This window comes from Enterobacter cloacae complex sp. 2024EL-00214, assembly GCF_043945575.1.
In the GTDB taxonomy this organism is placed as follows: domain Bacteria; phylum Pseudomonadota; class Gammaproteobacteria; order Enterobacterales; family Enterobacteriaceae; genus Enterobacter; species Enterobacter cloacae_P.
The window spans coordinates 113,831-171,501 of the sequence record NZ_JBIMRC010000001.1 but is presented as its reverse complement, the minus strand read 5'-3'; the positions used below and the strand labels follow the sequence as shown (position 1 = coordinate 171,501).

At 53.8% G+C, this 57,671-nt stretch carries 45 protein-coding genes, 2 tRNA genes and 1 other RNA gene (1 of these 48 cut by a window edge); 31 read left to right on the top strand and 17 right to left on the bottom strand.

Features of this window, described 5'->3' with window-relative positions:
* The 6 genes in view from hemA to kdsA are tightly spaced (at most 41 nt apart) and all read left to right on the top strand, a layout consistent with a single transcriptional unit that may run on beyond the window.
* Positions 1 to 1,116 carry the 3' portion of a glutamyl-tRNA reductase gene (gene hemA, locus ACHHZ6_RS00805; RefSeq protein WP_182274527.1) on the top strand. The gene continues 141 nt to the left of window position 1, outside the view, so 1,116 of the gene's 1,257 nt are visible here — the last part of the coding sequence; its start codon lies beyond the left edge, outside the window; the stop codon is at positions 1,114 to 1,116.
* 41 nt (positions 1,117 to 1,157) lie between these two features.
* Entirely contained in the window at positions 1,158 to 2,240 is a 1,083-nt protein-coding gene (gene prfA / locus ACHHZ6_RS00800) for a peptide chain release factor 1 (RefSeq protein WP_182271713.1), read from the top strand.
* On the top strand, positions 2,240 to 3,070 hold the full coding sequence (gene prmC, locus ACHHZ6_RS00795) for a peptide chain release factor N(5)-glutamine methyltransferase (protein WP_395121543.1): 831 nt from the start codon (positions 2,240 to 2,242) through the stop codon (positions 3,068 to 3,070). The genes prfA and prmC overlap by 1 nt, the downstream gene beginning before the upstream one ends.
* Positions 3,067 to 3,459 carry an invasion regulator SirB2 gene (gene sirB2 / locus ACHHZ6_RS00790; protein ID WP_182271711.1) on the top strand — a complete coding sequence of 131 codons (393 nt, stop codon included), beginning with the start codon at positions 3,067 to 3,069 and terminating at the stop codon, positions 3,457 to 3,459. Before prmC ends, sirB2 begins: the two co-directional genes overlap by 4 nt.
* Positions 3,460 to 3,462: 3 nt before the next feature.
* Entirely contained in the window at positions 3,463 to 4,272 is an 810-nt protein-coding gene (gene sirB1 / locus ACHHZ6_RS00785; RefSeq protein WP_182919933.1) for an invasion regulator SirB1, read from the top strand.
* A gap of 36 nt (positions 4,273 to 4,308) precedes the next feature.
* On the top strand, positions 4,309 to 5,163 hold the full coding sequence (kdsA, locus tag ACHHZ6_RS00780; RefSeq protein ID WP_182271709.1) for a 3-deoxy-8-phosphooctulonate synthase: 855 nt from the start codon (positions 4,309 to 4,311) through the stop codon (positions 5,161 to 5,163).
* Positions 5,164 to 5,691: 528 nt separating this feature from the next.
* Here the strand turns inward: kdsA and chaA are convergent.
* Entirely contained in the window at positions 5,692 to 6,792 is a 1,101-nt protein-coding gene (gene chaA / locus ACHHZ6_RS00775) for a sodium-potassium/proton antiporter ChaA (RefSeq protein ID WP_395121541.1), read from the bottom strand.
* A gap of 490 nt (positions 6,793 to 7,282) precedes the next feature.
* Between chaA and ACHHZ6_RS00770 the strand changes: the two genes are divergently transcribed.
* Positions 7,283 to 7,978, top strand: coding sequence for a gamma-glutamylcyclotransferase (locus tag ACHHZ6_RS00770; RefSeq protein ID WP_182919935.1), 696 nt, complete (start codon positions 7,283 to 7,285; stop codon positions 7,976 to 7,978).
* A gap of 42 nt (positions 7,979 to 8,020) precedes the next feature.
* On the opposite strand, the gene ACHHZ6_RS00765 is transcribed toward ACHHZ6_RS00770, so the two are convergent.
* The 3 genes from ACHHZ6_RS00765 to ACHHZ6_RS00755 form a co-directional block, all read right to left on the bottom strand.
* Positions 8,021 to 8,260, bottom strand: a complete 240-nt coding sequence (locus ACHHZ6_RS00765) for a DUF1883 domain-containing protein (RefSeq protein ID WP_182271705.1) — start codon at positions 8,258 to 8,260, stop codon at positions 8,021 to 8,023.
* A gap of 212 nt (positions 8,261 to 8,472) precedes the next feature.
* The gene (locus ACHHZ6_RS00760; RefSeq protein ID WP_182271704.1) at positions 8,473 to 10,257 is read right to left on the bottom strand and encodes a methyl-accepting chemotaxis protein; all 1,785 of its coding nucleotides are present in this window, start codon (positions 10,255 to 10,257) and stop codon (positions 8,473 to 8,475) included.
* 106 nt (positions 10,258 to 10,363) lie between these two features.
* Positions 10,364 to 10,717, bottom strand: a complete 354-nt coding sequence (locus ACHHZ6_RS00755; protein ID WP_182271703.1) for a DsrE/DsrF/TusD sulfur relay family protein — start codon at positions 10,715 to 10,717, stop codon at positions 10,364 to 10,366.
* Between the two features lie 73 nt (positions 10,718 to 10,790).
* On the opposite strand from ACHHZ6_RS00755, the gene nasR reads away from it, so the two are divergent.
* From nasR to ACHHZ6_RS00720, 7 genes are all read left to right on the top strand, one after another.
* Positions 10,791 to 11,975 carry a nitrate regulatory protein NasR gene (gene nasR / locus ACHHZ6_RS00750; RefSeq protein WP_395121538.1) on the top strand — a complete coding sequence of 395 codons (1,185 nt, stop codon included), beginning with the start codon at positions 10,791 to 10,793 and terminating at the stop codon, positions 11,973 to 11,975.
* Between the two features lie 230 nt (positions 11,976 to 12,205).
* Positions 12,206 to 13,453 (top strand): CmpA/NrtA family ABC transporter substrate-binding protein, encoded by a 1,248-nt coding sequence (locus ACHHZ6_RS00745; RefSeq protein WP_182919937.1) that lies wholly within the window; start codon positions 12,206 to 12,208, stop codon positions 13,451 to 13,453.
* A gap of 2 nt (positions 13,454 to 13,455) precedes the next feature.
* Positions 13,456 to 14,337, top strand: a complete 882-nt coding sequence (ntrB, locus tag ACHHZ6_RS00740) for a nitrate ABC transporter permease (RefSeq protein ID WP_182271700.1) — start codon at positions 13,456 to 13,458, stop codon at positions 14,335 to 14,337.
* A 9-nt stretch (positions 14,338 to 14,346) separates the two neighbouring features.
* The gene (locus ACHHZ6_RS00735; protein ID WP_182271699.1) at positions 14,347 to 15,135 is read left to right on the top strand and encodes an ABC transporter ATP-binding protein; all 789 of its coding nucleotides are present in this window, start codon (positions 14,347 to 14,349) and stop codon (positions 15,133 to 15,135) included.
* Positions 15,136 to 15,148: 13 nt separating this feature from the next.
* Positions 15,149 to 19,135: a nitrite reductase large subunit NirB gene (nirB, locus tag ACHHZ6_RS00730; RefSeq protein ID WP_395121536.1), complete on the top strand. Its 3,987-nt coding sequence runs from the start codon at positions 15,149 to 15,151 to the stop codon at positions 19,133 to 19,135.
* Positions 19,132 to 21,618 carry a molybdopterin-dependent oxidoreductase gene (locus ACHHZ6_RS00725; RefSeq protein WP_395121534.1) on the top strand — a complete coding sequence of 829 codons (2,487 nt, stop codon included), beginning with the start codon at positions 19,132 to 19,134 and terminating at the stop codon, positions 21,616 to 21,618. The genes nirB and ACHHZ6_RS00725 overlap by 4 nt, the downstream gene beginning before the upstream one ends.
* A gap of 152 nt (positions 21,619 to 21,770) precedes the next feature.
* Complete coding sequence (locus tag ACHHZ6_RS00720; RefSeq protein ID WP_182274526.1) at positions 21,771 to 23,177, top strand: YchO/YchP family invasin; 1,407 nt, start codon at positions 21,771 to 21,773, stop codon at positions 23,175 to 23,177.
* 2 nt (positions 23,178 to 23,179) lie between these two features.
* On the opposite strand, the gene narL is transcribed toward ACHHZ6_RS00720, so the two are convergent.
* A complete protein-coding gene (narL, locus tag ACHHZ6_RS00715; protein ID WP_003856701.1) occupies positions 23,180 to 23,830 on the bottom strand; it encodes a two-component system response regulator NarL in 651 nt (216 codons plus the stop codon).
* The gene (gene narX / locus ACHHZ6_RS00710) at positions 23,823 to 25,619 is read right to left on the bottom strand and encodes a nitrate/nitrite two-component system sensor histidine kinase NarX (protein WP_182271696.1); all 1,797 of its coding nucleotides are present in this window, start codon (positions 25,617 to 25,619) and stop codon (positions 23,823 to 23,825) included. The genes narL and narX overlap by 8 nt, the downstream gene beginning before the upstream one ends.
* Positions 25,620 to 25,929: 310 nt before the next feature.
* Between narX and ACHHZ6_RS00705 the strand changes: the two genes are divergently transcribed.
* Positions 25,930 to 27,327, top strand: a complete 1,398-nt coding sequence (locus ACHHZ6_RS00705) for a NarK family nitrate/nitrite MFS transporter (protein ID WP_182271695.1) — start codon at positions 25,930 to 25,932, stop codon at positions 27,325 to 27,327.
* A 45-nt stretch (positions 27,328 to 27,372) separates the two neighbouring features.
* Here ACHHZ6_RS00705 and ACHHZ6_RS00700 read toward each other — a convergent pair whose 3' ends face one another.
* Complete coding sequence (locus ACHHZ6_RS00700; protein ID WP_182271694.1) at positions 27,373 to 29,661, bottom strand: patatin-like phospholipase family protein; 2,289 nt, start codon at positions 29,659 to 29,661, stop codon at positions 27,373 to 27,375.
* Between the two features lie 347 nt (positions 29,662 to 30,008).
* On the opposite strand from ACHHZ6_RS00700, the gene ACHHZ6_RS00695 reads away from it, so the two are divergent.
* The 4 genes from ACHHZ6_RS00695 to narI are packed head-to-tail and all read left to right on the top strand — an operon-like array spanning position 30,009 to position 36,668.
* Complete coding sequence (locus tag ACHHZ6_RS00695) at positions 30,009 to 33,752, top strand: nitrate reductase subunit alpha (protein WP_182271693.1); 3,744 nt, start codon at positions 30,009 to 30,011, stop codon at positions 33,750 to 33,752.
* Positions 33,749 to 35,284, top strand: a complete 1,536-nt coding sequence (gene narH, locus ACHHZ6_RS00690) for a nitrate reductase subunit beta (protein ID WP_182271692.1) — start codon at positions 33,749 to 33,751, stop codon at positions 35,282 to 35,284. Before ACHHZ6_RS00695 ends, narH begins: the two co-directional genes overlap by 4 nt.
* A complete protein-coding gene (gene narJ, locus ACHHZ6_RS00685) occupies positions 35,281 to 35,991 on the top strand; it encodes a nitrate reductase molybdenum cofactor assembly chaperone (RefSeq protein WP_182919945.1) in 711 nt (236 codons plus the stop codon). The genes narH and narJ overlap by 4 nt, the downstream gene beginning before the upstream one ends.
* Positions 35,991 to 36,668, top strand: a complete 678-nt coding sequence (gene narI, locus ACHHZ6_RS00680) for a respiratory nitrate reductase subunit gamma (protein WP_395121528.1) — start codon at positions 35,991 to 35,993, stop codon at positions 36,666 to 36,668. The genes narJ and narI overlap by 1 nt, the downstream gene beginning before the upstream one ends.
* On the opposite strand, the gene ACHHZ6_RS00675 is transcribed toward narI, so the two are convergent.
* Complete coding sequence (locus ACHHZ6_RS00675; protein WP_395121668.1) at positions 36,665 to 37,561, bottom strand: DMT family transporter; 897 nt, start codon at positions 37,559 to 37,561, stop codon at positions 36,665 to 36,667. The genes narI and ACHHZ6_RS00675 overlap by 4 nt on opposite strands.
* Before the next feature lie 107 nt (positions 37,562 to 37,668).
* Here ACHHZ6_RS00675 and ACHHZ6_RS00670 point away from each other — a divergent pair, with 107 nt between their 5' ends.
* On the top strand, positions 37,669 to 38,112 hold the full coding sequence (locus tag ACHHZ6_RS00670; RefSeq protein ID WP_182271689.1) for an Lrp/AsnC family transcriptional regulator: 444 nt from the start codon (positions 37,669 to 37,671) through the stop codon (positions 38,110 to 38,112).
* A gap of 30 nt (positions 38,113 to 38,142) precedes the next feature.
* Here ACHHZ6_RS00670 and ACHHZ6_RS00665 read toward each other — a convergent pair.
* From ACHHZ6_RS00665 to ACHHZ6_RS00645, 5 genes are all read right to left on the bottom strand, one after another.
* Positions 38,143 to 38,273, bottom strand: a non-coding RNA gene (locus ACHHZ6_RS00665) — RtT sRNA.
* A gap of 46 nt (positions 38,274 to 38,319) precedes the next feature.
* Positions 38,320 to 38,404, bottom strand: a tRNA-Tyr gene (locus tag ACHHZ6_RS00660).
* A 136-nt stretch (positions 38,405 to 38,540) separates the two neighbouring features.
* Positions 38,541 to 38,625, bottom strand: a tRNA-Tyr gene (locus ACHHZ6_RS00655).
* 158 nt (positions 38,626 to 38,783) lie between these two features.
* Positions 38,784 to 39,626: a formyltetrahydrofolate deformylase gene (purU, locus tag ACHHZ6_RS00650; protein WP_010432980.1), complete on the bottom strand. Its 843-nt coding sequence runs from the start codon at positions 39,624 to 39,626 to the stop codon at positions 38,784 to 38,786.
* A 48-nt stretch (positions 39,627 to 39,674) separates the two neighbouring features.
* Entirely contained in the window at positions 39,675 to 40,133 is a 459-nt protein-coding gene (locus tag ACHHZ6_RS00645; protein WP_182271688.1) for a YchJ family protein, read from the bottom strand.
* 113 nt (positions 40,134 to 40,246) lie between these two features.
* Between ACHHZ6_RS00645 and rssA the strand changes: the two genes are divergently transcribed.
* The 3 genes from rssA (at position 40,247) to galU (ending at position 43,364) form a co-directional block, all read left to right on the top strand.
* Positions 40,247 to 41,149 carry a patatin-like phospholipase RssA gene (rssA, locus tag ACHHZ6_RS00640; RefSeq protein WP_182919947.1) on the top strand — a complete coding sequence of 301 codons (903 nt, stop codon included), beginning with the start codon at positions 40,247 to 40,249 and terminating at the stop codon, positions 41,147 to 41,149.
* A 92-nt stretch (positions 41,150 to 41,241) separates the two neighbouring features.
* Positions 41,242 to 42,255 (top strand): two-component system response regulator RssB, encoded by a 1,014-nt coding sequence (gene rssB / locus ACHHZ6_RS00635; RefSeq protein ID WP_182271687.1) that lies wholly within the window; start codon positions 41,242 to 41,244, stop codon positions 42,253 to 42,255.
* Positions 42,256 to 42,455: 200 nt separating this feature from the next.
* A complete protein-coding gene (gene galU / locus ACHHZ6_RS00630) occupies positions 42,456 to 43,364 on the top strand; it encodes a UTP--glucose-1-phosphate uridylyltransferase GalU (RefSeq protein ID WP_182271686.1) in 909 nt (302 codons plus the stop codon).
* A gap of 200 nt (positions 43,365 to 43,564) precedes the next feature.
* On the opposite strand, the gene hns is transcribed toward galU, so the two are convergent.
* Complete coding sequence (hns, locus tag ACHHZ6_RS00625) at positions 43,565 to 43,978, bottom strand: histone-like nucleoid-structuring protein H-NS (RefSeq protein ID WP_008502781.1); 414 nt, start codon at positions 43,976 to 43,978, stop codon at positions 43,565 to 43,567.
* A 551-nt stretch (positions 43,979 to 44,529) separates the two neighbouring features.
* On the opposite strand from hns, the gene tdk reads away from it, so the two are divergent.
* Positions 44,530 to 45,144 (top strand): thymidine kinase, encoded by a 615-nt coding sequence (gene tdk / locus ACHHZ6_RS00620; protein WP_182271685.1) that lies wholly within the window; start codon positions 44,530 to 44,532, stop codon positions 45,142 to 45,144.
* A gap of 80 nt (positions 45,145 to 45,224) precedes the next feature.
* Here the strand turns inward: tdk and adhE are convergent, their stop codons facing one another.
* Positions 45,225 to 47,900, bottom strand: a complete 2,676-nt coding sequence (adhE, locus tag ACHHZ6_RS00615) for a bifunctional acetaldehyde-CoA/alcohol dehydrogenase (protein ID WP_395121523.1) — start codon at positions 47,898 to 47,900, stop codon at positions 45,225 to 45,227.
* A 477-nt stretch (positions 47,901 to 48,377) separates the two neighbouring features.
* Between adhE and ACHHZ6_RS00610 the strand changes: the two genes are divergently transcribed.
* The 6 genes from ACHHZ6_RS00610 to oppF all read left to right on the top strand — a co-directional run bounded on the left by ACHHZ6_RS00610 (position 48,378) and on the right by oppF (position 55,424).
* Positions 48,378 to 49,025: a YchE family NAAT transporter gene (locus ACHHZ6_RS00610; RefSeq protein WP_182271683.1), complete on the top strand. Its 648-nt coding sequence runs from the start codon at positions 48,378 to 48,380 to the stop codon at positions 49,023 to 49,025.
* Positions 49,026 to 49,795: 770 nt separating this feature from the next.
* Positions 49,796 to 51,430, top strand: a complete 1,635-nt coding sequence (gene oppA, locus ACHHZ6_RS00605) for an oligopeptide ABC transporter substrate-binding protein OppA (RefSeq protein WP_182271682.1) — start codon at positions 49,796 to 49,798, stop codon at positions 51,428 to 51,430.
* A 124-nt stretch (positions 51,431 to 51,554) separates the two neighbouring features.
* The gene (gene oppB, locus ACHHZ6_RS00600) at positions 51,555 to 52,475 is read left to right on the top strand and encodes an oligopeptide ABC transporter permease OppB (protein ID WP_182271681.1); all 921 of its coding nucleotides are present in this window, start codon (positions 51,555 to 51,557) and stop codon (positions 52,473 to 52,475) included.
* A gap of 14 nt (positions 52,476 to 52,489) precedes the next feature.
* Entirely contained in the window at positions 52,490 to 53,398 is a 909-nt protein-coding gene (gene oppC / locus ACHHZ6_RS00595) for an oligopeptide ABC transporter permease OppC (protein WP_182271680.1), read from the top strand.
* Between the two features lie 11 nt (positions 53,399 to 53,409).
* A complete protein-coding gene (locus tag ACHHZ6_RS00590) occupies positions 53,410 to 54,423 on the top strand; it encodes an ABC transporter ATP-binding protein (protein WP_182271679.1) in 1,014 nt (337 codons plus the stop codon).
* The gene (oppF, locus tag ACHHZ6_RS00585; protein ID WP_182271678.1) at positions 54,420 to 55,424 is read left to right on the top strand and encodes a murein tripeptide/oligopeptide ABC transporter ATP-binding protein OppF; all 1,005 of its coding nucleotides are present in this window, start codon (positions 54,420 to 54,422) and stop codon (positions 55,422 to 55,424) included. Before ACHHZ6_RS00590 ends, oppF begins: the two co-directional genes overlap by 4 nt.
* A 73-nt stretch (positions 55,425 to 55,497) precedes the next feature.
* Here the strand turns inward: oppF and ACHHZ6_RS00580 are convergent, their stop codons facing one another.
* Positions 55,498 to 55,827 (bottom strand): HI1450 family dsDNA-mimic protein, encoded by a 330-nt coding sequence (locus ACHHZ6_RS00580; protein ID WP_014832243.1) that lies wholly within the window; start codon positions 55,825 to 55,827, stop codon positions 55,498 to 55,500.
* A 33-nt stretch (positions 55,828 to 55,860) separates the two neighbouring features.
* On the bottom strand, positions 55,861 to 57,321 hold the full coding sequence (gene cls / locus ACHHZ6_RS00575) for a cardiolipin synthase (protein WP_182271677.1): 1,461 nt from the start codon (positions 57,319 to 57,321) through the stop codon (positions 55,861 to 55,863).
* Positions 57,322 to 57,465: 144 nt separating this feature from the next.
* Between cls and ACHHZ6_RS00570 the strand changes: the two genes are divergently transcribed.
* A complete protein-coding gene (locus tag ACHHZ6_RS00570) occupies positions 57,466 to 57,639 on the top strand; it encodes a YciY family protein (RefSeq protein WP_182271676.1) in 174 nt (57 codons plus the stop codon).
* Positions 57,640 to 57,671: the final 32 nt, after the last annotated feature.

The window sequence follows — 57,671 nt, the reverse complement described above, 5'->3', positions numbered from 1 at the left end:
TCGACGTGCAACCGTACCGAGCTTTACTTAAGCGTGGAAGAGCAGGACAACCTGCATGAAGCGCTTATCCGCTGGTTATGTGACTACCACAATCTCAATGAAGAAGAGCTGCGCACCAGTCTGTACTGGCATCAGGACAACGATGCGGTCAGCCATCTGATGCGGGTGGCCAGCGGGCTGGATTCACTGGTGCTGGGCGAACCACAAATTCTCGGTCAGGTGAAGAAGGCGTTTGCAGATTCACAAAAAGGACACCTGAAAGCCAGCGAACTGGAGCGTATGTTCCAGAAGTCTTTCTCTGTGGCAAAGCGTGTGCGAACCGAAACCGACATTGGTGCCAGTGCGGTTTCTGTTGCTTTCGCGGCCTGTACCCTCGCGCGTCAAATCTTTGAATCCTTGTCGACTGTCACCGTGTTGCTGGTTGGCGCAGGCGAAACCATCGAGCTTGTGGCGCGCCATCTGCGCGAGCACAAGGTGAAAAAGATGATTATCGCTAACCGTACCCGCGAACGTGCGCAGGTGCTGGCGGACGAAGTGGGCGCAGAGGTGGTTGCGCTGAGCGACATCGATGAACGCCTGAAAGAGGCGGATATTATTATCAGTTCTACTGCCAGCCCGCTGCCCATAATTGGCAAAGGGATGGTGGAACGAGCGCTGAAGTCCCGTCGTAATCAGCCGATGCTGCTGGTGGATATCGCCGTCCCGCGTGATGTCGAGCCTGAAGTCGGCAAACTGGCTAACGCCTATCTTTACAGCGTGGATGACCTGCAAAGCATCATTTCGCACAACCTTGCCCAGCGTAAAGCGGCGGCGGTTCAGGCGGAAACCATCGTTGAGCAGGAAACCAGCGAATTTATGGCCTGGCTGCGCGCGCAAAGCGTCAGCGAGACTATCCGCGATTACCGCGGGCAGGCGGAACAGGTGCGTGATGACCTGACTGCCAAAGCGCTGGCGGCCCTTGAACAGGGCGGCGACGCACAAGCCATTCTGCAGGATCTGGCCTGGAAACTGACCAATCGCCTGATCCATGCACCAACCAAATCTCTCCAGCAGGCTGCCCGGGACGGGGACGATGAACGCCTGACTATTCTGCGCAACAGCCTCGGGCTGGAATAGCGCGCTATACCCATTTTCTATTACAAGGTGCATTTACGCCTATGAAGCCTTCTATCGTCGCCAAACTGGAAGCTCTGCATGAGCGCCATGAAGAAGTACAGGCGCTGCTCGGTGATGCCGGGACTATTGCAGACCAGGAACGTTTTCGCGCACTGTCGCGTGAGTACGCGCAGTTAAGTGATGTTGCAAAATGCTTTACCGACTGGCGACAGGTCCAGGAAGATATTGAAACCGCGCAGATGATGCTCGACGACCCTGAAATGCGTGAAATGGCGCAGGAAGAGCTGCTGGACGCGAAAACGCGTTCAGAAGAGATGGAGCAACAGCTCCAGGTGCTCCTGCTGCCAAAAGATCCGGACGATGAACGTAACGCCTTCGTGGAAGTCCGCGCCGGTACCGGCGGTGACGAAGCGGCGCTGTTTGCGGGTGATCTGTTCCGCATGTACAGCCGTTACGCGGAAGCGCGTCGCTGGCGCGTGGAAATCATGAGTGCCAACGAAGGCGAGCATGGCGGTTTCAAAGAGGTGATTGCCAAGATCAGCGGCGACGGCGTGTACGGCCGTCTGAAGTTTGAATCCGGTGGTCACCGCGTACAGCGCGTTCCGGCTACCGAATCACAGGGACGTATCCACACTTCCGCCTGTACGGTGGCGGTCATGCCTGAGCTGCCGGAAGCGGAACTGCCGGACATCAATCCGGCGGATCTGCGCATTGACACCTTCCGTTCCTCAGGGGCGGGTGGTCAGCACGTTAACACCACCGACTCCGCAATCCGTATTACCCACCTGCCAACCGGCATTGTGGTTGAGTGCCAGGATGAACGTTCCCAGCACAAAAACAAAGCCAAAGCCCTCTCCGTGCTCGGGGCGCGTATTCGTGCCGCCGAAGTGGCAAAACGCCAGCAGGCGGAAGCGTCTACCCGTCGTAACCTGCTGGGCAGTGGCGATCGTAGCGATCGTAACCGCACCTATAACTTCCCGCAGGGGCGCGTGACCGACCACCGCATCAACCTGACGTTATACCGTCTGGATGAAACGATGGAAGGTAAACTCGATATGCTGATTGAGCCTATCGTGCAGGAATATCAGGCCGACCAGCTGGCGGCATTGTCCGAGCAGGAATAATGGATTTTCAACACTGGTTACGCCATGCCGCCAGTGCGCTTTCTGAAAGTGAAAGCCCTAAACGCGACGCTGAAATTTTGCTGGAGTATGTGACGGGGAAAACCCGTACTTACCTGCTTGCCTTCGGCGAGACGGTGCTGACTGCTGAACAGGAAACACAACTTACCGCGCTGCTTGCCCGGCGTAAAACCGGTGAGCCGGTGGCGCATCTGGTTGGTGAGCGTGAATTCTGGTCATTGCCGCTGTTTGTCTCACCCGCCACCCTGATCCCCCGGCCGGACACCGAGTGTCTGGTGGAGCAGGCGCTGGCGCGTTTACCGGCAAACCACTGTCGTATTCTCGATCTCGGTACCGGTACTGGCGCGATTGCGCTGGCGCTTGCCAGCGAACGCCCGGACTGCGACGTGACGGCGGTTGACGTGATGCCTGACGCAGTGGCACTGGCACAGCGAAATGTCGAACATCTCGGATTCCGCAATGTGACGGTGCTGCAAAGCAGCTGGTTCAGCGCACTTGAGAACCGCGCGTTTGAGATGATTGTCAGTAATCCTCCCTACATTGACGAACACGACCCGCACCTCGCGCAGGGAGATGTTCGCTTTGAGCCGCTGACGGCACTGGTTGCGGCCAACGAAGGTTTAGCCGATCTTGATCACATTGTGACAACGTCACGACAACATTTGCTTCCCGGTGGCTGGCTGCTGGTGGAACATGGCTGGACGCAAGGAGAAGCTGTCCGTGCTCTGTTTACGCAAGCAGGGTACACCGCGGTAGAAACCTGCCGCGATTACGGCGGCAATGACCGTCTGACGCTGGGGCAGTGGTCATGAGTCTGTTTACCGTGCTGATAACTGTTCACCTGCTCGCCGTTGCGATGACCATCGGTTTTTTCATCGTGCGGTACTGGTGGCGCTACAGCAATAATCCACTGATTGACCTCCGCTGGGTGCGAATTGCACCACACTGTATCGACACGGTGCTGTTTCTCTCTGGCGCCGGGTTAATGTGGAAGACGGGCTATCTGCCTTTTACTGATAAAGGTACATGGCTGACTGAAAAGCTGTTTGGCGTTATCATCTACATCGTTTTGGGTTTTATCGCGCTTGGGCGTCGTCGTCCGCGCAGCCAGCAGACCGGGTTTATTGCCTTTCTGCTGGGTCTGGTGGTGCTGTACATCATCATTAAACTCGCCACCACAAGAATACCGTTACTGGGGTAAGTCATGAAGTCCTTAGCCGATTTCGAATTTAACAAAGTGCCGCTCTGCGATGGAATGATCCTGATTTCGGAGATGATCCGCGACGATTTTACGTCGCAGTACGTCTACGCGGAGCTGGAAAATCTGGTCAGTCTGGCGCGTGAAGAGATCAATCAGGCGCGCCCGCAGGACTGGCAATTAGAGAAGCTTATTGAGCTTTTCTACGGCGAATGGGGTTTCTGCGACACGCGTGGCGTGTATCGCCTGTCTGACGCATTATGGCTGGACCAGGTCTTAAAAAATCGTCAGGGCAGCGCTGTGGCGCTGGGTTCTATTTTGCTGTGGGTCGCACACCGTCTGGATATCCCGCTGGTGCCGGTCATCTTCCCGACGCAGATGATCCTGCGGGCGGAGTGGCTGGACGGCGAGATGTGGTTAATCAATCCATTTAATGGCGACACGCTGGATGAACATACGCTGGACGTGTGGCTGAAAGGTAATATCAGCCCGGTGGCCGAACTCTTCAACGAAGATCTCGACGAAGCCGATAACTCAGAGGTTATCCGCAAGCTGCTGGATACGCTGAAGTCTGCGCTGATGGAAGAGCGGCAGATGGAGCTGGCGCTGCGTGCCAGTGAAGTGCTGCTGCAGTTTAATCCGGAAGATCCGTACGAAATCCGCGATCGTGGCCTTATCTATGCCCAGCTCGACTGTGAGCATGTGGCGCTGAATGATTTGAGCTATTTTGTGGAGCAATGCCCGGAAGACCCGATCAGCGAAATGATCCGCGCGCAGATCAACGCGATCTCGCACAAACAAATTACACTGCATTAATCTTAATTCCGATTCACACCTGAATAAGGCGATCCTATGAAACAAAAAGTGGTTAGCATTGGTGACATCAACGTGGCAAACGACCTGCCGTTCGTGCTGTTTGGCGGCATGAACGTGCTGGAATCACGTGATCTTGCGATGCGCATTTGCGAGCACTACGTGACCGTGACCCAGAAACTGGGCATTCCGTACGTGTTTAAAGCCTCTTTTGACAAAGCCAACCGCTCCTCTATCAACTCTTACCGTGGCCCGGGCCTGGAAGAGGGAATGAAGATTTTCCAGGAGCTGAAACAGACCTTTGGCGTGAAAGTGATCACCGACGTGCATGAAGCTGCGCAGGCGCAGCCAGTGGCTGACGTGGTAGATGTGATCCAGCTTCCTGCGTTCCTGGCTCGCCAGACCGACCTGGTTGCCGCAATGGCGAAAACCGGTGCCGTGATCAACGTGAAAAAACCACAGTTCGTAAGCCCTGGCCAGATGGGTAACATCGTCGATAAGTTTATCGAAGGGGGTAACGACAAGGTTATTCTGTGTGACCGTGGTTCAAACTTCGGTTATGACAACCTGGTTGTGGATATGCTGGGTTTCAGCGTGATGAAGAACGTGTCCAACCAGTCTCCGGTGATCTTCGATGTGACCCACGCCCTGCAGTGCCGCGACCCGTTTGGTGCAGCGTCTGGTGGCCGTCGTGCGCAGGTAACGGAACTGGCGCGCGCCGGTATGGCAACCGGCCTGGCAGGTCTGTTCATTGAAGCGCACCCGGATCCGGCTCACGCGAAATGCGATGGCCCATCGGCGCTGCCGCTGGACAAGCTGGAGCCGTTCCTGAAACAGATCAAAGCAATTGACGATCTGGTGAAAAGCTTCGACGAGCTGGATACCAGCAACTAATAAAAAAACCCGCTTCGGCGGGTTTTTTTATGTTTTCTCCCTCTCCCGCAGGGCTGAGGGTTCCCCAGTAATTTTGTTCTTCTTAAGCAATTAAACTATTTCATTGAAATATAAGACTTATAGCGACTCCATGGTCCGGCTGAAAATCGCCGAAGCGTTTCCGTAAGGCCGGGGCGAGGCGCAGGGATGCGCCGAGAGGGCATTGCCTGCAGGGATGCAGGCTAATGCCCGACCCGAAGCCTGAAGGAATAAGCTGAGGGTACCGCGCAGCGGCGATTTTCCTGCCGGGAGCCCGGGTTGCCAGGGCGGTGGCGGTGAACCGCCCTGGCACGTTCACTTGTATCGTCGTTACAGAGTAGCAATCAACATAAAGTGAACGGAATAACCACTACTGCTTTATATTCCCCCTCACCCCAGCCCTCTCCCTCAAGGGAGAGGGGGTATTCTGTGCCAACCTGTAATTTGTGGGGATCCCTCAACCCTGTGGGAGAGGGTTGGGTGAGGGCATCAGGCCGCAGCGGATGAAAACTACGCAAATATCGTCATCAGATACGCCACAAACAGCGCCATATGTGCCGCACCGTTCAGCACGTTTGTGCGTCCGGTTGAGAAAGAGATATGGCACAGCACCAGCGACGCTACCATCACAATCATCTCTGGCGCGCCCAGCGCAAACTGCAACGCGTTGCCGGTCATAAAGGCAATCAGCGTCACCACCGGAACGGTGAGTGAGATAGTCGCCAGCACGGAGCCGAAGAACAGGTTCATTGCACGCTGCACCTGATTGCTCAGCACCGCCTTCAGCGCCCCCAGCCCTTCAGGGGAGAGAATGAGCAGCGCCACCAGGAAACCGGTAAACGCCACCGGAGCATTCAGCTCAGTTAGCAGTGTCTCCAGCGGGTTCGCGTTCATCTTGGTCACGGCGATAACCGCAATCAGATGCACAAGGAGCCAAACGGTGTGCCATAGGCTGCTGTGGGCGGACGGCTTACCGTGGTGCGGATCGTCGTCGTCGCTATCATCTTCATGCTCGTATACAAACAGGCTCTGGTGCGTTTTGGTCTGAATAAGCAGGAATACGCCATACATAGCCGCAGAAATCAGCGCCACCAGTAAGGCCTGCCCGGTAGTGAAGTTCGCGCCAGGCAGTGCCATCGGGAAGACCAGCACGATAATGGCCAGCGGGAACAGGGCGATAAGATACTGTTTAATGCCAAACAGGTTCATATATTGGGTGGCAAATTTACGGCCACCTAATAACAGAGAGAAACCCACCAGACCGCCCGTTACAATCATAATGATGGAATAGAGCGTGTCGCGCATTAGCGTGGGGGCAGCATCCCCGGTTGCCATTAGCGCGGAAATCAGGCTGACTTCGAGAATAATAACGGAAAGACTTAAAATTAATGAGCCATATGGCTCGCCCAGACGGTGGGCTAAGACGTCGGCATGGCGTACCACGCTAAAGGCACTGCTTAAGATCCCCACCAACGCGAGAATATTGATACCAACCACCACTGGCAGTGACTGACTGCTTCCCCAGAAGAGCAGCACCGCCAGCGCCAGAACCGGGAAAATGAGAGACGTCTCCTTGTGGCGGGTCTTTACCGCCTCGTGTGTTGCTGTCATGTGCTTCTCCATCAATGCAGGTGCTTGTAATTATAGATAGAATTTTGAGGGCGTTAAACTAACAGAACTCTGTTAAATTCCCTTTAATTTTTACTTAATTTTACCTTGATAAGGACATTGCCATTCAGAGTGACATAATAGCGACTCTTTTATGAATAAACATTAAATAACAGTCAATTAATGATTGTAATAATTCATGATTTCAATCTTTATTAGCGACAGAAAAGCGCTATTCAGTAGTGAAAACAGGACGTAGTGATACTATATAAAATGAAGTATACGTTACCAGATAACATGCCAAATGAGCTTCCCGCCATGAAATAATTAGCTGCCTTTGTTTTGACTTTTCAGGCGGTTGAACTTCCGTTGTATTGCAACTGGCCTGTGAATTGCTTATCGTTAATTAACTGCTGGCAAAATGACCAGCACATAATGCCGGGAAGGCGAATTACAGATGTCGCAAGGAAGCATGCAGTGGCGGAGGTGTAAAGTGTTAACGCGTGATTTCTTAATGAAGGCAGATTGTAAGACGGCATTTGGTGCTATTGAGGAATCGCTTCTCTGGTCGGCTGAACAACGTGCAGCATCGCTCGCTGCTACGCTGGCGTGTCGCCCGGATGATGGCCCGGTATGGATTTTTGGCTACGGTTCGCTGATGTGGAACCCGGCTCTGGAATTTATTGAATCAGCAACAGGTACGCTCCCTGGCTGGCACCGCGCATTTTGTTTGCGCCTGACCGCCGGGCGCGGAAGTGCCTGTCAGCCAGGACGCATGCTTGCACTGAAAGAGGGCGGACGCACCACGGGCGTGGCATACCGTCTGCCGGATGCAACTCTGGAAGATGAGCTGACGCTGTTGTGGAAGCGCGAGATGATCACCGGCTGCTATATGCCAGGCTGGTGCAAGCTGGAGCTTGACGACGGTCGCACCGTCAATGCGCTGGTGTTTATTATGGATCCGCGCCATCCGCTGTATGAAGCGGATACCCGCACGCAGGTAATTGCTCCGTTAATTGCTGCCGCCAGCGGGCCGCTGGGTACTAATGCACAGTATCTTTTTTCCCTCGATCAGGAACTGACGCGCCTCGGCATGAAGGACGATTGTCTGGATGAACTGGTGGTGAAGGTGAAAGCGCTGCTGGAAGGAAATGTGCTGAATAACCCGCTGCACCCGGGTTTTGCCTGACAATACGCCCGGCTGCAAGAGAGCAGACCGGGCGTTCGTGTATTATGCCGCAACGTAGCTGACTGAATGCTCCAGCGACTGGCTGTGGCTGTCAATCAGAACATCCCATGTGCCGGTATACGGCACAGTAAGCCACGCTTTGTCATCCTGTACGGTCAGAATGTCTGCCTGCGATTGCCGCTGCGCTTTTGAACTCATCAGATGAATACGGCAGCGCTCTGAGCAACGAACCACTATTGTATCCCCGCCAAACAGTTTCAAACTTGTTTTAACCAGTGCCATTTTTTACCCCGTCGTCTTAAACAACGCTCTCCCTGCAACCCATTCCGAGCGTGATGTTGTTCACAATTCACTCACTGCATAACACCAAAGGGGAGGGGGTGGGATGCTGATTTTGATCAAAAAATGGCATAACATTTAAACAAAAATGACAAAACACCTGAAAGCTTTCAGCTGACGCGCGTTTCACCAGGCTAACGCGCGTCAGAAGAAAATTAAATGCGGAAATGTCCGGCTGTTTCAGCAAGGTCACCCGCCTGGCTTTGCAGGGCGCTGGCTGCAGCGGCGGATTGCACCACCAGCTCAGCATTCTGTTGTACCATCCTGTCGAGATGGGTAACTGCATGGTTAATCTCGTGAATACCTTTCATCTGCTCGCTGGTGGCAATGGAAATCTCACGCATGATGCCCGAAACGCTACCGATGCTGGAGCGGATCTCATTCATGCTTTCCCCTGCCAGGTGAACGTAGCGAGAGCCGGTTGCCACGCTGTTGGTGGTGGAGTCGATCAGCGTTTTGATCTCTTTTGCCGCCTGAGCACTGCGGCTGGCCAGGTTACGCACTTCACCCGCAACCACCGCAAACCCACGGCCTTGTTCCCCGGCACGGGCCGCTTCCACCGAGGCGTTCAGTGCCAGAATGTTGGTCTGGAAAGCAATGCCGTCAATTACGCTGGTAATATCGCCAATTTTCGCTGACGCCACTTCGATAGACTGCATGGTGCTGATGGCCTGAGATACCACTTCGCCACCGCGTGAGGCGGCCGCAGAGGCCTTGCTTGCCTGATCGTTGGCTTCTGCCGCAGACTCATTCGACTGGGTCACCGAAGCGGTGATCTCTTCGACGGCGCTGGCGGTTTCACGCAGACTGGAGGCGGCCTGCTCGGTACGCCCGGAGAGATCCTGGTTACCGGCGGCAATTTCCTGTGCGGCGTTTTTCACCGATGCGCTGGCATCTCGCAGCTGAACCATTACCACCGAGAGCTTATCGCTGAAGGCGTTAAATGCATGTGCGATTTGCGCCACTTCATCCTCGCCGTTATCTGGCAGACGCTGTGACAGGTCGTTAGTTCCGTTAGCAATGTTGTTCATCGCGTCGCGGATATCGGACAACCGTTTGAGCAGGCGGGCAATCAGGAAGTGAACAATTGCACCGCTCAACAGTGCCAGGATCACCAGCGACAGTGCTGACGCTTTCAGCAGCGAGCGCATGCCGGAGGTGGCATCGCTGTTGTCGAGCGCCACGATCAACATCCAGTGGGTACCCGGAACCGCCGTCGCGATGAAGGTTTTTTCGACACCGTTGAGCGACCCGTCAACCGGGTTACCGCTTTTCAGGGCCGCAAAATCGGTGTCTTTGATGGTTTCGCCAAAGGGTTTCAGGGTCAGGGCCGGATCGTTCGCGGCAATGACGGTGCCATCGCTGTCAAGGAGCAAGCCGCTGCTGGCCGGAGTAGGATGGATCCCGCGCACGTTAGCCACCACGCTGTCCATTGCTACGTCACCGGCGACGACCGCTTTCAGTGAGCCGTTTTCTTTCACCGGCACGGCAAAGGTCACCACCAGTTTCCCGGTGCCTGCATCAACGTAAGGCGCTGTCACGACGGGGGCGTCAGCGCTGACTACCTGCTGATACCACGGTCGAATGGTAGGGTCGTAATCCGCAGGAACACCGGCGGGATCGGAGAATTTCGCCGTTTTGCTGGTATAGCCAACATAAACGTTAGTAAACCCACCCGCCTGGGCGAGTTGTTTAAACACCGGAACCGGGTCGTCACTCAGCGCAACAGTCTGCGCCGAGGCGATCACCGTCATTTTGCTGTGTACCCAGTCCGCAATCGCCATGTTATGGCTGGCACTGGTGCTGTTCAGAATATCACGCTGTGATTGCTGGTTATCCTGGCGCGTGACCTGGAAGTTTATAACGGTATTGAGAAGAAGCGCGACGACCAGACAACCTGTCGTCGCGGCAATGATGCGTGCACGAATGGATCTGAACATAAGTAAAATACCTGCTGTGTTGTTTTCATGCCTATCGGCAACCTGGCAGGTAAACTTGATGCTGAAACCGCGTCCATAAGAAAATAATATTTTTTCGGATTTATTATTAAAATGTTAATACTTTATCGGCGTCCAGCGTCCACTCTGCCAGCTCGACGAGGGTTCCAATTTCAACCCCCTCAATCAACGGTAGCCCGGTAATGCCGCGCCCGTCGGTGCAGGTCTTACACAGTTTGACCGGTACATTTTGCGCAGTCAGGATCTCCAGCATTTGCTGAATATTGTACCCTTCTGCGGGTTTTTGCCCCTTCAGCCCGGCAGTGACGGCATCCGACATTAAAAAGAGACGTAGCGCCAGGTTGCTCTCCCGTTCGCGCAGTGCGATTGCCAGACGCAGGCTGTTAAAAAGGGATTCGCTGCCGTAGGCCGCGCCGTTGGCGACGATCACAATCTTCTGCATGTTGACTCCTGTTCTTTGATAAGGCACGAATATTGCTTATTTCTCCGGAGATTCGCTATCCGGGAGAGTAAGCATGACATTAATGGCTGGCAGTACGCCAGGTGCAACCGAATGGTTCCAGCGCGCAAGAGTGATGCGCCGGGAGCAGCTCAGCAAACTGGCACAGCTGGGTGTGCTGGTGAGCGGCATCAGTCGGCTGGTGCATATGCTACAGTGCGAGCGTGGGGCATCTAACGTCTGGCTCTGCTCACAGGGTAAGCTGTACGCGCCTGAATGCAAAGCCAGCCGGGGTCTGGTGGATGAAAATCTCGCCGCGCTTTATGACATGCTTGAAAAGCACACCCCAATGCCAGGCAGTGCCGTCTGCGAACGTATCGCCAGCGCACTGCTCAGCCTGGAAATACTGCCTGCCCTGCGTGACGGGGTGAATAAGCAAACCATCACGTCACCGCAGGCGATGGAGCACTACTGTCGCATGCTTCGCCATCTGCTCAGTATCGTGCCACAGCTCAATGACAGCATTGACGATCCGCAAATTGCAGGCCGTTTTGTCGCGCTCTATAGCCTGATGCAGGGCAAAGAACTGGTGGGACAAGAGCGGGCGCTGGGTGCCATCGGTTTCACGCTGGGGAATTTTAATGATGACACCCGCCAGAGACTGGTTGACCGCATTGACGGTCAGCAGGCCTGTTTTGAGGTTTTTTTGTCGCACAGTCATGCCGACGTGCAGAACACATTCTCCCTCAACTGCCTGCCAGAGCGTGAGATCGAACAGCTCAGACGCGTGGCCTGTACCCGCCAGCCTGCCGCGGATAACGGTGACACCGCGCTGAACTGGTTTTCCCTGCAAACGACACGTCTTGAGCACCTGCGCACGCTGGAGGAGGTGGCGATTGCCGATCTGATGATCGCAGTGGATGAGCGCATCCAGAGTGACGACGACATTACGGTACCGGCCGATGAGCACGACGATCCCCTTGTGCATTACCCGGATAAACCCTTGCTACCCCTGGTTCGCCAGCAGGCGCGCGAAATAGAGCAACTCTCCCGCCAGCTTGCTTCTTTGCGCGATACGCTCGAGGAGCGCAAAACCATTGATAAAGCCAAAAGCGTGCTGATGATGCACCAGAGCATGAGCGAAGAGCAGGCGTGGACTGCCCTGCGTAAAATGGCGATGGACAAGAATCAACGCATGGTGGATATCGCCCGCGCTTTGCTTACCGTGAAGACGTTGTGGCAGGTAACACCAAAGGAGTAGTTGCACAAGTTGTGGGCATTTTGTGCCTGATTGAGGTGCGTCAACGCGTGCCCGTTCTGGCAACCACCAGCAAAACCGCGGGTTAAAAACTGGCATTCCCTTTGCATTAACAAATTAACCATTTTTGACGATGCGCCAACGGCGGTGCATGCGTCTTCGGGATAAAGGCGTCCAACGGTGCTCCGGCACCGTCGGGCGCTTTTTTTTTGTCTTTTTTTCAGGAGTGGGTCATGGCGGATGTGTCGAGACGGCGGTTTTTGCAGGCCAGCATGCTGGCGGGTGGCGCAATGTTGTTACCGGGTGTCATGCAGGCTGCGTGGGCGGCAGGGTCGGATAAACCGGAGCTGGAGACAGTGCGTATCGGGTTTATCCCGCTGACCGATTGCGCCCCGGTGGCGATCGCGGCGCTGAAAGGGTTCGATAAAAAATACGGCATTACCATTGTACCGACGAAAGAGGCGAGCTGGGCGGCAGTACGCGACAAACTGGTGGCCGGTGAACTGGATGCTGCACACATTCTTTACGGCCTGTTATACGGGCTGGAACTGGGCATTGCGGGTAAGCCGCAGCCAATGGCGAACCTGATGACGCTCAACCAGAACGGTCAGGCAATTACGCTCTCAGGTGACCTGGCGGAGAAGGGGGTTCGCGATCCCGACGGGCTGAAAAAGCTGATCGGACAACAGGCTCCAGGGACGTACACCTTTGCGCACACCTTCCCGACAGGGACGCACGCCATGTGGCTCTACTACTGGCTGGCCAGCGCGGGCATTAATCCGTTCGACGACATCCGTACCGTGGTGGTTCCGCCCCCGCAAATGGTGATGAACATGCGCATTGGCAACATGGTCGGTTTTTGCGTCGGCGAGCCGTGGAATGCACGCGCCATTAACGATCGTATCGGGTTCACTGCTGCAACGTCCCAGTCTGTCTGGGCGGATCATCCGGAAAAAATTCTCGGTACGCGTCGAGACTGGGTAGAGAAAAATCCGCATACCGCGCGGGCTCTGGTCAGCGCGGTGCTGGATGCCGCCCGCTGGATCGATGCCTCCCCGGAAAACAAACGTGAAACTGCGCAGCTCCTTTCTCGCCGGGCGTGGCTGAACACCAAAGAGCAGTATCTCACCGGGCGGATGCTCGGCGAGTACGACAACGGGATTGGTCAACGCTGGCAGGATGCGCATCCGATCCGCTTCTTCAACGACGGTGCCGTCAGCTATCCGTATCACTCCGACGGCATGTGGTTCTTAACCCAGTTTCGTCGCTGGGGCTTGCTCAAAACCGCGCCAGACTACGCGGCAATCGCACAACGCATTAACCAGACGTCGGTCTGGCAGGATGCCGCCACGGCAGTGGGTGGTATTACCGCGCCGTCGTCACCGTATCGCAGCAGCACCCTGATGGACGGTACCGTCTGGAACGGCACCGATCCGGAAGGATACGCCAACCGCTTCGCTATTCACCGTAAAGGGGCCTGATTATGCAGCATCTGCAACGTACGACATCCAAAGAAAAAACGCCGGTGAGTGGGGAGGTGATTAGCCTGCCACCGGTACAGGTTCGCCGTCGTGCGCCAGCGTTTACGCGCCGTCTTAATGACGTTTTACAGCGCATCATTCCGGCGTTTCTCGGCCTGGGGTTACTGGTGTTGCTGTGGCAACTGGCGGCGATTAACAGTAAAGGCTTCCCGACTCCGCTCAGCACGCTGGATTCCGCCTTAACCCTGTTTGCCGACCCGTTTTACCGCGACGGGCCAAATGATATGGGCATCGGCTGGAACGTACTCGCCTCACTGCAGCGCGTGGCGGTGGGCTTTGGTCTGGCGGCGCTGGCAGGTATTCCGCTGGGTTTTCTGATTGGTCGCTTCACCTTTTTCTCCCGCATGTTTGGCCCGTTGATCGCCCTGTTACGCCCGGTCAGCCCGCTGGCATGGCTGCCCATTGGCCTGCTGTTGTTCCAGAAAGCGGAACCGGCATCGAGCTGGACGATTTTCATCTGCTCGATCTGGCCAATGGTGATCAACACCGCCGAAGGGGTGCGTCGTATTCCACAGGATTACCTCAATGTTGCCCGTGTGCTGCAACTCTCTGAGTGGACGGTTATGCGTCGCATCCTCTTTCCGGCGGTTCTTCCGGCGGTACTGACCGGGGTACGCCTGTCCATCGGCATTGCCTGGCTGGTGATTGTTGCCGCCGAGATGCTGACCGGGGGGTTAGGGATCGGTTTCTGGATCTGGAATGAGTGGAACAACCTCAACGTCGAAAACATTCTCATCGCCATCGTCATTATTGGCGTGGTCGGGTTGCTGCTGGAGCAGGGATTGATGCTGATCGCCCGTCGCTTTAGCTGGCAGGAAAAATAAGGAGTGACTATGAAACCGTTAATTCAGGTACAGGCCGTGAGCCAGCGTTTTTCCACTGCCAGCGGGGAGTTTCTGGCGCTGCAAAACGTCTCTTTTGATATTCACGAAGGTGAAACCGTGAGCCTGATTGGCCACTCCGGCTGCGGTAAGTCGACGCTGCTGAACCTTATCGCCGGGATCACCTTACCGACAGAAGGCGGGCTGATTTGCGATAACCGCGAAATTGCAGGCCCTGGACCAGAGCGTGCGGTGGTGTTCCAGAACCACTCTTTGCTGCCGTGGCTGACCTGTTTCGACAACGTCGCACTGGCGGTGGATCAGGTGTTTCGTCGCACCATGAGCAAGGCTGAACGCCGGGAGTGGATTGAACACAATCTTGAACGAGTGCAGATGGGGCATGCCCTGCATAAACGTCCGGGGGAGATTTCCGGGGGGATGAAACAGCGTGTTGGCATCGCCCGTGCGCTGGCGATGAAGCCGAAAGTGTTACTGATGGATGAACCTTTCGGGGCGCTGGATGCACTCACGCGTGCTCATCTGCAGGATTCGGTGATGCAAATCCAGCAGACGTTGAACACCACCATTGTGCTTATCACCCACGATGTGGACGAGGCGGTCCTGCTTTCTGACCGCGTGCTGATGATGACCAACGGCCCGGCGGCAACCGTGGGAGAGATCCTGCACGTTGACCTGCCACGCCCGCGCAACCGGGTACAGCTGGCGGAAGACAGCCGCTATCACCATATGCGTCAGCAAATCCTCCATTTCCTCTATGAAAAACAGCCCAAAGCGGCGTAACGAGGAGGCCACGATGCGACTGGTGATTATCGGTAATGGAATGGCAGCAACGCGGCTGATTGCCTCGCTGACCGAACGTGCGCCCGGTCGTTTCGCCATCACCGTCATCGGTGAAGAGCAGGAGCATGCTTACAACCGTATTCAGCTCTCTCCGGTTCTCGGTGGTGAAAAACAGGCGGCAACGATCCGTCTGCAGGATGACAACTGGTATCGCGAACGCGGCGTCACGGTGCTGAGAGGGGAAAAGGTCACTGCTGTGGATGTGGCGGCGCGGACAGTTCACACCCAAAGCCAGACGCTGTTGTGGGATGAACTGGTCTTTGCCACCGGGTCAATACCCGTTGTGCCGCCAATACCCGGAGGTGATGCGCCGCACGTGTTGACCTTTCGCACGCTTGCGGATACCCGCGCCATTCTCGACAGGTCAGGTCCGGCAGTGGTGTTGGGCGGTGGTGTTCTGGGCGTTGAAACGGCAGCGGCGCTTGCCCTGACTTGTGACAACGTCACCATTGTGCATCGTGGTGCGTGGTTGATGGAGCAACAGCTGGATCAGCAGGCGGGTGTGCTGCTTGAAGAGGCGCTGGCGGAGCGCGGTGTTCGCTGTGAACTGTCGTCAGGCATCACTGCCGTGACGGCCGATTCGGTGACATTGCTGAACGGGCGTCAGCTTCACGCCACGCGCGTGGTGCTCGCCACCGGCGTGCAGCCCCGCATCACCCTGGCAAAAGCCAGCGGCGTTCACTGCGCGCGCGGCATTGTGGTGGATCCGCAGATGCAGACCTCCGCACCGAATATTAGCGCTATTGGTGAATGCTGCGAAATTGACGGCCAGACGTTTGGCCTCGTCGCCCCTTGCCTGGCACAGGCGGATATCCTCGCGGCCCGACTGACCGGGGAGAAGACTGCACCCTTTGCGCTCAACGACAGCGGGATGCGGCTCAAGGTGACCGGCATGGCGTTGTTCAGCCTCGGGCGTGCCACCGCGCAGCCCGACGATGTGGTCTGGAGCTCATGGGACCCACTGACGCGCCACTACCGTCGTTTATTGATCCATCGCGGCGTGCTGGCTGGCGTGCTGCTGATGGGGGATTGCCGTAGCGCGGCAACCTTTACCGATTTACTGGCAACGGCAGCTCCTGCTCACGCGGACTGGCTGTTCGATCGTTTCACAACGCAACCGCAGGTTGCAGGACAGAAAGCTATGACAAAACCTACTCTGGTGGTGGTTGGACACGGTATGGTCGGCCATCATTTTCTTGAAGATTGCGTTAGCCGCAATTTGCACCAGCAATACCAGATTGTCGTTTTTGGCGAGGAACGTTACGCCGCCTATGACCGCGTCCATCTGTCTGAGTATTTTGGCGGGCGTAGCGCGGAATCACTCTCGCTGGTGGCCGGGGATTTCTTTGCTGATAACGGCATTGAGCTGCGCCTGTCGCAGCAGGTGGTTGCTATCGATCGTGAGGCTCATGTGGTGCGCACGGCCAGCGGGCATGAAACCCACTGGGACAAACTGGTGCTGGCAACCGGATCGTATCCGTTCGTTCCCCCCGTGCCGGGCAACGATCTCCCGGGCTGTTTTGTCTACCGTACGCTGGACGATCTCGACAACATTGCTGCGCATGCTGACGGTGCCCGTCGTGGGGTGGTGATCGGCGGCGGTCTGCTCGGGCTGGAAGCGGCAAACGCTCTGAAGCAGCTGGGGCTGGAAACGCATGTGGTGGAGTTTGCCCCCAACCTGATGGCGGTGCAGCTCGACAACGATGGCGCTTCAATGTTGCGTAAAAAAATCGAGGCGCTGGGCGTAGGGGTTCACACCAGTAAAGCCACCACCGAAATCGCCTCAACGGACGACGGGCTGGTATTACGCTTTGCCGGGGGGGAGCAGCTGGAAACCGATATGGTGGTCTTCTCAGCGGGGATTCGTCCGCAGGATGCGCTGGCCCGTAGCAGCGGTCTGCTCACTGGCGAGCGAGGCGGGATCTGCATTGATACGCACTGCCAGACTTCCGATAAAGACGTCTTTGCCATCGGAGAGTGTGCGCTCTGGGAGGGCAAAATTTTTGGTCTGGTTGCGCCTGGCTACCAGATGGCTCGCGTTGCCGCCGCGGCCCTGGCGGGTGAGGAGAAATCATTCGCCGGAGCCGATATGAGCACCAAACTGAAACTGCTCGGGGTGGATGTGGCCTCGTTTGGCGATGCGCATGGCCGTACGCCAGGCGCATTAAGCTACCAGTGGACGCACGGCCCACAGCAAATCTACAAAAAAATTGTGGTCAGCCATGACAGCAAAACCCTGTTAGGCGGTGTGCTGGTGGGCGATGCCAGTGAATACGCCACACTGGTGCAGATGATGCTCAACGGTATCAGTCTGCCAAAAGAGCCAGAAACGCTGATTTTACCCGCGCTCTCCGGCAGTGCGCCAAAAGTGCTCGGCGTGGCGGCGTTGCCGGAAAGTGCGCAGATCTGCTCCTGCCATAACGTCAGTAAAGGCGATATCTGCCAGGCAGTGAGTGCCGGTGCGACGGATATCGGGGCCATCAAGCAGTGTACCAAAGCGGCAACCGGCTGCGGGGGGTGCAGTGCGCTGGTAAAACAGGTGATGGAATTCCAGCTTGCGGAGCAGGGTGTGGAGGTGAAAAAAGATATCTGTGAACACTTCCCGTACTCACGCCAGGAGATTTACCACCTGGTGCGCGTCAACCATATCCACACTTTTGAGCAACTGATTAGCCGCTACGGGCAGGGGCACGGGTGCGAAATTTGTAAGCCGCTGGTGGGGTCGGTGCTGGCGTCCTGCTGGAATGAGTATCTGCTCAAACCGGCGCATCTGCCGCTGCAGGACACCAACGACCGCTATTTTGCCAATATCCAGAAGGACGGAACCTATTCCATTGTGCCGCGCATGCCTGCGGGGGAAGTGACTGCCGACGGGCTGATCGCCATCGGCCAGATCGCGAAACGCTATAACCTGTACAGCAAAATCACCGGTGGGCAGCGTATTGACCTGTTTGGTGCCACGCTCGACCAACTGCCGGAGATCTGGCAGGCACTGGTGGAGGCCGGGTTTGAAACCGGGCATGCGTACGGTAAGTCGCTGCGTACGGTGAAATCCTGCGTCGGCTCGACCTGGTGTCGTTACGGCGTACAGGATTCCACCGGCCTCGCGGTGAAGCTGGAGCATCGTTATAAAGGCCTGCGTTCTCCGCATAAAATCAAAATGGCGGTGTCCGGCTGTACCCGTGAATGCGCCGAAGCGCAGAGTAAAGACGTTGGCGTTATTGCCACGGACAAGGGGTGGAACCTCTATCTGTGCGGCAACGGCGGCATGAAACCGCGCCATGCGGATCTGTTTGCCAGCGATCTGGATGACGAAACGTTGATCCGTACCGTCGATCGTTTCCTGATGTTCTATGCCCGCACGGCGGATCGCCTGCAACGCACCAGCACCTGGATGGACAACCTGGAAGGGGGACTCGACTACCTGCGTGAGGTGATCCTCAACGATAGCCTGGGTATTGCCCACGAACTTGAGCAGGAGATGGCCCGGGTGGTGGAGACATATCAGTGCGAATGGCAAACCACGCTTAACGATCCAAACCGGCTGGCGCTGTTCCGTACCGCAGTGAACGGCACCACGACGGATGACAGCAAGCGCTGGCAGGAAATTTGTGGCATCGATGATATTCCGGAGCAGGCGGGGATTGGCGCACGGCTGGGACGCAAACACATCGCACTGTTCCGTTTTGGCAAGTCTGTCTATGCCCTTGACGATCTGGAGCCGGGCAGCAACGCAAACGTGCTTTCACGCGGCATTCTCGGTGATGCGGGAGGAGAGCCGGTGGTGATCTCCCCGCTCTACAAACAGCGCATTCGCCTGCGTGATGGTTGCCAGATCGACAATGGTGAACCGGCGGTGCGCGCCTGGCCGGTGAAAATAGAGAACGGCAAGGTGTGGGTCGGTAACGATGCGCTGGTGATGCGGGCGGAGGCATCATGAATGAAACCCGAACAACGTGCCCTTACTGCGGGGTGGGCTGTGGTGTGGTCGCCAGAGTCGAGGACGATAAGATCGCTGTGCGGGGAGATGAAAACCACCCCGCAAATAGCGGTCGGCTTTGCGTAAAAGGTTCGGCGTTGGGTGAAACCACCGGGCTGCAGGGGCGCTTATTGCGTCCCGTTGTCGACGGTCATCAGGTGGAGTGGGGAGAGGCGCTGAGTACGGCAGGCGAACGACTGCGGGAGGTCATCGACACCTGGGGGCCGCAGGCCGTGGCGTTTTACGCGTCTGGCCAGCTGTTAACCGAGGACTATTACGCCGCCAACAAGCTGATGAAAGGGTTTATCGGCGCGGCGAATATTGATACCAACTCGCGGCTCTGCATGTCGTCGGCAGTGGTGGGCTATAAGCGAGCCTTTGGTGAAGACATTGTACCGTGCAGCTATGACGATGTGGAAAACAGCGATCTGGTGGTGCTGGTCGGGTCGAATGCGGCATGGACGCACCCGGTGTTGTATCAGCGGCTGGTACAGGCGCGGCAGGCTAATCCGGAGATGAAAGTGGTGGTGATCGACCCACGCAAAACCGCCACCTGCGATATCGCTGACCTGCATCTGGCGCTCACACCCGGCAGTGACGCCGGGCTGTTTGTCGGTTTGCTTAACGTTATCCAGGGCACTGACGCGTGGCCGATGGCCCGCGTGGCGGAGTTTTGTGGCCTGTCGCCGGAAGAGATTGGCACTTTTTACGACTGGTTTCTCACTGCTCCGCGCGCCATCACGCTCTATACGATGGGGATCAACCAGTCCTCCAGCGGCAGCGACAAGTGTAATGCCATCATCAACGTCCATCTTGCCAGCGGAAAATTTGCTAAACAGGGCTGTGGTCCGTTTTCGCTGACCGGACAGCCAAATGCGATGGGAGGGCGGGAAGTGGGCGGCCTGGCGAATCAGCTGGCGGCACACATGAACTTTGAACCGGACGATCTCTCGCGAGTGGCACGTTTCTGGGGAACTGAGCGGCTGGCGCAAACGCCAGGGCTGATGGCGGTAGAGCTGTTTGATGCCATTGCCCGTGGTGAGGTGAAAGCGGTGTGGATTATGGGCACCAACCCGGCCGTGTCGCTGCCGGACAGTCACGCGGTGTGTCAGGCGCTGGCGAGCTGTCCACTGGTGATGGTGTCTGAGGTGATGGAGGAAACCGATACCAGCCGGTTTGCCCATATCCGTTTCCCGGTACTGGGCTGGGGAGAGAAAAACGGCACGGTGACCAACTCTGAACGGCGTATTTCACGCCAGCGTGCCTTCCTGCCTGCGCCGGGAGAGGCAAAACCGGACTGGTGGGTCATCGCTCAGGTGGCGAAACAGCTGGGCTACGGCGAGGCGTTTGCCTGGACACATCCGCAGGAGATTTTTTGCGAACATGCGGCGCTTACGGCATTTGAAAATAACGGCGAGCGGGCGTTGAACTTGCGCGAACTTGCTGCGCTCACCCGCGATGAATGGGATGCTCTGGAGCCATACCAGTGGTCGGCAGGGGATTTTCCGCGCCGGCAGATTGTGCCCGTTGAGCCGACGTCACACGCCGCTACCGTGGATGCACTTTATCCTCTGCTGTTAAACACCGGGCGCATTCGCGATCAATGGCACACCATGACCCGCACGGGGTACGTCGCCAGACTGATGCAACATATCGCCGAGCCGTTTGTCGATATTTGTGCTACCGATGCCACGCGGTTTGCACTGCACGACGGGCAGCTGGCGCGGATCAGCTCACCGCGCGGGGTGATGGTTGCCAGGGCTCGCATCCACGATGGACTGCGGGCGGGGGAGTTGTTTGTGCCGATGCACTGGAATGGGTGTTTCGCCCGTCAGGGAAAAGTGAATACGCTGGTGGAAGGGCGCTGCGATCCGCTCTCGGGTCAGCCGGAAAGCAAACAAACGGCCGTGAGGATCATGCCCTGGCAGCCCGGCTGGCAGGGTGAACTTTACGCCCGCACGCTGCCGGAACTGCCGTCTTCCGTTTACTGGTGGCGCAAAGCCTCACGTCTGACGATTGCAGGTGATAAGCCGCTGCTGGAATGGGTGATGAACTACTGCACGGCCCGGGGCTGGCAGATGCAAATCGCCCAGACCGGCGAACGCAGTAGCGTACTGGCCTGGCATCAGGGTGAGCTGATGCTCGGTTACTGGGAAGGTACAGAACTGCCGGCGCTGGCACATACGTTTATAGAAGAGGCATTTCGTAACGCCCCCGTGCAGCTTGCTGAACGCCATGCGCTGCTGAACGGGCAAAACCCGGGGACGCGCGTGGATCCGGGGCGGATCATCTGCAGCTGCTTTAGCGTGGGTGAAAATGCAATACGTGAGGCGATTGCCGGAGGGTGTGATTCCGCTGCGGCACTGGGGGCAACATTGCGCTGTGGCACGAACTGCGGATCGTGTGTACCGGAGCTGAAGACATTGATTGGGTCGAGGGGATAAAGGCGTCGGGTGGCGCTTACGCCACATGAAGTACCATCCGATAGTCAGTTTCAGGATATTCCTGAAATTTCCGTTAAGGCTGTAATTCACTCCCGATCGCGTTAATGTATTAAGCGTATTTTCATAAACACAGGTTCTTATTTCCGACGTTGATGGTTGTATCGTCCCGCTTTCGCCCCCTGTTTTTACTCCTCCTTTTTTTGGCCGGAGCCGTTCACGGTGCGCCGGATGCTTTTATGCAACAGGCGAAAAACCCCTTTGATAACAATGGCGACGGTTTACCGGATCTCGGCCTTGCCCACCCTTCGGCTGAAAGGGAAAAACACCTGGCGGAGATGGTAAAAGCGTTTGGCGAAGCCAGTATGACCGATAATGGTTTGAACACCGGAGAGCAGGCGCGTCAGTTCGCATTTGGTCAGGTGCGTGATGCGGTGAGCGGGGAGGTAAACCAGCAGATTGAATCGTGGCTCTCCCCCTGGGGTAATGCCAGCGCGGATTTACTGGTCGATGAAAATGGCAAATTTAACGGCAGCAGCGGACGCTGGTTTATTCCCTGGCGCGACAACAACCGGTATTTGAGCTGGAGTCAGCTTGGCCTGACGCAACAAACGGACGGGCTGGTGAGTCATGCCGGGGTCGGGCAGCGCTGGATAACCGGAAACTGGCTGCTGGGTTACAACACGTTTTACGACAACCTGCTGGATGAAAACCTTCAGCGTGCCGGGTTGGGAGCGGAAGCGTGGGGTGAAAACCTGCATTTATCGGCCAACTACTATCAACCGTTTTCTGGCTGGCGCGAGCATTCCGACATTCAGGAGCAGCGGATGGCGCGTGGATATGACGTAACGGCCAAAGCCTGGCTACCGTGGTTCCATCACCTGAACACCAGCATCAGCCTTGAGCAGTATTTTGGTGACAACGTCGACCTGTTTAACAGTGGAACGGGCAATCACAACCCGATGGCGGTCAATCTGGGGCTTAATTATACCCCGGTTCCGCTGGTCACCCTGACGGCTACACATAAGCAGGGGGAGAGTGGGGTCAGCCAGAATATCCTCGGGCTAAAACTCAACTATCGCTTTGGCGTACCGCTCTTTAAACAACTTTCAGCCAGCGAAGTTGCCACCACGCGCTCTCTTCGCGGTAGTCGCTATGATTCGCCGGAACGGGATAGCTTACCCGTTATGGCGTTTCGCCAGCGCAAAACGCTGTCGGTTTATCTGGCAACGCCGCCGTGGGATCTGAAAGGGGGTGAAACCGTAATGCTGAAGCTCCAGATACGCAGCGCGCGCGGTGTTCGTCAGCTTCACTGGCAAGGGGATACGCAGGCGCTGAGCCTGACGTCACCGGCAAACAGTACCAAAAGCGATGGCTGGAGCGTCATTATGCCTGCCTGGGATGACCGCGAGGGGGCAAGCAACCGCTGGCGGCTGTCAGTGGTAGTGGAAGATGAAAATGGGCAGCGTGTCTCTTCCAATGAGATCACGCTAACGGTGGTGCAGCCGCTTATCGCATTACCGAATGACGATCCCCGGTGGAAGCTGCTGCCGGAGGAGTGACATCAGAAAATACGTTCCTGATGTACCCACACGGCGGCTTCGACGCGGGATTTTAACTTCATTTTCTTCAGCATGTGTTTGACATGCACTTTGACCGTGCTTTCGGTGATATCCAGGCGACGGGCGATCATTTTGTTCGGCAGGCCCTGGGCAATCAGCTTCAGAATATCGCGCTCGCGCGGTGTTAACTGGCTGACGTCACGGTCAGAGGTGGCACGGTTTGCCCGCAGGCTGGCGGCCAGCACTGGCGTTAATGCTTCGCTCAGTACCATCTCTCCGGCGGCAGCCTGTTGTAACGCCTTGAGCAGATCTTCTGGCTCCATATCTTTTAGCAGATAGCCGTCTGCGCCGCGCTTCAGTGCCGTGACGACATCTTCTTCGTGGTTCGAGACGCTAAAGACCACCACGCGGCCAGAAAGTGATTTTTCCCGCAGCTTGTCGAGGGTTTCCAGACCGTTCATGCCGGGCATATTCAGATCGAGTAAGATCAGATCGGGATCGAGGGATTCGGCAAGCTCAATACCCTGTTCGCCATTGCTGGCTTCGCCAACCACGGTGATATCGGGTGCCATGCTGACCAGCTGTTTTACGCCAGTACGCAGCATCGGATGGTCGTCGATCAACAGGATGGATGCCGGTTCCTGATTAGTCATGGTTTTCTCCTTGAGCAGTTGTAAGCGGTTTTTCGGGAATAAAGGTGACCACGACTTCAGTGCCACCGGGCTCTCTCCGACGAACCTGGCAATCGCCGCGCAGGCTTTGCGCGCGGTCTCGCATGATAATTAAACCATAGTGGTTAGTTCTTTCGGCATTTTCCGGCACGCCGCAGCCGTTGTCCTGAACCGTGAGCTTCACCTGATTCGTGTGCTGGCTGACGGTTACCGTTACCGCCGTCGCGCCGGAATGTTTGAGCACGTTGCTCAGGGCTTCGCGGGCGATCTGCAATAAATGGATGGCCTGATGGGAAGGGACGAAACGCGGGGGGAGCTGGTAATCCAGCTTCACCGGGAACCCCAGTCGGGCGCTAAACTCTTGACAGCTGGACTCCAGCGCGGGACGCAGGCCCGGTTCGGTCAGCTGCAGGCGGAAAGTGGTCAACAGCTCGCGAAGTTGTATCCAGGAGGTATTCAGCTCGTTGCGGATCTGGCTCAGTAACTGTTTGCTGCTTTCCGGCATGCCCGCATCCTGCATCTGCAGGCAGCTCACCTGCATTTTCATACAGGAGAGCGACTGGGCAATGGAGTCGTGAAGCTCACGGGCGATGGTGGCGCGTTCTTCCATGACGATCAACTGCTGCTGTTTTTCCTGATGCCTGTCGAGCGCCAGCGTGGCCGTTAACTGCTCCACCAGAGTATCTACCAGCTGCTGTTGGTCGTGGCTGAGGTGGCGTCCCGCAGGTAGCGTTGCGAGTAAAATACCGTACTGCGTGTGGCTGTCTGTCAGCCGCCACTTAAGCGTTGTGCCGCTGGTGGTCAGAGGCGGTAAACCGCGTGGGCAAAGGTGACACCCTTTGTCATCGCAGGACATGTCCGACTGACAGGTAAATTCCTGATGATTTTCTTCATCTTCAACGTCGTAGACCCGCAGCTCCAGGTCATGGAGTAGCGTCAGGTTTTGCAGGCCGTTCAGTACCGGAGAGAGCCGCTCGCACAGCGGCACCTGCATATGCAGACGTCGGTTGGCCTGCCACAGGAACGAGAGGATTTCGTTTTTCTGCTCAAGCCCGGCCGTTTTTTCCTGTACCCGTTGCTCCAGCACCGCGTAGCTTTCTGACAGCTCTTCCGACATGGTATTGAGCGCCTGACCCAGCATCGCCATTTCGTTACGCCCGCTGATATGGGTACGCTGCGTAAAGTCTCTTGCCGTCACGGCGCGCGCCATCGCCAGCAGCTGTTTCCACGGATTCAACAGCCGCGCGCGTAGCCAGACGATGGTGAAAATCAGCAGCAGCGCCATGAACAGCGCCATCGCGCGGTGAACCATCACCACGCGGTTAATGCGTAGCTCAGTAGCTTGATCAAAAGAGGAGACCAGCGCATCAATGCGTGAAACGAATCCGGCAACATCCTGGGCGACGGTGTCGGCGCGTGCTGCCTGTTTTAACCCTGGCTCCAGTTGCGTGTGCCAGTAGTTCTGCAGTGATTTAAGCTGAGACTCTTGTCCGGCGCGAATGGCGGCCTGTTCCAGCGCCGGGCTGAATGCGGTACGCTCCATGTCGTCAACCAGCTTCTGGTCATCCTGCGTCAACGGTACCGACGCCAGCAGACGGTAACTCTGCATGCGTAGTGAACCTGCCTCATTGATGGCATGTGCATTACCCTGTACCCCCTGTACCAGCCAGCCAGAGATAGCCATGCCAGTCACACCGATAGCAGTAGACAGCAAGACAATAAGCGCCAGCTGGTTAACCAGCGTCAACGGGGATAAACATCTTTTTAACATAGAGTTGCCGGGCTCCTGACGTGGCCTGCTTGCAGGAATGACCGCTATTCTCGTGCATACCCTGGAGTATACCCATACCAATAAAGGATTACCTCTAAATTGCCAGTGGGGTAATGGTCAGGAGGAGGGATGCACAGGGATGCTTCAGTACCGTGAAAAACCACATCTTTTTTACCACCAAAGTCTACCCACTAAGAGTGATGGCTTTTTTTTCGCCGCAAATCCTCCCACTTTTCCTTTGATTTATATCAACTTACCGCCGCCCTAAAACCCTAATGTTTGCAGCATCATTCGAGAATCAGAGGTGTCTATGAGTCACTCATCCGCTCCCGAAAGGGAAAATGGTGCCGTTATTACAGAATGGCGTCCGGAGGATCCGGCGTTCTGGCAACAGCGCGGCCATCGTGTAGCAAGTCGTAATTTGTGGATTTCCGTTCCGTGTTTATTGTTAGCGTTTTGCGTATGGATGCTGTTTAGTGCCGTGGCGGTTAACCTGCCGAAAGTCGGTTTTGCCTTTACCACCGACCAGTTGTTTATGCTGACCGCACTGCCGTCGCTGTCAGGCGCACTGTTGCGTGTCCCTTACGCATTTATGGTGCCGGTCTTTGGCGGTCGTCGCTGGACGGCGTTCAGTACCGGTATCATGATCGTGCCTTGCGTGTGGCTCGGTTTCGCCGTGCAGGATACTTCCACGCCGTTTAGCGTGTTCGTGATGATTTCCCTGCTGTGCGGTTTTGCCGGTGCTAACTTTGCTTCCAGCATGGCAAACATCAGCTTCTTCTTCCCGAAAGCGAAGCAGGGCGGTGCGCTGGGTATTAACGGCGGTCTGGGGAACATGGGTGTGAGCGTGATGCAGCTGATTGCACCGCTGGCGATCTCTGTCTCCATCTTCGCGGCCTTTGGTGGCGGTGGTGTTGAGCAGGCGGATGGGTCTTCCCTGTACCTGCAGAATGCGGCCTGGATTTGGGTACCGTTCCTGGTGGTATTCACTCTGGCAGCCTGGTTCTTTATGAATGACCTGTCTGCGTCGAAGGCGTCGCTGAGCGAGCAGTTGCCGGTACTGAAGCGCGGTCACCTGTGGGTGATGGCGCTACTGTATCTGGCAACGTTCGGTTCGTTTATCGGTTTCTCGGCGGGCTTTGCCATGCTGTCGAAAACGCAGTTCCCGGAAGTACAGATCCTGCATTTTGCGTTCTTCGGTCCATTTATCGGCGCGCTGGCGCGTTCTCTGGGCGGGATGGTGTCTGACCGTCTGGGCGGGACCCGCGTCACCCTCGTGAACTTTGTGGTGATGGCTGTCTTCTGTGCGCTGCTGTTCCTGACGCTGCCGACAGGCGGACAGGGTGGTAACTTCATCGCCTTCTTCGGCGTGTTTATGGTGCTGTTCCTGGCGGCCGGTCTGGGCAGTGCTTCAACCTTCCAGATGATCTCCGTTATCTTCCGTAAGCTGACGATGGATCGCGTGAAAGCGCAGGGTGGAAGTGAAGAGCAGGCAATGCGTGAAGCTGCGACCGATACTGCGGCGGCGCTGGGCTTTATCTCGGCGATTGGCGCGATTGGCGGCTTCTTTATCCCGAAAGCGTTCGGTATCTCCCTGGATCTGACCGGTTCTCCGGCCGGGGCAATGAAAGTGTTCCTCGTCTTCTATATCGCCTGCGTCGTGATTACGTGGCTGGTATATGGCCGTAATACCAAGAAAAACAAGTAAGTTTGATTATCCGTTTGCGCGGCCTCCGGGTCGCGCTTTTTTTTGCTACGACAACATATCTTTTGTAATTGCTTTACCTGCCTGCAAACCTAGCTGGTGATAGGCTTCCCATTGTTCCTCATCAAAGAACTGATCCCCTGTTGTTTGCTGTGGAAAATCGCTATGACGTTTTGCATAGCGCTCGGTGTCTAACCCCATGCCTTCCAGTAAGTGGGGTTTGACGACAAGCAATGTCCCTTTCATGGCGGGTTTGCCATCCTGTGCCGGGTAAAAAATGGTTGCCTTAATGAGAGGAGGAGTAATATCGCCTTTTTTTAATGTTGTAACAGCGCTGAATTCAGGGCCAGGAGAGGGGGTAAACACGATAGAAATGGCGTAATCAATCCGCGCTTTACGCACCAGATTTTCCAGATCGTCGAAGATAAACTCGGGGTCTGCGCCGCAGTCGGCAACGACGATGGTTTTAACCCGACGTTTCAGGAGGGGATAAACACCTGTATTTTCGAAATGCCCGCCATCCGAGAGATACCAGTATTCGCTGTTTTTACCGGGAAATTGGGCAAACATTTCGGCGAACAGGGCGGGAATTAAAGACGATTTGTTGGCTTTGGGGGTGAGATTCTTTTCCCAGTAGCCTAACCGGCCGCCAATCAGAAAAAGGATTAATGCCAGCCCCGGAGATGTCAGCGATCCCATTCCTGCTGCGGCTGCGGCCCCTGAGATTGCCACCCATTTTGATAATGTCGAACTCTCCAGTTCGGAAGAGGGCTTTGGAAAAGACGTTCCTGTTTCAAAACCAAATGAACTGACCGTTAACGCAATTCCTTTTCTGTCGGCGTTATAGTTTCCTGAACGGTCGTCTACCGTCTGGTTAATACAACAGGTGATGAGATGAATGGGTCCCTGATTGTTATGCGGCTGATAGTCTTTGAATTGCACGTCATCCATTGGCAGCGCATCGGTGACTTTCTTGATATCACCAGGCTTATGATCAAACCAGTCAATTAATGGGCTTTGCTTAAAACGGTTATTGTGCGAAGAACCCACATTGGCAACCGACAGCCACGCCCGCTCAATACGTGAACGATAGAAGTTATGCAGGGAGCTTAGATTCAGAAATTTGATTATTCGCTCCGGTTTACAGAGATAGCTGAGGAAACCCACGATTGCTAAACCCAACAGTGAGGGGTACAAGGCATAACGGAAAAGAGATGTGTAACTGAGAATATGGATTTCTGCGGCACATACAGTGACCAGCGAAAACAGTAACAAAAGGTAGCCAAGAATGTTGGCACCTTGCGTCAAACTGATTGAGATACGAGGGCCACTTTTTTTCATTTTACTGAGTAATTTTTTTACGCCATTCACTTCCCAGACGGCTTTTAACAGCGCCAGAAGTGTGGGGGGGATCAGCGCATCTGAAACTGAAATTCCTCTGGACCAGAGCAACCCCAGACCATAAATAATCCACAGACACAGGATTACCCCTGCCAGCCACAGGCAGTTTGCCATCGCCCGGGTGAGTTGCTGTCGGAGCGTTCCAGGGTCAGGACTGAGTATTTTCAGTGGGGCGCTAACGCATTTTATATTAATAAGCGTGATAATGAGCAGGGCGATCAACGGAATGTACGGTTGTACAAAATAACCGGGTAATTGGGTTATCCATGCGAACAGCACATAACAAAGCGTCGTAATCGTGAACGCGATTTTTAGCGATTTTTTGGGTTTGTTTACATCAAGTATCCAGTAAGAGAGCGACAGTGCTGCAGAGAAATAGACTGGAATGGCGAGCGCGATAAGCCAGGGGGGCGTTGCCAGTGCTTTGGGCTCTAAGACCAACAGGGTATTCAGGCTGATGGCAATACCGCTCACGACCAGACACATTAATGTCAGGAGAAATAACGACGCCAGGAAAGAGCGGAAAATTTGCGTGATCGCCAGCGATTTGTCGAGAAACCCCGCAGGGGTAAGATACCGGCCATTGTTTCGTAGCCATGCAAGCAAAATGGTGTCATCACTGGCAAGTGATTGCTCTACCGGGCGGTTCGTTGGCGGTAAAGCATATAAACGTCCCAACATGCCCCCTAAATATCCCCCACCTGAGACTGTCGACAGGTAATCTATTTTTTTTAGCAGCCCTTTTTTGGCCAGCGCGCGCACCAGACCCAGACAAAATGTGGCACTGCGAATTCCGCCCCCTGACAGCGCCAGACCCACGGTGCCCGTGTCATCGATTTCATTTAAACCCAGCTCTTTTCGGCGCGTGTTGATAGCTTTATTTTCTATTTCTATGTCAGATGTCTGGACATGAAGGGGGGACGGTTCACTCATCATTAAATCCTGGGTGGGGAATTTGGGATATTTAAAAGAACTCTAGACGATGAAATAAAAAATGAGACTCATGCACTGTTCTTAAACCCCCAAAAATACCTACCACTTAATAACTAATCGTCGTGGGTTTTTACAACTATAGTGATGGATGTTTGTTAAATTCATTTAAAAACAGATGGTTAGAAAATTAAAGTCGCTACTTCTTTGGTGGTATTTCGCGTAACCCTCCATAAAACAGACCCCTCCACCCTTGATCGTTATCAATTCTCCCTCTCTTTCAGGGCGTTACCTTCGCTGCAAATCAGCAATGTCGATTTAGAGAGCCACAGGCTCCACACAGGAGATACCCGATGAGCAAATTTTTGGACCGGTTTCGCTACTTCAAACAGAAGGGTGAAACTTTTGCCGATGGGCACGGCCAGGTTCTGGAGACCAACCGGGACTGGGAAGACGGTTACCGCCAGCGCTGGCAACATGACAAAGTGGTTCGTTCGACCCACGGCGTAAACTGCACTGGCTCATGTAGCTGGAAGATTTTCGTTAAAAATGGTCTGGTAACCTGGGAAATGCAGCAGACTGATTATCCGCGCACCCGTCCGGATATGCCGAATCACGAACCGCGTGGCTGTCCGCGTGGCGCAAGCTATTCCTGGTATCTCTACAGCGCTAACCGTCTGAAATACCCTCTGATGCGCAAACGCCTGATGAAAATGTGGCGTGAAGCGAAAGTTCGTTACAGCGATCCGGTTGATGCCTGGGCGTCCATTATCGAAGATGCCGACAAAGCCAAAAGCTTCAAACAGGCCCGCGGGCGCGGCGGCTTTGTCCGTTCCTCCTGGAAAGAAGTGAATGAGCTGATTGCGGCCTCTAACGTCTACACCGTTAAAACCTACGGCCCTGACCGCGTGGCGGGCTTCTCGCCAATTCCGGCGATGTCGATGGTTTCTTACGCTTCTGGCGCGCGCTATCTGTCCCTGATTGGTGGTACCTGCCTGAGCTTCTACGACTGGTACTGTGACCTGCCGCCGGCCTCTCCGCAGACGTGGGGCGAGCAGACTGACGTGCCTGAGTCCGCTGACTGGTATAACTCCAGCTACATCCTTGCCTGGGGCTCTAACGTTCCGCAGACGCGTACCCCGGATGCTCACTTCTTCACTGAAGTACGCTACAAAGGCACCAAAACCGTTGCGATTACACCTGACTATGCGGAAATCGCTAAACTGTGTGACCTGTGGCTGGCACCAAAACAGGGCACCGACTCCGCAATGGCGCTGGCGATGGGCCACGTCATGCTGCGTGAATTCCACCTGGACAAACCAAGCCAGTACTTTACTGATTACGTGCGTCGTTATACCGACCTGCCAATGCTGGTGATGCTGGAAGAGCGCGACGGCTACTATGCCGCGGGCCGTATGCTGCGTGCTGCTGACCTGGTCGATGCACTGGGCCAGGAAAATAACCCGGAATGGAAAACCGTTGCCTGCAACAGCAACGGCGAACTGGTTGCGCCTAACGGCTCTATCGGTTTCCGCTGGGGTGAAAAGGGTAAATGGAACCTGGAACAACGCGACGGTACGAGCGGCGCGGAAACCGAGCTGTGTCTGAGCATGCTGGGCAGCCAGGACGATATCGCTGACGTTGGCTTCCCGTACTTTGGCGGCGATGGTACCGAACACTTTAATAAAGTTGAACTGCAAAACGTACTGATGCACAAGCTGCCGGTGAAACGCCTGCAGCTGGCCGACGGCTCTACCGCACTGGTGACTACCGTTTACGATCTGACAATGGCCAACTATGGTCTGGATCGCGGTCTGAATGATGAAAACTGTGCCACCAGTTATGACGACGTGAAAGCGTACACTCCGGCCTGGGCGGAGCAGATCACCGGTGTTCCACGCGCGCAGATCACCCGCATCGCACGCGAGTTCGCGGAAAATGCCGATAAAACGCACGGTCGTTCGATGATCATCGTCGGTGCCGGTCTGAACCACTGGTATCACCTCGATATGAACTATCGCGGTCTTATCAATATGCTTATCTTCTGCGGTTGTGTAGGCCAGAGCGGCGGCGGCTGGGCACACTATGTGGGCCAGGAAAAACTGCGTCCGCAGACCGGCTGGCAGCCGCTGGCGTTTGCTCTTGACTGGCAGCGTCCTGCGCGTCACATGAACAGCACGTCTTACTTCTATAACCACTCCAGCCAGTGGCGTTACGAGACGGTTACCGCGCAGGAATTATTATCACCAATGGCGGATAAATCCCGCTACAGTGGCCACCTGCTTGACTTTAACGTTCGCGCTGAACGTATGGGCTGGCTGCCGTCTGCACCACAGCTGGGCACTAACCCGCTGCGCATCGCGGAAGAAGCGAAGAAAGCCGGTATGACCCCGGCGGATTACACCGTGAAATCCCTGAAGGACGGTTCCATTCGTTTTGCGGCTGAGCAGCCAGAAAACGGTAAAAACCACCCGCGTAACCTCTTTATCTGGCGCTCCAACTTGCTGGGCTCATCCGGTAAGGGCCACGAGTACATGCTGAAGTATCTGCTCGGTACTGAAAACGGTATTCAGGGTAAAGATCTTGGCAAGCAGGGCGGCGTGAAGCCGGAAGAAGTGGAATGGCAGGACAACGGCCTGGACGGGAAACTGGATCTGGTGGTGACGCTGGACTTCCGTCTGTCCAGCACCTGTCTGTATTCCGACATCGTGCTGCCAACCGCCACCTGGTATGAAAAAGACGACATGAATACCTCGGATATGCATCCGTTTATTCATCCGCTGTCTGCCGCCGTTGACCCGGCGTGGGAATCGAAAAGCGACTGGGAAATCTACAAAGATATCGCGAAGGTATTCTCCGAAGTCTGCGTGGGCCATCTGGGTAAAGAAACGGACGTGGTTACCCTGCCAATTCAGCATGACTCCGCTGCCGAACTGGCGCAGCCACTGGACGTGAAAGACTGGAAAAAAGGCGAATGTGACCTGATCCCGGGTGTGACGGCACCGCACATTATTGCGGTTGAACGTGATTATCCGGCGACATACGAGCGCTTTACCTCTATCGGCCCGCTGATGGAGAAAATCGGTAACGGCGGTAAAGGCATCGCCTGGAATACCCAGAGCGAAATGGATCTGCTGCGTAAGCTCAATTACACCAAAGCAGATGGCCCGGCGAAAGGCCAGCCAATGCTGAACACCGCAATTGATGCTGCAGAGATGATCCTGACCCTGGCACCAGAAACCAACGGTCACGTGGCCGTGAAAGCATGGGCGGCGCTGAGTGAGTTTACCGGGCGTGATCACACGCACCTGGCAACGAATAAAGAGGAAGAGAAAATACGCTTCCGCGATATTCAGGCTCAGCCGCGCAAAATTATCTCCAGCCCAACCTGGTCAGGCCTGGAAGATGAGCACGTGTCTTATAACGCCGGTTATACCAACGTTCACGAGCTGATCCCCTGGCGTACCCTGTCCGGTCGTCAGTCGCTGTATCAGGATCACCAGTGGATGCGTGATTTCGGGGAAAGCCTGCTGGTTTACCGTCCGCCAATCGATACCCGCTCAGTGAAAGGGGTGATGGGCAAGAAATCCAACGGTAATCCGGAAAAAGCGCTGAACTTCCTGACACCGCACCAGAAGTGGGGGATCCACTCCACCTACAGCGACAACCTGCTGATGCTGACGTTGTCCCGTGGTGGCCCGATTGTGTGGATGAGCGAAGCGGATGCCAAAGATCTGGGTATTGAAGATAACGACTGGATCGAAGTGTTCAACAGCAACGGTGCGTTGACGGCCCGTGCGGTAGTGAGCCAGCGTGTACCCGCCGGGATGACCATGATGTACCACGCGCAGGAACGTATCGTTAACCTGCCGGGTTCAGAAATCACCGAGCAGCGTGGCGGTATTCACAACTCCGTGACCCGTATTACGCCAAAACCGACCCACATGATCGGCGGTTATGCGCAGCTGGCCTACGGCTTTAACTACTACGGCACCGTAGGGTCAAACCGCGATGAGTTTGTGGTGGTTCGTAAGATGAAGAATATTAACTGGTTAGACGGCGAAGGTAATGACCAGGTACAGGAGAGCGTAAAATGAAAATTCGTTCACAAGTCGGCATGGTGCTGAATCTGGATAAATGCATCGGCTGTCATACCTGCTCAGTCACCTGTAAAAACGTCTGGACCAGCCGTGAAGGTATGGAATACGCCTGGTTTAACAACGTAGAAAGTAAACCAGGCACTGGCTTCCCGACCGACTGGGAAAATCAGGAAAAATGGAAGGGCGGCTGGGTCCGCAAGATCAACGGTAAACTGCAACCGCGCATGGGTAACCGTGCAATGCTGCTGGGTAAAATCTTCGCCAACCCACATCTGCCGGGTATTGACGATTACTACGAGCCGTTTGATTACGACTACCAGAATCTGCACAACGCGCCGGAAAGTAAACACCAGCCGATTGCCCGTCCACGCTCACTGATCACCGGTCAGCGCATGGACAAAATCACCAGCGGGCCGAACTGGGAAGAAATTCTGGGCGGCGAGTTCGAAAAACGCGCCAAAGATCAGAACTTCGAAAACATGCAGAAAGCCATGTACGGTCAGTTCGAGAACACCTTCATGATGTATTTGCCGCGCCTGTGCGAGCACTGCCTGAACCCGGCGTGTGTAGCAACCTGCCCGAGCGGAGCTATCTACAAGCGTGAAGAAGACGGTATCGTACTGATTGACCAGGACAAGTGTCGTGGCTGGCGCATGTGCATCACCGGTTGCCCGTATAAAAAGATCTACTTCAACTGGAAGAGCGGTAAGTCAGAGAAGTGCATCTTCTGTTATCCGCGTATCGAAGCGGGTATGCCAACCGTATGTTCCGAGAGCTGCGTAGGCCGTATCCGTTACCTCGGGGTGCTGCTGTACGATGCTGATGCAATTGAAAATGCGGCCAGCACCGAGAACGAGAAAGATCTGTACCAGCGTCAGCTGGACGTGTTCCTCGATCCGAACGATCCGAAAGTGATTGAGCAGGCGCTGAAAGACGGTGTCCCGCAGAGCGTGATCGACGCGGCACAACAGTCTCCGGTGTACAAAATGGCGATGGACTGGAAGCTCGCTCTGCCGTTGCACCCGGAGTACCGCACGCTGCCGATGGTCTGGTACGTGCCGCCTCTGTCTCCGATTCAGTCTGCTGCTGACGCGGGTGAACTGGGCAGCAACGGTATTCTGCCAGACGTAGAAAGCCTGCGTATTCCGGTTCAGTACCTGGCGAATCTGCTGACCGCTGGCGACACCCAGCCAGTGCTGCTGGCGCTGAAACGTATGCTGGCAATGCGTCACTTTAAACGTGCGGAAACCGTTGATGGCGTTAACGACACCCGTGCGCTGGAAGAGGTCGGTCTGACTGAAGCGCAGGCGCAAGAAATGTACCGCTATCTGGCGATTGCCAACTATGAAGATCGCTTCGTGGTACCGAGCAGCCACCGTGAGCAGGCGCGCGAGGCCTTCCCGGAGAAAAGCGGTTGTGGCTTCACCTTTGGTGATGGTTGCCACGGTTCAGATACCAAATTCAACCTGTTCAACAGCCGACGCATCGACGCCCTGGATGTGACCAGCAAAACGGAGCCGCACCAATGATTGAACTCGTCATTGTTTCGCGTCTGCTCGAGTACCCGGATGCTGCGCTTGCGCAGCATCAACAGGAACTCTTTGATGCACTCGCGTCATCTGAAAACCTGGATAAAGAAGATGCCCGGTCACTGAGCGCTTTCCTGCGCGACCTGCTCGCGCGGGATCTTCTGGATGCACAGGCTGACTACAGCCAGCTGTTTGACCGTGGCCGTGCGACGTCGCTGCTGCTGTTTGAACACGTTCACGGCGAATCCCGCGACCGTGGTCAGGCGATGGTTGACCTGATGGCACAGTACGAGCAGCACGGTCTGCAGCTTGATAGCCGCGAGCTGCCGGATCATCTGCCACTCTATCTGGAGTATCTGGCCCAGTTGCCTGAAGAAGAGGCGCTCGGTGGTCTGCAGGACATCGCACCGATTCTGGCTCTGCTCGGTGCGCGCCTGAAGCAGCGTGAAAGTTGCTATGCGGTGCTGTTCGACCTGCTGGTGAAGCTGGCGAAAGCGGCTGTCGACAGTGAGAAAGTGGCGGAAAAAATCGCGGATGAAGCCCGTGATGATACGCCTCAAGCGCTGGATGCGGTCTGGGAAGAAGAGCAGGTGAAATTCCTGGCTGACCAGAACTGTGGCGAATCTGAAATCTCAGCTCACCAGCGTCGTTTTGCCGGAGCGGTTGCCCCGCAATATTTGGAAATCTCTAACGGAGGACAGCACTAATGCACTTCCTGAATATGTTCTTCTTTGACATTTACCCGTATATCGCGGGCACCGTGTTTCTGGTGGGAAGCTGGCTGCGTTATGACTATGGTCAGTACACCTGGCGTGCTGCCTCCAGCCAGATGCTGGATCGCAAAGGGATGAACCTGGCGTCCAACCTGTTCCACATTGGGATCCTGGGGATTTTTGCCGGTCACTTCCTCGGTATGCTGACTCCGCACTGGATGTATGAAGCCTGGCTGCCAGTCGAAGTGAAGCAGAAGATGGCGATGATTGCGGGCGGTGCCTGTGGGGTGATGACGCTGGTGGGTGGGCTGCTGCTGCTGAAACGCCGTCTGTTCAGCCCGCGCGTACGTGCCACTACCACCGGGGCAGATATCCTGATCCTCTCGCTGCTGATGGTGCAGTGTACGCTGGGTCTGCTGACGATCCCATTCTCTGCTCAGCATATGGACGGCAGCGAAATGATGAAACTGGTCGGCTGGGCGCAGTCGGTGGTGACTTTCCACGGCGGTGCTTCTGAGCATCTCGACGGTGTGGCATTTGTCTTCCGTGTACATCTGGTGCTGGGGATGACGCTGTTTGTGCTGTTCCCGTTCTCCCGTCTGGTTCATATCTGGAGCGCGCCAGTCGAGTACCTGACGCGCAAATACCAGATTGTTCGTGCCCGTCGCTAATTCGTTGTTTTGATCCCAACCCCGCACTCGCGGGGTTTTTTTTCGCCCCAGCCCAGGTTGTTGCCTGCTGCCGCAAACAGAATCAGCGCACCACCTGCCAGTTGCGTGATGTTCAGCGAATGTCCAAATACCAGGTTATCGACAATGATTGCCACCACCGGATAAATGAATGACAGGGAACCCGTGATTGGCGTCGGGAGTTTCTGAATGGCGCTGTACAGCAGTTGGTACATGATGCCGGTGTGGACAATGCCCAGCGTTAATAAAATCGGCCACGTAAAGTCGCCCGAGAAGGCAGGTATCTGCGCCAGCGGCAGCAGCATCACCACGCCGGTTAGCACCTGGATAAAGGCGATATGCTGCGGCGCAATGGACCTGAGTTTGCGGGTAATGATTGCTGTCAGCGCGTAGAAGAAGGCGGCTCCCAGCGCCAGACCGATACCGGTGAACCATTCGCCACTGTGCGCGCCAGTTAACTCGCTGGAAAGCAAAATGACCACGCCGCCGAAAGCGAGGAACAGCCAGCCCCATTTTACCAGGCTGACGCGTTCGCCTAACAACATCCCCATCATCACCAGCATAAACGGTTGGGTGTTATAGACCACGGTAGAAAGGCCAATCGAGATGCGTTCGTAGGCTGCGAACAGCAGTAGCCAGTTCACCACTAACGCAATACCGCCGAGAACGGCCAGCAGCAGCGTGATTCGGGTCAGCGGACTGAATGGCTTGTTACTCATCTGGATAAAAATAAAAAGAGCGATAGCGCCGATAAAACAGCGCCAGAACACCACTTCGGTCACCGGCAGGCCGGAGAGTAAAACAAACGCCCCGATAGAGCCGGAAATTAACATCGCCAGGCTCATTTGCCATACGCCTTTTTGCAGATCACGCATCATCCACCTCCTGATTAATGATGCTATTGTCGAAAAAGTCTGCCGGGTTTTACAGGGGTGATATAAGGTGAAATACATTAATGGCTTTTTAAAATCAGGTGAAAACGATGGAATACCTTCCCGATGATATCGACCGGCAAATTTTAACCTGCCTGGTGGAGGATGCGCGCGTGTCGCTGAAGGTGCTCAGCGGGCGTATTGGATTGACATCGCCCAGCACGGCGGAGCGTCTGAAAAGGCTGGAAGAGCGCGGCGTAATTCAGGGTTATGGTGCGCGGGTGAATCTGGGGGCGCTAGGGTATACGTTGCAGGCGCTGGTGCGCGTGCGGCCTTTGCCGGGGTTGTTGCATAAGGTGGATAAATACATTCAGGCCATGCCGGAGTGTATTGAGAGCGATAAGGTGACCGGGGAAGATTGTTTTGTTATCAGGCTGGTTGTGCGGTCGATAGAGCAGCTTGATACACTGCTGGATGGCCTGGCGGAGCACGCCCAGTGCAATACGTCGATTGTGAAAAGTTCACCAGTGAAGCGCCGGTTACCGCCGATGTAGTCGTCTGTGTTTGGGTTGATTCAGAAGTGATGGTGGTGGGAGAAGGATGACCCGGCGCGTTGCGCCTCGCCCTTCGGGTCGTTGCCTGCGGCAACGCTTTCTCGCTGCGCTCGAATCGAACCTTAGTCGACGCTTCTCATCCTTCCCTGCAACAGAAGAACATAGGGTAACTGAGCTAATTTGAGTATTTGTGCTTTATGGAAATGATGGTGGTGGGGGAAGGATTCGAACCTTCGAAGTCGATGACGGCAGATTTACAGTCTGCTCCCTTTGGCCGCTCGGGAACCCCACCAGGGGTAATTCAAATTTTGAGGTAATGCTGAGAGATGGTGGTGGAAGGATTATTCGTCGCTTCGCTCCTCACCCTTCCCGATAAGTGCAAACATCACGTTTCCACATCGGTGTTACCACATCGCTGTGGTGAATAATGGTGGTGGGGGAAGGATTCGAACCTTCGAAGTCGATGACGGCAGATTTACAGTCTGCTCCCTTTGGCCGCTCGGGAACCCCACCACGGGGTAATGCTTTTTGACTTACCTGCTTCCTGTTGGAAGCGGGGCGCATCATATCAAATGAGACGCCCCTGTAAAGTATTCCTTTAGGAAAACTGAGTTGTTTGCCTGCTTTTTATCCGTAAAGGCGCAAAGCTAATCAATTCATTTTCCGAAAGATTAAAGAATGATGGTTCTGTTGCCGTAGACAAAGACGCGCTGTGCCAGCACCTGATACAGCGCACGGCTCAGGACGTTTTTCTCCACATCACGTCCGGCACGCATCATATCTTCCGCCGTATAGGTGTGATCCACATGAATCACGTCCTGCATGATGATTGGGCCTTCATCCAGATTGTCATTCACGTAGTGCGCGGTTGCACCGATGATCTTCACGCCGCGCTCGTAAGCCTGATGATACGGGCGTGCACCAATAAAGGCTGGCAGGAATGAGTGGTGAATATTGATGATCTTGTTCGGGAAACGTGAAACGAAAGACGGCGTCAGTACGCGCATATATTTCGCCAGTACCACGTAGTCCGGATTATGGGCTTCGATGGCCTGCGCCATCAGGTCGTCGTGCTCTTCACGGGTATGACCTTCATGGCTCACCAGCTCAAACGGAATATCAAAACGTTCGACCAGCGTACGCAGTGTCTCGTGGTTGCCGATAACAGCGGCGATTTCGACGTCCAGGCCGCCGTAGTTCGCTTTCATCAGCAGATCGCCCAGACAGTGGGCTTCTTTCGTCACCAGAATCACAATGCGACGACGGCCGGCGGGTGTTAACTCGCGCACGGAGCCTTCTGGCAGGGCGCTATCAAGGTCGGCAAGCAGGGTGGTGTCGTTGAAAATCCCCTCCAGTTCGGTACGCATGAAAAAGCGACCGGTACGGTGGTCAACGAACTCGTTGTTCTGCACGATATTCAGTTCATGTTTGTAACAAATGTTGGTAATTCGTGCGATCAGCCCTTTTTGATCGGGACAGATGGTGCGCAGAACTTTACGTTGTAGTGATTGCATCGCCGGGAAATCCTGTTTATGTATTTGCGAAATCTGGGTTGTCAGGCATTACTGCCCGCAACACTTTTTAAATTTTTTACCTGAACCACATGGGCAGGGATCATTACGACCAAACTGAGGGCGCGTTCCGTCAATATAATACCATTGCCCGCTTTCCTTTAAGAACCGGGAACGCTCGATAATGGCACCTGGTTTATTTTGTTCGGTAAACCGGGCGACAAAACTGACGTAGCCTTCATTGTGGTCACTGTCTGTTGCGAATTCATAGACGGTGAGCCCGAGCCAATGGGTGTTGGCAAATCCGGCTTCTATATCTTGCCTGAAACTGGCGGCATGACAGGATGGGTGCCAGGTTTTGATCAGGTAGTCTGCGTCTTTGATCACAAAAGCAGTATACCGCGAACGCATAAGGTGTGACGGGTCTGGTGCAACCTGTTCACCAGAAAGATATCGCTGGCAACATAGGCTATACTCCAGAGCGCTACCACAAGGGCAGAGTTGAGACACGATTCTCTTCCTGGAACAAAAATAAGGGCGTAAAACGCTTCGGGTAGCACCATGTTAACTGAGCAGATGCGTTGACGCTATGTCAGGAATCCAGGGGAAGTAAAACAGGGCTAATGAGAAAGGTTAAAATTGGACTGGCGCTGGGCTCAGGTGCAGCCCGGGGGTGGTCACATATCGGCGTGATCAATGCCTTAAACAAGATGGGTATTGACGTCGATATTGTTGCAGGGTGTTCTATTGGTTCGCTGGTCGGGTCTGCATACGCCTGCGGAAAGCTTCCGGAACTTGAAACCTGGGTGCGCTCCTTCAGCTACTGGGATGTGCTGCGCCTGATGGATCTTTCCTGGCAGCGTGGCGGGTTACTGCGCGGTGAGCGCGTGTTTAACCAGTTCCGCCAGATTATGCCTCTTGATGACTTCAGTCATTGTCAGATGCCTTTTGGTGCCGTCGCGACAAACCTGAGTACGGGACGTGAGCTTTGGCTTACCGAAGGGGATATCCATCTCGCTGTTCGCGCCTCCTGCAGTATGCCGGGGTTAATGGCCCCTGTCCTGCATAACGGCTACTGGCTGGTTGATGGTGGGGTGGTGAACCCCGTTCCCATCTCCCTGACGCGAGCGATGGGGGCCGATATCGTGATCGCCGTGGATTTGCAGCACGATGCGCACCTGATGCAGCAAGACCTGATGCCAGTCAATCTTCAAAGTGATGATGCCGACGGTGAGAAACTGGCATGGCATGAACGTTTACGTGGACGAATTGGCCGTGTGGCAGCGCGTCGCGCAGTGACCGCGCCGACGGCGATCGAAATTATGACCACCTCCATTCAGGTGCTTGAAAACCGCCTGAAGCGCAACCGTATGGCAGGCGACCCTCCGGATATTTTGATCCAGCCGTATTGCCCGCAGATTGCAACCCTTGATTTCCATCTGGCTGAGGCCGCCATTACTGCGGGCGCTGTAGCCGTCGAAAAGAAAATGGATGAATTGTTGCCATTTGTGCGGACAGCACGTTGAGCACCCTTTTTTTGATTACTTAAGCAAAATCTGACAGGCGATAGTATCGATAGCATGCCACTATTTAGTTACTGTCAGTCAGGGGAGGTACCATGACGCAGCCATTGGCCGGAAAACAAATTTTGATTGTTGAAGACGAGCCCGTTTTCCGCTCGCTGCTGGATTCGTGGTTATCCTCACTGGGTGCAATCACTGCACTGGCTGAGGATGGTATCGACGCGCTGGAAAAAATGGTCAGCATCACACCCGATCTGATGATCTGTGATATCGCGATGCCGCGGATGAATGGCCTGAAGCTGGTTGAGCATCTGCGTAATGAAGGCGATAAAACCCCCATTTTGATGATTTCAGCGACGGAGAATATGGCGGACATCGCCAAAGCATTACGCCTGGGCGTTCAGGATATTCTGCTTAAACCCGTTAAGGATTTGAACCGTCTGCGTGAAACGGTGTTGGCCTGCCTTTATCCAAATATGTTTAATTCCCGGGTAGAGGAAGAGGAGCGTCTTTTCCAGGACTGGGATGCTTTAGTCAGCAACCCTCCAGCGGCCGCAAAATTGTTACAGGAACTCCAGCCTCCGGTACAACAAACTATTTCACATTGCCGAATAAATTATCGACAGTTGATGGCCGCCGATCAGCCTGGACTGGTGCTGGATATTGCGCCATTGTCTGATGCGGATCTTGCGTTTTATTGTCTGGATGTTACCCGGGCAGGAGACAATGGTGTATTAGCGGCGTTATTACTTCGTGCGCTATTTAATGGCCTGTTGCAGGAGCAACTATCGCATCAGGGACAACGACTCCCTGAGTTAGGCAGTTTACTTAAACAGGTTAATCAGCTTTTTCGCCAGGCCAATTTGCCGGGACAGTTTCCGCTATTGGTCGGTTATTACCACAGCAGTTTGAAAAATCTTATCCTCGTTTCAGCGGGTCTGAATGCCACTCTGAATACCGGGGAGCATCATATTCAGGTGAGCAACGGTGTGCCCCTTGGCACACTGGAGACGGCTTACCTTAATCAAATTAGCCACCGCTGTTCCTCCTGGCAGTGCCAAATTTGGGGTGCCGGGGGGCGGTTACGCTTAATGTTGTCCACGGAATAAGCAGTTGGTTCTTATTCGTAAGATTGCTTTTCCTGTGTTTTGCCGGGAGTGCTACTATCACAGCCCAGATTCATGCGTATTTATCCTAATTGATCGGCAACGCGTTCTTTTCAGACCCGGACTGTAAGGTGAGACTGATATACTCGACGCGTTATTTAATGCATAAAAGTTCAAAACTTGAACAGCTCAGGAGAATTTCAATGGCTGCCCTAAATTCGAAAGTCAGAAAGGCCGTTATCCCGGTAGCGGGATTGGGGACCAGGATGTTACCAGCAACTAAGGCAATTCCTAAAGAGATGCTGCCTTTGGTTGATAAGCCATTAATCCAGTACGTCGTTAATGAATGTATCGCCGCCGGTATTACTGAAATTGTGCTGGTTACGCATTCATCTAAAAACTCAATCGAAAACCATTTCGATACAAGTTTTGAACTTGAAGCTATGCTGGAAAAACGTGTTAAGCGCCAGCTGTTAGCTGAAGTTCAGTCTATTTGCCCTCCACACGTTACCATTATGCAGGTGCGTCAGGGGCTGGCTAAAGGCCTGGGTCACGCGGTACTGTGTGCACACCCTGTCGTGGGCGACGAGCCTGTCGCGGTGATCCTGCCAGACGTTATTCTGGATGAATATGAATCCAACCTGTCTAAAGACAACCTGGCTGAGATGATTCACCGCTTTGACGAAACCGGTAGTAGCCAGATTATGGTTGAGCCTGTTGCCGATGTGACAGCTTACGGTGTCGTTGACTGCAAAGGCGTGAATCTGGAACCTGGCGAAAGCGTGCCAATGGTGGGCGTTGTTGAGAAACCAAAAGCAGACGCAGCACCGTCTAATCTGGCGGTTGTAGGCCGTTATGTCCTGAGCGCTGAAATCTGGCCACTGCTGGCGAAAACCCCTCCAGGAGCGGGTGATGAGATCCAGCTGACCGACGCTATTGATATGCTGATCGAGAAAGAAACCGTTGAAGCCTACCATATGAAAGGTAAGAGCCATGACTGCGGGAATAAGCTCGGTTATATGCAGGCATTTGTTGAATATGGCATTCGCCACAATACGCTGGGTGAAGAATTTAAAGCCTGGCTCAAAGACAGTATGGGTATTAAAAAATAACCCGGGCTGTAAATGAACAAGACCGGTGTGGCGATGCCCACCGGTTTTTTTATGCCCATAACAACCTGTGACAGGCTCAGACCGTAAGGAATGTTAAATAGTCCATTGTCACTATATGACAGAGTGTAAGGGGATGTTTGACGTGAATTTCAGATACAAAAAATCCCGCATTAAGCGGGATTTTTCAGAATGCGTCCTGATTAATCCTTGATCAGGAAGTCATCCAGCTGTTTGCCTTGCTCATCCATTGCTTTCTTGATAACAGCAGGAGTACGACCCTGGCCAGTCCAGGTTTTAGTTTCGCCGTTTTCATCAACATAGCTATATTTAGCAGGACGAGCAGCGCGTTTGGCTTTGGTACCGGTTTTAGCAGCAGCCATGCTGTTCAGCAATTCGTTTGGATCGATACCATCAGCAATCAGCATTTCACGATATTGCTGCAGTTTACGAGTGCGTTCTTCGATTTCAGCTGCAGCAGCGCTTTCTTCTTCACGACGTTCATTAACTACAACTTCTAATTTTTCCAGCATTTCTTCAAGCGTTTCAAGGGTACATTCTCTTGCCTGCGCACGAAGAGTACGGATGTTGTTCAGAATTTTAAGTGCTTCGCTCATTGTAGTAATCTCAAACTTATAATGGGGGGGTGGTTTGTTGACCTAATAATAGAGCGATAATTTGAGTTGTGCAATAGGTGGGAATGTAAGGAATTCAAAAAATACTAAATAATGGTCGCTATTATTAATTACGCTAACTTAAATTTCATCAGGTCCCGGACTGCGTGTTATCACGGTAACCTGCTTAACAGGGTCGGTTACATGTTTTTTTTGTGACATTTACCGCAGGAATTATAGTTGCGGCGGATAAATATCAGCCTTTTGTATTACTTCGCAAAAGCGGTGTAAAGGCAAAAATAGTTAATAAATAGTGAATTTTAATGAACCTGGATTCCAGTATAAAAAGAAGTGTTATCTTTGGCCGATGCCATAACTTATTGGCGATGCTTAATGCGTTTACTGCATGTTTTGACGCATTATTTTCTTAATTTACGGGTTTTTACCCGCGTCCTGAGCCCGCAGGGTCTGTGCAGTGTGTCGCTGATGGTGAGGCAAAATATGGTACAATGAATCATTGGGAATATTACACATTGATTAGGGTTTTACGGCCAATGGCACAACTTTATTTCTACTATTCGGCAATGAATGCCGGGAAATCTACGGCGTTACTGCAATCCTCCTACAATTATCAGGAAAGAGGTATGCGTACCGTGGTTTACACCGCTGAAATCGACGATCGCTATGGCGCGGGCAAGGTGAGTTCCAGAATAGGTCTCTCGTCGCCTGCCAGACTGTATAACCCGGAAACCGACCTGTTGCAGGATATTCGCACAGCACACGCTGCACAGCCTATTCATTGCGTTCTGGTTGATGAAAGCCAGTTCCTTACACGTGAACAGGTTCATGCGCTTTCAGAGGTCGTTGATGAGCTTGATATCCCCGTTCTGTGTTATGGGTTGCGTACGGATTTCCGGGGGGAATTATTTGCCGGGAGCCAGTATTTACTTGCCTGGTCCGATAAGCTTGTTGAACTGAAAACTATCTGTTTTTGCGGCCGTAAAGCCAGTATGGTGCTTCGTCTCGATCAGTCCGGAAAACCTTATGCGGATGGTGAGCAGGTGGTGATAGGGGGCAATGAGCGTTATATCTCGGTTTGCCGTAAACACTATAAGGAAGCATTGGTGGTAGGTTCACTGACGGCGATTCAGCACGACAACCGGAAATAATGAGCCGCTGAATGTTTTCAGCTTAATATGCAGACATAAAAAAACCCGCCAAATGGCGGGTTTTTTTATCGGGCTATCAATTAAGCGCTTTTCTTCGCTTTTTTGTCAGCTTTTACGGCAGGTGCTTCAGTTTTTGCAACAGTATCACCTTCTTTGAACTCGCGGCCGTAGTAGGTATCCAGCAGGATCTGTTTCAGCTCGGAGATCAGTGGGTAGCGCGGGTTAGCACCGGTACACTGGTCATCGAATGCATCTTCAGACAGCTTATCTACGTGAGCGAGGAAGTCAGCTTCCTGTACGCCTGCTTCGCGGATGGATTTAGGAATACCCAGTTCAGCTTTAATGCTTTCCAGCCATGCCAGCAGTTTCTCAATCTTCGCAGCAGTACGGTCACCCGCAGCGCTCAGACCCAGGTGGTCTGCGATTTCAGCATAACGACGACGTGCTTGCGGACGGTCGTACTGGCTGAATGCAGTCTGCTTGGTTGGGTTGTCGTTAGCGTTATAACGGATAACGTTGCTGATCAACAGGGCGTTCGCCAGACCGTGAGGAATGTGGAACTGAGAACCCAGTTTGTGTGCCATTGAGTGGCAAACACCCAGGAAGGCGTTGGCAAACGCGATACCGGCGATGGTTGCTGCACTGTGTACACGCTCACGCGCTACCGGGTTTTTAGCCCCTTCGTTGTAAGATGCTGGCAGGTTTTCTTTCAGCAGTTTCAGCGCCTGCAGAGCCTGGCCGTCAGAGAACTCAGAAGCCAGTACGGAAACATAGGCTTCCAGGGCGTGAGTTACAGCATCCAGACCACCGAACGCACACAGTGATTTCGGCATATCCATCACCAGGTTGGCATCAACGATAGCCATATCTGGGGTCAGCGCGTAGTCAGCCAGTGGGTATTTCTGGCCGGTCGCATCATCAGTTACAACCGCAAACGGTGTCACTTCTGAACCGGTACCGGAAGTAGTAGTCACAGCGATCATCTTCGCTTTTACGCCCATTTTCGGGAACTTGTAGATACGTTTACGGATGTCCATAAAGCGCAGTGCCAGTTCTTCGAAGTGCGTTTCAGGATGCTCGTACATAACCCACATGATTTTCGCGGCGTCCATTGGGGAACCACCACCCAGTGCGATAATCACATCTGGTTTGAAGGAGTTCGCCAGTTCAGCACCTTTGCGAACAACGCTCAGTGTTGGGTCAGCTTCAACTTCAAAGAAGACTTCAGTTTCGACGCCAGCCGCTTTCAGAACAGAGGTGATCTGATCTGCGTAGCCGTTGTTGAACAGGAAACGGTCAGTCACGATGAGCGCACGTTTGTGGCCATCAGTAATCACTTCATCCAGCGCGATTGGCAGAGAGCCACGACGGAAGTAGATAGATTTCGGAAGTTTGTGCCACAACATGTTTTCAGCTCGCTTAGCAACGGTTTTCTTGTTGATCAGGTGTTTTGGACCAACGTTTTCAGAGATGGAGTTACCACCCCAGGAACCACAACCCAGAGTCAGGGAAGGTGCGAGTTTGAAGTTGTACAGGTCACCGATACCACCCTGAGAAGCCGGGGTGTTAATCAGGATACGTGCAGTCTTCATCTTCTGACCGAAGTGAGCAACACGTTCTGGCTGGTTATCCTGGTCGGTGTACAGGCAAGAGGTGTGACCGATACCGCCCATTGCAACCAGCTTCTCTGCTTTTTCTACCGCGTCATCAAAATCTTTTGCACGGTACATTGCCAGAGTAGGGGACAGTTTTTCGTGAGCAAACGGCTCGCTTTCGTCCACAACTTTAACTTCACCGATCAGGATCTTGGTGGTGACCGGAACGGTAAAGCCTGCGAGTTCAGCAATTTTATATGCTGGCTGACCAACGATAGCGGCGTTCAGCGCGCCATTTTTCAGAATGATGTCCTGAACGGCTTTCAGCTCTTTGCCCTGCAGCATGTAGCCACCGTGGCTGGCAAAACGTTCGCGAACAGCATCGTATACGGAATCAACAACCACTACAGACTGTTCAGATGCACAGATAACGCCGTTGTCGAAGGTTTTAGACATCAGTACAGACGCGACAGCACGTTTGATATCTGCGGTTTCGTCGATAACCACTGGCGTGTTACCTGCGCCTACGCCGATTGCCGGTTTACCGGAGCTGTATGCTGCTTTAACCATACCAGGACCACCGGTCGCCAGGATCAGGTTAATGTCTGGGTGGTGCATCAGTGCATTGGACAGTTCAACAGACGGTTGATCGATCCAGCCGATGAGGTCTTTAGGTGCGCCAGCTGCAATGGCAGCCTGCAGGACGATATCCGCAGCTTTGTTGGTGGCGTCTTTCGCACGTGGGTGCGGGGAGAAGATAATTGCGTTACGGGTCTTCAGGCTGATCAGTGATTTGAAGATAGCAGTAGACGTTGGGTTGGTGGTCGGAACGATACCGCAGATGATGCCGATAGGTTCTGCAATGGTGATCGTACCGAAGGTGTCGTCTTCAGACAGCACGCCACAGGTTTTCTCATCTTTATAGGCGTTGTAGATATACTCTGAAGCAAAGTGGTTTTTAATCACTTTATCTTCAACGATACCCATGCCGGATTCGGCAACGGCCATTTTAGCGAGAGGGATTCGAGCATCTGCAGCAGCCAGAGCGGCCGCGCGGAAGATTTTATCAACCTGTTCTTGGGTGAAATTGGCATATTCACGCTGGGCCTTTTTAACGCGCTCTACGAGGGCGTTCAGTTCAGCGATATTGGTAACAGCCATAATGCTCTCCTGATAATGTTTAAACTCTTTTAGTAAACCAGCGCTCGATACGTCAGACAGTATAGTCAGGGCTTATAGGACTTGCGTAACACACAGTAAAACAAAGGGTTACTTCCTGTCGATTCACTAATTTACTAAAAGAGCCTTACCTTAGCATCATACCTTTTTGATAGGTGATCTCCCTGGCGGCGTAATCAGATTACTCACTTCTGAGTACGGAAATCATGATCTGCATCAATTTCCCCCCAAGCTGATACCATTCAGCAGGGTTATTTCTTTGAGATTATTCCACTGTTAAATAATTACGTAACTATTGGAATCGTGGCTATCATTGATTCTACAAATGTTTAACATCATGAAATGCTAACGTTTTGGCACAGATTTCTGGTGAAGTATGCTAATAAAAAGCGTATCTTCAGCGCGGTTCTACCATGACACAGTATCAGTCCCGGGCCATGCGCATAAGCGGAGCTAAACGTGATCCAAACGCTCTTTGATTTTCCAACATATTTTAAGTTTTTTATTGGTTTGTTTGCCCTGGTCAACCCGGTGGGGATTATCCCTGTCTTCATTAGTATGACCAGCTACCAGACGGCGGTGGCCAGGAACAAAACCAATCTCACGGCCAACCTGTCCGTGGCCATTATATTGCTTACCTCTCTTTATCTGGGGGATGCCATCCTGCAACTGTTTGGCATTTCCATTGACTCCTTCCGCATCGCGGGTGGGATCCTGGTGGTCACCATTGCCATGTCGATGATCAGCGGTAAGCTGGGGGAAGATAAACAGAACAAACAGGAAAAGTCAGAAACCGCCATTCGCGAGAGCATTGGTGTGGTGCCGCTGGCGTTACCGTTGATGGCAGGACCCGGGGCGATCAGTTCGACAATCGTCTGGGGGACTCGCTACCACAACCTGATGCACCTTATTGGTTTCTCCGTGGCGATTGCCATTTTTGCGCTTTGTTGTTGGGGCGTGTTCCGTATGGCTCCCTGGCTGGTGCGTTTGCTGGGACAGACGGGCATCAACGTCATTACCCGTATTATGGGTCTGTTATTGATGGCGCTGGGCATTGAGTTCATCGTCACCGGTATAAAGAGCATTTTCCCCGGACTGCTGCACTAACCACGTCATATGAATAAACGGAGCCACGGGCTCCGTTTTTTATGTGATTATCAGCAAATCATATTAATAAAGTTGAAATTTGCACAAACCATAATAAATTCTACTGATAATTGTAATTCAATGCATTTCAGTAACTTATGTGTTTTGTGTTTACCCGCCTGCACATAAATCCTGCGATCGATCTGTTATTTGACTCACATGATACTCTGGGGCTTGCTGAGAGATAACCGAAATGATATTAGTAATTTCAACGTTCCGTTAGAGGAATGTGCTAAATAATAACCAGTTGTTAAATTTTCGTACAAAACCAGTCAATGACAGCGCAGCGACGCGCTTGTAGAGAAAATTATCTCTATCATATTGAATAGCAGGGTGTTTCCCTGGTGTTTGATGTCCGGCAGGGCTGCCCATAAAAACGCGGTACTCACCGTAAAAGAGAATTGCTTAACAAATTTGCAAAATGTATTGGCGCGAGTTTACGCCATTTGATACTTTCCGGCCTTATATTTTGCAGCATAAAACAAGTAGATGAGAATTATTTTCATATAGTCCTCTTCTCAGGTATCCAGCACACGTCCCAGACAGGGGAGGCGTGTTAAGAATCGACGCAAGACGGCCATACGAGCGGTCAGTAATAAAGAAGTCGGTGATAGCAAGAAGTAAAAAAAGAACCTGACAGCAGCAAAAAAAACTCCTGCGCTGTACAGGCCCCAACAGGGGATACACAGCTGGCGAAGGCCAGTAATTATAATGAGTGGAGTATCAACACAATGTCCATCATCACAAAAAAAAGTCTGATAGCAGCGGGTATTTTCACTGCGCTGATCGCGGGTAATATGGCAATGGCTGCCGACGTGCCTGCAGGTGTAACGCTTGCAGAAAAACAAACCATGATCCGTAACAACGGCGCTGAGCCGCAGTCTCTGGATCCGAACAAGATTGAAGGTGTTCCTGAAGCGAATATCAGTCGCGATCTGTTCGAAGGTCTGCTGATTACCTCGACGAAAGACGGTCACCCAATCCCGGGCGTGGCTGAAAGCTGGGATAATAAAGACTTTAAAGTCTGGACATTCCACCTGCGTAAAGACGCAAAATGGTCCAACGGTGAACCTGTCACCGCACAAGATTTCGTATATAGCTGGCAGCGTCTGGTCGATCCTAAAACGGCTTCTCCTTACGCCAGCTATCCGCAGTACGGTCACATCCTGAACGTTGATGAAATCATCGACGGTAAAAAAGCTCCATCAGAACTCGGCGTGAAAGCCATCGATGACCACACTCTGGAAGTCACCCTGAGCGAACCTGTTCCGTATTTCTACAAACTGCTGGTTAACCCGGCAATGTCTCCGGTTAACAAAACTGCCATCGAAAAATTCGGTGAGAAGTGGACTCAGCCAGCTAACATCGTCACTAACGGTGCTTATAAGCTGAAAGACTGGGTGGTTAACGAACGTATCGTGATGGAGCGTAACACCAACTACTGGGATAACGCGAAAACCATCGTAGACCAGATTACCTATCTGCCGATTTCCTCCGAAGTGACGGACGTTAACCGTTACCGCAGCGGCGAAATCGACATGACCTATAACAACCTGCCGATTGAACTCTTCCAGAAGCTGAAGAAAGAGATCCCAACCGAAGTTCACGTCGATCCGTACCTGTGTACGTATTACTACGAAATCAACAACCAGAAAGCGCCATTTACCGATGCTCGCGTACGTACCGCGCTGAAGCTGGGTCTGGATCGCGATATCATCGTAAACAAAGTGAAAGCGCAGGGCGACCTGCCGGCATTCGGTTACACCCCGCCATACACAGATGGCGCGAAGCTGACCAAACCAGAGTGGTTCACCTGGACACAGGCAAAACGTAACGAAGAAGCGAAGAAACTGCTGGCCGAAGCGGGCTACACCGCAGACAAGCCGCTGACGTTTAACCTGCTGTATAACACCTCCGATCTGCACAAGAAACTGGCTATCGCGGCTGCATCCATCTGGAAGAAAAACCTGGGTGTGGATGTGAAGCTGGTGAACCAGGAGTGGAAAACATTCCTGGATACCCGTCACCAGGGTAACTACGATGTGGCGCGTGCCGGCTGGTGTGCGGACTACAACGAACCTACGTCCTTCCTGAACACCATGCTGTCTGACAGCTCCATGAACACCGCGCACTATAAGAGCCCGGCGTTTGATTCAATCATGAAAGAAACGCTGCAAGTGACTGATGAGGCACAACGTACTGCCCTGTACGACAAAGCAGAGCAGCAGTTAGGTAAAGATTCTGCGATCGTTCCGGTTTACTACTACGTGAACGCGCGTCTGGTGAAACCTTGGGTTGGCGGTTATACCGGTAAAGACCCGATGGACAACATCTACACCAAAGATCTGTACATCATTAAGCATTAATGGCAATCCGTGGGGCAATGTTATTTGCCCCACTGTGTCTTAACTCATCGCACTATATGCACATGATTTTTCGGGTTCGCCAGAAAGAACATGTGCAAAAGGCACACGCCAGAAGGTACGGGCAATGTTGAAATTTATCCTACGTCGCTGTCTTGAAGCGATTCCGACGCTCTTTATTCTTATTACGATTTCGTTCTTCATGATGCGTCTTGCTCCCGGTAGTCCATTTACCAGCGAGCGTGCGCTGCCGCCAGAAGTGATGGCAAATATCGAAGCGAAATATCATTTAAACGATCCTATCTCCACCCAATACTTCAGTTATCTGAAGCAGCTGGCGCATGGCGATTTTGGGCCCTCGTTCAAATATAAAGACTATTCCGTTAACGACCTGGTGGCTTCAAGCTTCCCGGTCTCGGCTAAATTAGGTGCTGCGGCATTCTTCCTGGCCGTTATTCTCGGGGTTGCCGCGGGCGTTATTGCCGCACTAAAACAAAATACCAAATGGGATTATACCGTAATGGGGGTCGCAATGACCGGGGTCGTTATCCCCAGTTTCGTTGTGGCACCATTACTGGTGATGATATTTGCCATCACGCTGAAATGGCTGCCTGGTGGCGGCTGGAACGGCGGGGCACTGAAGTTTATGATTTTGCCGATGGTGGCATTATCACTGGCGTATATTGCCAGCATTGCGCGTATTACCCGTGGCTCGATGATTGAAGTGTTGCACTCAAACTTCATTCGTACCGCGCGTGCAAAGGGGCTGCCAATGCACCGGATTATTCTCCGTCACGCGCTTAAGCCTGCGCTGTTACCCGTACTGTCCTATATGGGCCCGGCCTTCGTCGGTATTATTACGGGTTCAATGGTGATTGAAACTATTTATGGCCTGCCAGGTATTGGCCAGCTGTTCGTTAACGGTGCGCTTAACCGCGATTACTCGCTGGTATTAAGCCTCACAATCCTTGTCGGAACGCTGACCATTCTCTTTAACGCAATTGTCGATGTGCTGTATGCCGTTATCGACCCGAAAATCCGTTACTAACACTGGAGCACGCCATGATGTTGAGTAAGAAAAACAGCGAGGCGCTGGAAAACTTCAGTGAAAAACTGGAAGTAGAAGGCCGTAGCCTCTGGCAAGATGCCCGTCGTCGTTTTATGCACAACCGTGCTGCCGTCACCAGTTTGTTTGTGCTGGTGTTGATTGCTCTGTTTGTGACCCTGGCTCCCATGCTGTCACAGTTCACCTATTTCGATACCGACTGGGGCATGATGTCCAGCGCGCCGGATATGACATCCGGGCACTATTTCGGTACGGATTCTTCCGGGCGTGATTTGCTGGTTCGTGTGGCGATTGGTGGCCGTATCTCGTTGATGGTCGGTATTGCCGCCGCGCTGGTGGCGGTGATCGTCGGTACGCTCTATGGCTCACTTTCCGGCTATCTTGGCGGCAAAGTGGACTCCGTAATGATGCGTCTGCTGGAGATATTAAACTCCTTCCCGTTCATGTTCTTCGTTATCCTGCTGGTGACCTTCTTTGGCCAGAATATCCTGCTGATCTTTGTGGCGATCGGGATGGTTTCCTGGCTGGACATGGCGCGTATTGTGCGCGGTCAAACGCTGAGCCTTAAACGCAAAGAGTTTATCGAAGCTGCACAGGTTGGTGGGGTATCAACCGGTAATATCGTGGTTCGACACATCGTTCCTAACGTACTGGGTGTGGTTGTGGTCTATGCCTCGCTGCTGGTGCCAAGCATGATCCTGTTTGAATCCTTCCTGAGCTTCCTGGGTCTGGGGACGCAAGAACCGTTGAGCAGCTGGGGTGCGCTTCTGAGTGATGGTGCAAACTCAATGGAAGTTTCTCCGTGGCTGCTGTTATATCCGGCGGGCTTCCTGGTCGTCACCCTGTTTTGTTTCAACTTTATCGGCGATGGCCTGCGTGATGCCCTCGACCCGAAAGACCGTTAAGGAGCGCCGTCATGACGATAATTGAAACGGCAACTGCGCCACAGGCGCAACAACAGAGCAAAATTCTGCTGGATGTCAAAGACCTCCGCGTCACCTTTAAAACGCCGGACGGAGATGTTACCGCCGTAAACGATCTCAACTTCAGCCTGCGTGCGGGTGAAACGCTGGGGATCGTGGGTGAATCCGGTTCGGGGAAATCACAAACGGCGTTTGCGCTGATGGGGCTTCTGGCGCAAAACGGGCGTATTGGTGGTTCCGCGACCTTCAACGGGAAAGAGATCCTGAACCTGCCGGAGCAGGAGCTGAACAAGCTTCGTGCTGAGCAGATTTCGATGATTTTCCAGGATCCGATGACGTCACTTAACCCGTATATGCGCGTCGGCGAACAGCTGATGGAAGTGCTGATGCTGCACAAAGGCATGGGCAAAGCGGAAGCGTTCGAAGAGTCCGTCAAAATGCTGGATGCGGTAAAAATGCCGGAAGCACGTAAGCGCATGCGCATGTTCCCGCACGAGTTTTCCGGCGGTATGCGCCAGCGCGTGATGATTGCGATGGCGCTGCTGTGTCGGCCAAAATTGCTGATCGCCGATGAACCGACCACCGCGCTGGACGTGACCGTTCAGGCGCAGATCATGACCCTGTTGAACGAGCTTAAGCGCGAATTCAACACGGCGATTATCATGATCACCCACGACCTGGGCGTGGTTGCGGGTATCTGCGACAAAGTGCTGGTGATGTATGCCGGTCGTACCATGGAATATGGTAAAGCGCGTGATGTGTTCTATCAGCCTGCGCATCCGTACTCAATTGGCCTGTTGAATGCTGTTCCACGCCTCGACGCGGAAGGCGAATCTCTGTTGACCATTCCGGGCAACCCGCCAAACCTGCTGCGTTTGCCGAAAGGCTGCCCGTTCCAGCCGCGCTGTCCGCACGCGATGGAAATCTGTAACAGCGCTCCGCCGCTGGACGAGTTTGCACCAGGCCGTCTGCGCGCCTGCTTTAAGCCGCAGGAGGATCTGGTATGAACGCATTAGATGAAAAAAGAAATGTACTGCTCGAAATCGCCGATCTGAAAGTGCATTTCGACATTAAAGACGGCAAGCAGTGGTTCTGGCAGCCGCCTAAAACCCTGAAAGCGGTGGATGGCGTCACGCTTCGCCTGTACGAAGGGGAAACCCTGGGCGTGGTGGGTGAGTCAGGCTGTGGTAAATCCACGTTTGCGCGCGCCATTATTGGCCTGGTGAAAGCGACGGGCGGTAAAGTGGCATGGCTGGGCAAAGATTTGCTGGGCATGAAGCCGGACGAGTGGCGCGATGTGCGTAGCGATATCCAGATGATTTTCCAGGATCCCCTGGCATCATTAAACCCGCGTATGACTATCGGTGAGATTATCTCCGAGCCGCTGCGCACCTATCATCCGAAGTTATCACGTCAGGAAGTGCGCGATCGTGTTAAGGCGATGATGCTGAAAGTCGGGCTGTTGCCTAACCTCATCAACCGCTACCCGCACGAATTCTCCGGCGGTCAGTGTCAGCGTATCGGTATTGCACGTGCGTTGATCCTCGAACCGAAGCTGATCATCTGTGATGAGCCAGTTTCTGCACTGGACGTTTCTATTCAGGCGCAGGTGGTTAACCTGCTGCAAAAACTGCAGCGTGAAATGGGGCTGTCGCTGATCTTCATTGCGCACGACCTGGCGGTGGTCAAACACATTTCTGACCGCGTACTGGTAATGTATCTGGGGCATGCCGTGGAACTGGGCACGTATGATGAGGTGTACCACAACCCGTTACACCCTTATACCAAAGCGCTGATGTCGGCCGTACCGATCCCCGATCCCGATCTGGAAAAAAATAAAACCATCCAGCTTCTGGACGGTGAATTGCCATCGCCGATTAACCCGCCTTCAGGCTGCGTATTCCGTACGCGGTGTCCGATGGCAGGGCCGGAATGTGCGAAAACACGTCCGGTTCTGGAAGGCAGCTTCCGGCATGCGGTTTCCTGCCTGAAAGTCGATCCGTTATAAACATAAGGGCTGACATTACGTCAGCCCTTATCGTCTGTAGATGATAAAAAAGGCTGCATCGCAGCCTTTTTTATTATTCACGCCAGATAATATGGCACAGCTTGTGGTCTTTCTCGCGACACAGCAGCACGCGGGCAAAAATGTCGTTAATTTCACCACCATCTTCATCCGCCAGCCCAATCACGACTTCGGCGAAGAAATCAGGATTGAGGTCGAAATCCACGTGTTCGGCCCAGTCTTCTGCCGGGTCGAACAATTCGGCACCGCCGCGCTCTTCGAATTGCAGATTAAAGAGGATCACGTCTGCGGGATCGAGGTTATCAACCGCCAGTTCGAGAAAAATGTCATAGGCCTGCTCGAGCGTTTCGTCTTCGGTCAGGCGATTGTTCAGATCCATTTCCATGATGACTACCTGTTTAACATCGTTGGGCACGTTTTACAGCAACGGGCTAAAGAAGTAAAACAGTCGTTCGGCAATTCTCTGCCACAGCGGACGTTTCACCCACAGTCTGGCATCCAGCAGGCGCGAGCGGGAGATGTAGTCATCCTGTACCGCCGCCAGATCGCCACCAAATCCGGAATCGTCTATCACCAGCGTGATCTCAAAATTTAGCCACAGGCTGCGCATATCGAGATTGACGGTTCCCACCAGGCTCAGCTCGCCGTCAACCAGTACGCTCTTGGTATGCAGAAGCCCGCCCTCGAACTGGTAAATTTTCACGCCAGCAGCCAGCAGTTCGGTAAAGAAGGCGCGGCTGGCCCAGCCCACGAGCAGCGAGTCATTTTTGCGCGGCATAATAATACTGACGTCCACACCACGCTGCGCAGCGGTACAAATCGCGTGCAGCAGATCATCGCTGGGAACAAAGTAGGGGGTGGTCATGATCAGATATTCACGCGCTGAGTAGGTGGCAGTGAGCAGCGCCTGATGAATCAAATCTTCCGGGAAACCCGGCCCGGAGGCGATGGTGTGAATAGTGTGGCCACTGGCCTCTTCAAACGGCATGATATTACCGTCCGGTGGCGGAGGAAGAATGCGTTTGCCGGTTTCAATTTCCCAGTCACAGGAGTAGACGATCCCCATAGAGGTGGCAATCGGGCCTTCCATTCTTGCCATCAGGTCGACCCATTGGCCGACGCCGGAATCTTGCTTGAAGAAACGCGGGTCAACCATGTTCATACTGCCGGTATAGGCAATATAGTTATCGATCATGATCATTTTTCGGTGCTGACGAAGATCCATGCGACGCAGAAAAACACGCAGCAGGTTGACCTTTAGCGCCTCAACCACTTCGATACCGGCATTACGCATCATGCCCGCCCAGGGGCTGCGGAAAAATGCGACGCTACCAGCGGAGTCCAGCATCAGGCGGCAGTGAATACCCCGGCGAGCGGCCGCCATCAGCGATTCTGCGACCTGATCGGCCATCCCACCGGGTTGCCAGATATAGAACACCATCTCAATGTTATGGCGAGCCAGCTGAATATCACGGATCAACGCCTGCATCACATCATCGGAGGTTGTCAGGAGCTGGAGCTGATTCCCTTTTACGCCGGCAATTCCCTGGCGACGCTCGCACAGTTTAAACAGCGAGGAAGCGACGCTACTGTTGTTCTCAGCGAAAATATGTTTACAGGCTTTAAGATCGTTGAGCCATTTTGCGGTGGAAGGCCACATGGCCCGGGCACGTTCGGCACGGCGCTTACCGAGATGAAGCTCACCGAACGAGAGATAGGCAATAATGCCCACCAACGGCAGGATGTAAATAATCAGTAGCCAGGCCATGGCAGAGGGTACGGCTCTGCGCTTCATCAGGATGCGCAACGTCACACCCGCGATTAACAGCCAGTATCCCAGAATGACCAGCCAACTCACCACGGTGTAGAAGGTTGTCATAGATAAGAAAATCCTTTTGAAAGCGTATTGTTATGAGTGTACGCATCAGGATTCATCTGGCAAATAAAAACGCCAGATAAAAGCGCTGGTTTGCTGAGGGGTTGGGTTTATAATGGGATTTCTGTTAGAGAAAGAGTTGTAGACATGAAGCGCAGTAGAACAGAAGTAGGGCGCTGGCGCATGTTGCGACAGGTGAGTCGTCGCAAGGCTCGTTGGCTGGAAGCACAATCCCGCCGCAATATGCGTATCCACGCTATCAGAAAATGTGGACTGGACAAACATCGTAACGCGTTGCTGTTCGCGATCCAGGATATCTGAGTACCATGAGGGCACCGTTAAGGTGCCCACTG

Bases quoted from the DNA above. Each gene is read 5' to 3' on its own strand.
- prfA (WP_182271713.1), top strand. From the start codon at position 1,158: ATGAAGCCTTCTATCGTCGCCAAACTGGAAGCTCTGCATGAGCGCCAT.
- prmC (WP_395121543.1), top strand. From the start codon at position 2,240: ATGGATTTTCAACACTGGTTACGCCATGCCGCCAGTGCGCTTTCTGAA.
- sirB2 (WP_182271711.1), top strand. From the start codon at position 3,067: ATGAGTCTGTTTACCGTGCTGATAACTGTTCACCTGCTCGCCGTTGCG.
- sirB1 (WP_182919933.1), top strand. From the start codon at position 3,463: ATGAAGTCCTTAGCCGATTTCGAATTTAACAAAGTGCCGCTCTGCGAT.
- kdsA (WP_182271709.1), top strand. From the start codon at position 4,309: ATGAAACAAAAAGTGGTTAGCATTGGTGACATCAACGTGGCAAACGAC.
- chaA (WP_395121541.1), bottom strand. From the start codon at position 6,792: ATGACAGCAACACACGAGGCGGTAAAGACCCGCCACAAGGAGACGTCT.
- ACHHZ6_RS00765 (WP_182271705.1), bottom strand. From the start codon at position 8,260: ATGGCACTGGTTAAAACAAGTTTGAAACTGTTTGGCGGGGATACAATA.
- ACHHZ6_RS00760 (WP_182271704.1), bottom strand. From the start codon at position 10,257: ATGTTCAGATCCATTCGTGCACGCATCATTGCCGCGACGACAGGTTGT.
- ACHHZ6_RS00755 (WP_182271703.1), bottom strand. From the start codon at position 10,717: ATGCAGAAGATTGTGATCGTCGCCAACGGCGCGGCCTACGGCAGCGAA.
- nasR (WP_395121538.1), top strand. From the start codon at position 10,791: ATGACATTAATGGCTGGCAGTACGCCAGGTGCAACCGAATGGTTCCAG.
- ACHHZ6_RS00745 (WP_182919937.1), top strand. From the start codon at position 12,206: ATGGCGGATGTGTCGAGACGGCGGTTTTTGCAGGCCAGCATGCTGGCG.
- ntrB (WP_182271700.1), top strand. From the start codon at position 13,456: ATGCAGCATCTGCAACGTACGACATCCAAAGAAAAAACGCCGGTGAGT.
- ACHHZ6_RS00735 (WP_182271699.1), top strand. From the start codon at position 14,347: ATGAAACCGTTAATTCAGGTACAGGCCGTGAGCCAGCGTTTTTCCACT.
- nirB (WP_395121536.1), top strand. From the start codon at position 15,149: ATGCGACTGGTGATTATCGGTAATGGAATGGCAGCAACGCGGCTGATT.
- ACHHZ6_RS00725 (WP_395121534.1), top strand. From the start codon at position 19,132: ATGAATGAAACCCGAACAACGTGCCCTTACTGCGGGGTGGGCTGTGGT.
- ACHHZ6_RS00720 (WP_182274526.1), top strand. From the start codon at position 21,771: ATGGTTGTATCGTCCCGCTTTCGCCCCCTGTTTTTACTCCTCCTTTTT.
- narL (WP_003856701.1), bottom strand. From the start codon at position 23,830: ATGACTAATCAGGAACCGGCATCCATCCTGTTGATCGACGACCATCCG.
- narX (WP_182271696.1), bottom strand. From the start codon at position 25,619: ATGTTAAAAAGATGTTTATCCCCGTTGACGCTGGTTAACCAGCTGGCG.
- ACHHZ6_RS00705 (WP_182271695.1), top strand. From the start codon at position 25,930: ATGAGTCACTCATCCGCTCCCGAAAGGGAAAATGGTGCCGTTATTACA.
- ACHHZ6_RS00700 (WP_182271694.1), bottom strand. From the start codon at position 29,661: ATGATGAGTGAACCGTCCCCCCTTCATGTCCAGACATCTGACATAGAA.
- ACHHZ6_RS00695 (WP_182271693.1), top strand. From the start codon at position 30,009: ATGAGCAAATTTTTGGACCGGTTTCGCTACTTCAAACAGAAGGGTGAA.
- narH (WP_182271692.1), top strand. From the start codon at position 33,749: ATGAAAATTCGTTCACAAGTCGGCATGGTGCTGAATCTGGATAAATGC.
- narJ (WP_182919945.1), top strand. From the start codon at position 35,281: ATGATTGAACTCGTCATTGTTTCGCGTCTGCTCGAGTACCCGGATGCT.
- narI (WP_395121528.1), top strand. From the start codon at position 35,991: ATGCACTTCCTGAATATGTTCTTCTTTGACATTTACCCGTATATCGCG.
- ACHHZ6_RS00675 (WP_395121668.1), bottom strand. From the start codon at position 37,561: ATGCGTGATCTGCAAAAAGGCGTATGGCAAATGAGCCTGGCGATGTTA.
- ACHHZ6_RS00670 (WP_182271689.1), top strand. From the start codon at position 37,669: ATGGAATACCTTCCCGATGATATCGACCGGCAAATTTTAACCTGCCTG.
- purU (WP_010432980.1), bottom strand. From the start codon at position 39,626: ATGCAATCACTACAACGTAAAGTTCTGCGCACCATCTGTCCCGATCAA.
- rssA (WP_182919947.1), top strand. From the start codon at position 40,247: ATGAGAAAGGTTAAAATTGGACTGGCGCTGGGCTCAGGTGCAGCCCGG.
- rssB (WP_182271687.1), top strand. From the start codon at position 41,242: ATGACGCAGCCATTGGCCGGAAAACAAATTTTGATTGTTGAAGACGAG.
- galU (WP_182271686.1), top strand. From the start codon at position 42,456: ATGGCTGCCCTAAATTCGAAAGTCAGAAAGGCCGTTATCCCGGTAGCG.
- hns (WP_008502781.1), bottom strand. From the start codon at position 43,978: ATGAGCGAAGCACTTAAAATTCTGAACAACATCCGTACTCTTCGTGCG.
- tdk (WP_182271685.1), top strand. From the start codon at position 44,530: ATGGCACAACTTTATTTCTACTATTCGGCAATGAATGCCGGGAAATCT.
- adhE (WP_395121523.1), bottom strand. From the start codon at position 47,900: ATGGCTGTTACCAATATCGCTGAACTGAACGCCCTCGTAGAGCGCGTT.
- oppA (WP_182271682.1), top strand. From the start codon at position 49,796: ATGTCCATCATCACAAAAAAAAGTCTGATAGCAGCGGGTATTTTCACT.
- oppB (WP_182271681.1), top strand. From the start codon at position 51,555: ATGTTGAAATTTATCCTACGTCGCTGTCTTGAAGCGATTCCGACGCTC.
- oppC (WP_182271680.1), top strand. From the start codon at position 52,490: ATGATGTTGAGTAAGAAAAACAGCGAGGCGCTGGAAAACTTCAGTGAA.
- ACHHZ6_RS00590 (WP_182271679.1), top strand. From the start codon at position 53,410: ATGACGATAATTGAAACGGCAACTGCGCCACAGGCGCAACAACAGAGC.
- oppF (WP_182271678.1), top strand. From the start codon at position 54,420: ATGAACGCATTAGATGAAAAAAGAAATGTACTGCTCGAAATCGCCGAT.
- ACHHZ6_RS00580 (WP_014832243.1), bottom strand. From the start codon at position 55,827: ATGGAAATGGATCTGAACAATCGCCTGACCGAAGACGAAACGCTCGAG.
- cls (WP_182271677.1), bottom strand. From the start codon at position 57,321: ATGACAACCTTCTACACCGTGGTGAGTTGGCTGGTCATTCTGGGATAC.
- ACHHZ6_RS00570 (WP_182271676.1), top strand. From the start codon at position 57,466: ATGAAGCGCAGTAGAACAGAAGTAGGGCGCTGGCGCATGTTGCGACAG.